The following is a 57,671-nucleotide window of genomic DNA, read 5'->3' on the forward strand; positions in this document are numbered from 1 at the left end:
CTTTCAATTTCCAGTGATCTTTTGTTTTATTGGTGCGAGTCTTTATGCCTTGTGGATTTGTGGTGTTTTAAAGGATGGGTTTAGAAAAGATTCTCAAATTTTGACACGTATTTTTGCAGATGGGGTCAAAGATACTGCGACCTTAGTTGCCTTTTGGATGACCCTTGCGATGTTCAATGCAGCTGCAACCTTCGCTGCACCTTATTTTGAATCATTGCTAGGAGGAATCATTCCGACGCATCCCTTAGCGCTTTGTTTGCTTTTTGGTTTTTTAGCTCCCTTGACCTGGTTTCGCGGGCCACTTTCTTTGATTGGTTGTGGGGCAGCGTTATTAGCAGTAATCAGCAATCAAACCAATTATCCTGTGACGTTTTTATATCCGTTGTTCATTTCTAATATGATCGGTATGGGTCATTTTGATTTGACCATTTCTTGGAATGCTTGGGGATTAGGCTTCAATAATATCAATACGAAAGATTACATGAAGGTTGCTTTTTTACCAGGAGTCGTCATTTCGCTGGTTCTTGAAATTGCGACGTTCCTGTTATATAGCCCGATTTAAAAAAGTAGGTGAAAAAAATGAGAAGAAGTGTCCGAATTGGCATTGATGTGGGTGGAACCCATACAAAAGCTGTCGCAATCAACAATGACACGCAAGAGGTGATTGGAAAGTCATCTGTAAAAACGACCCACAAAAGTGAGCAAGGGGTTGCAGAAGGTGTAGTGGCCTCTTTTATTAAGTGTTTAGCCGAAAATCAGATCCAGCCAGATGAAGTGGTCTTTGTCGCTCACAGCACAACCCAAGCCACCAATGCACTCTTAGAAGGAGATGTAGCGAAGGTCGGCATTATCAGTACAGCAAAGGGCGGCGTCGAAGGTTGGCTGGCAAAGTGGCAAACGGCATTAAAAGACATTGATTTAGGTACGGGAAGAAGTATTGAAGTCGTTGCTCGCTTTATTCCTAAAAAAGAGCTTTCAGAAGCAACAATCGAAGCGGCATTAGCAGAACTACAACAGGCACAAGCTCAGGTCATCGTGACTTCAGCAGCTTTTGGTGTAGATGATTTACAAACAGAAGAAAGAATCGCTGAAGTAGCCAAACGAAAGGGCATCGAAGTAACCTTGGCGTCGGAGATGACCAAACTATATGGGTTATCCCGGAGAACCCGTACCGCAGCAATCAATGCATCGATTTTGCCAACGATGCTGGAAACGGCAAATTCAACAGAAAATAGTGTTCGCCAAGCAGGTGTGGATGTACCACTGATGATCATGCGGGGCGATGGCGGGTTGATGGACATTGTTGAAATGAAAAAACGACCGGTGCTAACGATGCTTTCTGGTCCAGCAGCCAGCGTGATGGGAGCATTGATGTATCTGCGAACGTCGAACGGTATTTATTTTGAAGTAGGGGGAACTTCGACGAATCTTGGCGTTATCAAAAATGGTCGGCCAGTCATCGATTACTCAGAGATTGCAGGCCATAAGACGTATGTCAATTCATTAGATGTTCGCGTCCTAGGTGTGGCTGGCGGCAGTATGGTTCGAGTGAACAAAAAAGGCGTGATAGACGTCGGCCCAAGAAGTGCCCATATCGCTGGGGTAGAATATAGTACGTATCTGCCAGAAGAAGAGATCGTTGCACCAGAACTGGAGCTTTATGCGCCAAAAGAAGGTGACCCAGCAGATTATGTTGCAATCAAACTTGCTAACGGGAAACGAATTACGATCACGAATTCTTGTGCAGCGAATGTCTTAGGATATGTCACAAAGGATGATTTTTCCTATGGCAATGCCCATTCGGCCAGAAAAGCCATGCAGCCTTTAGCGAAGTACTTAGAAACGACGGTGGAGGATGTCGCACAGCAAATATTGGATCAAGCAGTCCAAAAAATAGCACCTGTGATTCAATCTTTTGCCCGCAAGTATCAATTAGAGCCTAACCAAATGACTTTAGTAGGTGTAGGAGGAGGCGTCTCTTCACTGATCAAACATGCAGCGAAACAATTGTCGTTGAATTATAAAATACCTGAAAATGCTGAAGTGATTTCATCGATCGGTGTGGCGTTATCCGTCGTTCAAGACGTGGTGGAACGAATTGTCCCGAATCCAACAAAAGCGGATATTGCAGCAATCAAGCAAGAAGCAGCTACTTTGGCGATCGAGAGTGGGGCAACGCCTGATAGTATTGAAGTCTATATTGAAATCGATCCTCAGACGCAAAAAATTACTGCGCGAGCCTCCGGTGCCACAGCTGCTCAAGCCGCTGAGCGTCAAAACCAAATTAACCGTGAAGAAGCGCAAGACATTGCCTATGCTGAGCTGCAAGTTGCTAAAGAAAACGTGGTTTCTTGTGCTACGAGTGAACATTTTTATATTTATGGCGCAGCGACAAAAAAAGGCGATCGTGTTTGTGTCATTGATCATCGAGGCTTTATTCGTGTGCAAAGAGACCATGCAGATGTCGTGAAAACGACGATCCAAAGTTATAGTGAACAAATCGCTCGTCTTTGGGAAAGTATGGCGAACTACCAAAGTGATCTAGTCATCCGGCCAGATTTTTATATTTGTGCTGGACCGCGTCTCTTTGATTTTAGTTCGACAGATTATACCCAATTGATGATGTTGATCGATATTGAATTAAGTCAGTTGATTGGTACAGAAGAGATTATTATTATTGCTGCGAACCGCTTGCAGTAGGCCAAGGAAGGAATGAGATCCGTGAAAGTAGAAGAATTTTGCCAACAATTTTTACACCTATGGTCTCGAGCAACCAATCCTCACCTGCAGCTGTTCAAACAAGACCCCCTTCACGCCAAAGTTGATCCTGCGCAGGCAGAGTCCTTTATTGAAACTGCTGAAAGCATAGGTAAGCAAGAAGCCCGCTGGTATCGAGAGCATCCTCAAGAATTGCAAGGAATCATTGATTCATTAAAGGTCAATGAACTGCCTGAAGCGCAAGCGCAACAGGAGCGCTATACCTTTGCTGTCTATAAAAAAACAGATCATATTATGATTGATCGCAATTTCTTGGCGCAAGCGCAGCATTTTATCGAAGCACAGCAATTAAGCCGATTACTTCCTGCGACGACACTTACGGAATTGGTTTTCATGCATGAAGTGTTTCATGTATTGGAATATCGTAAAAATCTCTGGACCATTCAAAGACAACTGCACTATCAGATAGGTTTTTTGAAAAAACAGGCACGTCTCTATTCCTTGAGTGAGATCGCTGCTGCATCTTTTGTACAGACGTTTTATCAGCTGGAAAATTCCCCTACATTGCTTGCTAGCTGCATAATCTATTGTAAAAATCCTGAGCTCGCTCAAGCGCTCGTTACGACTGCGTTAAAGGAACAAACCATTCACAGAAGCTATTGATCAATGGAAAAAAAGAATTAGTTTCTCTGCTCATATCAAGGTATATTGTTAGTGAAGAATATAACAATATTAGAGGTGGTATAAATGATGGAGCAATCTTGGTTGAATCTTAAGAATGAAGTCGTAGTTATTACTGGCGCTTTAGGTTGTATGGGGAAAAAAATCGCACAGGACTTTGCTGATCAAGGCGCACAACTTGCATTAGTTGATTTGCATGAGGAAAACCTTGCCAACTATGCTGTACAGCTAGCAGATCAATTCGGTGTGAAAGTAAACAGTTATGTCTGCAATTCGACGATCGAAGCGCAGGTAGATGCATTGGCAGAAAAGGTCAAAGAAGATTTTGGCCGCATTGATGTTTTGGTAAACACAGCGGCTATTTTGAAATTTTCATTGCTTGAAGATCTACCATTTGAAGAATGGAAACAAGTGATCGACGTCAACTTAAACGGCTACTTCTTGGTTTCTCAAAGAATCGGGCGAGTGATGATCGCACAAAAATCAGGGCGGATGGTGCATGTCTCAACGATCGCCTCAATCAGCCCTGAAACATATTCTGGTGCGTATAGCCCAAGTAAGGCTGGAGTTAATATGATGTCGAAACAAATGGCTGCAGAGTGGGGGCAGTACGGCCTTCGCAGCAATTGTGTCTTGCCATGCTTTGTGAAGACACCTTTATCCGCAAGCTTTTATGCAGACCCAGAAGTTGAAGAGGGGCGGAAACGTTTAACTGCCAATAAGCGAATCGGCGATGTGCAAGACATTGCTAATGCAGTCCTTTACTTAGCCAGCGAACGTTCCGATTATACGAACGGGCACGAATTACGTGTTGAAGGTGGTTTTGGGATCATGATGGGGGATCAAGTACCAAAACCTGGCGGGCGTAAACAGTATGCCATCAATTCTCGGCCGGAAAATCAAAAATAAATGGGGAAATGAAGTAAGTAATAACTGAATAGGGGAGACACTCATCTTTTCGACTTGTTCGAAAAAGATGGGTGTATTTCGTGATGCCTTAATACATGCGGTCTGACGAAGCAAGCTATTTGAAAGGAACTGATTTTTATGAAAAAAGAATTATTTGAACCGATCAAACTATCTTCTGGCGTTGAACTTAAAAATCGACTCGTTATGGCACCTATGACAACTCAATCTGCTTTTTACGATGGTGAAATAACGGAAGAGATCATTGAATACTATCGCTGTCGTGCCGGTGCAGCTGCGGCAGTGATCGTAGAAAGCTGCTTTATCGAAGAACATGGGCGTGGGTTTCCGGGAGCACTCGGGGTAGATACAGACAAGAAAATTGCTGGGCTCACTAGATTAGCAAAAACCATCAAAGAAAAAGGCTCGAAAGCGATCCTGCAAATTTATCATGCTGGACGAATGGCATGGCCTGAGTACAATGGTGGAGTACAACCGATTTGCGCAAGTCCCGTCGCAGCGTTACGACCAAACGCACCTGTTCCGAAAGAAATGAGTAATGATGAGATCCTAACGATGATTCAACGATTTGGAGACGCGACTAGGCGTGCGATCAAAGCTGGTTACGATGGTGTGGAGATACATGGTGCGAATACCTTTTTGATCCAACAATTTTTCTCGCCCCATTCAAATCACAGAAACGACCATTGGGGAGGCAGTCTGGAAAAAAGAGCGCACTTTCCATTAGCCGTATTAAAAGAAGTACAGCGGGTCCGTCAAGAAGAATCGGTTGAAGACTTTGTTATCGGTTATCGTTTTTCGCCAGAAGAAATGGAAAAGCCTGGGATTTGTTTTGAAGAAACGATGTACTTGTTGAATCAACTAGCGAAAAGCAAGCCAGAGTACCTTCATTTTTCAATGGGAACGTACCGACGAAGCTCTATTATTGATAACGAGAGCAGCGAGCCATTAATTGTGAAGTTTTTAACAATGCGTTCGCCTGAACTTTCGACTATTCCGATTATAGGAGTGGGCTCTATCTTGCAACGAGAAGACGCAGAAGCAGCACTGAAAATTGGCTACGATTTGCTTGCCATCGGGAAAGGATTTTTAGTCGAACCTAATTGGGTTCAGATGATCGCCGAGAAGAAAGTTGTTCGTCATTTTGCTCTTAGTCATGCGCAAAGTGAATTGAAAATCCCAACACCATTGTGGCAGTTTATGGAAGATATGGTCATTGATCCAGAAGAGGAGAAACAAAAGCATGAACGCTTGAAAGAACTCCAAAAGCGGAAAGTCGCTTACCAACCAGGGACATATCTTGTACAAGCCCAAGGACACAATAGTCCGATTGAAATGCAAGTGACTTTTTCAAAGGAAACGATTGAAAAGATTACGATTGATAAAGGCAATGAATCTGAAGGTTTATCTGATTTAGTCTTTACGAGAATTCCGGCTCAGATCATTGAAGGACAAACGCTGAATGTCGATGCTGTTTCTGGTGCTTCTGCTTCCAGTCAAGGGGTGATCGCAGGGGTGGAAGAAGCGGTAAAACTTGCAGGCGCCGATGTAGAGGTCCTCAAAGCACGGCCAAAGCCAGTCGTGGCTTGGTCAGAAGAAGTGGTTGAAGAAGCAGTTGATGTAGTGATCATTGGCTCAGGCGCTGCTGGGCTTGCTGCTGCATTGCGAGCGGATCAGTTAGAACGAAAGGTCATCTTACTGGAAAAATTAAGTTTTGTGGGTGGAGCGATCTCTATTAGTGGTGGAAACCAAATCGTGACTGGTTCGAAACTACAACAGATTGCTGGTGTAAAAGATGATACACCGACAGCAATGGTGGCTGATTTTCTGGAAAACGGGAATGGGCTGAACGATCGAAACCTTTTGACCCTTTTCGCTGAGAACGTAGGAGTAACCACAGATTGGGTCCATGAATACTTAGGTGTAGCCTACGATATGGAGCAAGGGCTGCACGTCCTACCAGAATATCAAAAAAATCGCGAACTTGCTTATCAAGGGGGCGGCGCTGGATTTGCCCAGACCGTCCGTAAAACACTACAGAATAGTGGGGTTCAGGTCTTGCTCCAAACGAAAGCCCAACAGCTACTAGTAGATGATCAAAATAATGTCATAGGCGTCAAAGCCGTCGAAGAATCAGGGAAAACTCATATGATCTATGCCCCAACGGTCATTATGACAACCGGTGGCTATGGGAATAATGCCTCCTTACTCAAGGAAAGATTCAAGCAAATTTTGTATTATGGACCAAAATCTGCCACCGGCGATGGTCTGTTGATGGCAACCATTCCTGCTTTAAAGGCACAAACGCGAGCGATGGATCAAGGAAAAATCTATCCCAATGGATTGGAAATTTCTCAAGGGGTGGCGAAATCAACGATTGGCGGCAATCTGATCGTGTTGAAAGAAAACGGTATTCTAGTGAATCAACTTGGAAAGCGGGTAGTCAACGAACGAGCTAGCAATAAGTTAGTATTAGAAGCATTAGTAAGACAACGCTCGCCAATGCTTTATTTATTGCTAGACGGCAAACATTTTGAGCATTTCAGCCAAGGCGTAGCAGAAGGCGGAATCACCAGTGAAGAGCTGGCTTGTTGGATTGCGCAAGAAGGAAAGGCCACGCCTCGCATCCTTAAAGCAGCCACATTAGAACAGTTAGCCATCAAAGCGCAGATGCCTGTAGAACAATTGATCGAATCAGTGGGTAAATTTAACTACTGGGTAGCGCAAGGAAGAGATGAAGAATTTCACCGTGCACCTGAATACTTGCAAGAACCGATTGGTGCAGGTCCCTATTATCTTATCGAACAAAAGCCTCGGTTTGCGACTACGCTTGGTGGGTTAGCGGTCAATCGTTCGTTGCAAGTTTTGAATCAGCAAAACCAGCCCATTAAAGGGCTCTATGCTGCAGGTGAAGTTGTGGGAGGCGTCATGGGATCAGACTCTCCATCTGGTGCCAATAATGCCTGGGCATTGACTTCTGGGAAATTAGCAGCAGAAGCTGTTTGTGAAGTGACGAAAGGACCGAAAAAAGCGTAGAATCCGCTTTTTCGCTTTATTGTTAAATCGAGAAAACAGCGTCGATGACGGATCAGCTAGGAGAATCCTTCTATAATTCTCTTTCAGAAATTTGGCTAGAATCAGAGCGATTTAGGTCGTTTCTCTAGATAATCAAATCAGCAAAAAAACCAGAACGATCCTTTCGGAGGTCCTGGTTTTTTCGTGTGATTTTAATAAACTTGTCGGTTACGACTGATTGGTCGCCTGTAGCCACTGTCAATCTACTTTGCAAAAAAACATAAGTGGTACATCGTTCTACCTCGGACTTGGAAGAGTGATCGGCGAACGCACGGCATCCACAAAGGTTGCTGCGAAGATGGGGACGATATCACCGACATCAAAGGTGCATATGTTGCTTTCGCTAGACTTGATAAAGAGCAAAAGAACAGCGATTTGTTTGAAGGTGGACACAAATTGTGTGTGTCTATTAGCTTCTAAATCGGGTGTAATGACTAAAACAGCCTCGTTTGTTTCGGTAGGTTCGTAGCCATCTCCCCGTGTTTTTGACAACTTAAAGTGTATTTGAATAGAAGAAAACGTAAGAAATGGCAATCAAGCAAACCAACAATAAACCAGAGAGTGACAGAAAAAGCAGCATGATTCGTTTCTTCTTCAATCCAAGTACAAGTATCACTACATTCAATAGAAAGAAAACAAGTAAAATCGCTAAATATTCCATAACTGGTCCTCTTTTACGTTTTTATTTATCTTACCAGAGATTGCTTGCTTTTCCTAGCCAGTTTTTGTCTTTAAGGGGATAAATATTTACAGTATATCAGTGACGTGATTGCTCAAATAAAAAGCGACTGAGCAATTTTACAATTATCGAAAAGAAAAAGAGCACCAATCATTAGAGGATGCGTCTTCAATGATTGATGTCTATAAGGGCTTCTTGCTTGTTCTACGAACCCGTAGAAATATAATTCTTCAAACCTACTCGCCAAAAGAAGAAGGCGGGAAAGGCAAAGAGCAGACAAACCAACGGTGATAAGATCCACCAAGGATTAGTTACCCGACCAATGACATACAAGAATGGATAATACTGAAACCAAGCCATCGGCACGACGTAGGTCAACAAACGCAAGACGTGTTTTCCGTAGATACTAAATGGGTAGCGACCAAATTCTCGGGCACCATCGGTAAAAATATTCATAAATTCAAGTCCTTGGATCGTAAAGAAGGAAATGGCGGCATACACTAAGAACAATAGGGCGAAAAAGAGGGCGCCGCAGACGATCATTAGAAAAAGAGTCAGGACATTTCCAAAATGCCAAGCAATTCCACTATTGGGAATCGCATACGCAAACAACAGCAAGGCTTGAATAAAACGACCGAGACGAGAGAACTCCATTTTGGAAGCTAAGACTTGAAAGATCAAGGATCGAGGACGCACGAGTGCCCGATCGAACTCGCCATTACTGATCATTTGTGGAAAAAGATCGAACCCGCGAAAGAAGCATTCCGCAATCGAAAAGGCAAACAAAACCGTCGCAAAGGAAAGCAGGACTTCCTCAAAGGTAAAGCCATCCACTTGATGAAACCGGGTAAACATAAACCAAATGCCTAAAAAAGCGGTAAAGGAACCTAAAAATTGTCCCAAAGCAGTTAACACAAAGGAAACCTTATACTGCATCTGACTTTTGAGATGAATACAAAAATAATGCCAATAAACCATATTCCTTAACCTCCTTGCACAACGACACGTTTGAGTGCCTGCTGCAGCCAAATTTTTCCGATCGCGATCAAAAGTACGAGCCAAAACGCTTGTAAGAGCAATGCTGAAACAAGCGCAAAGCCAGTCAGATCCCCGTTGTAAATTCGCAGCGGGACGTTTTGCATGGAAGCAAAAGGCAATAGTTCCACGAATTGGCGAAAAGGCTGTGGAAAGAAAGGCAGAGGAATGACCCCGCCAGCTAAAAATTCACCGATGGAGCTGATGACGATCCGCACCCCGATGGAGGATAATGTATAAAAAGTCGAGATATAGACCAGCTGCGACATAGCGATCACTACACCTAAACTCAGCGCCATAGACAAAAGAAACAAGAACAGGGCAACGATGTTTGCTGGCAGAATCAAGCGATAAGGTGCTGGCAGTAAAAAGGCAATCACAAAAATCGGTCCGCAACGCAAGACGGCTTTTGCTAAGCGATTGGCAGCCGATTGGCAAAACCAGCGATTGTATAGATCCATCGGCCGCACAAGTTCGTAGGCGATCGTCCCTGTGGTGATGGTATTGAAAATTTCTGCCTCAAAGAACCACAACATAAATAAAGACAAGAAGGCTTGCTGGAGCCAAACATAGGAGACGGTTTGTTGAAAGGTCATGGGAAAGGCACTAGGATCTGCTTGGTAAAAGGCGTGGAATGCCAGAATTTCCATCAAGCCCCAAGCTAGTTGCGTAGCCATCCCGGCAATTGCCGCCGAGCGGTATTGCAAGGTATTGATAAAGCGAATGCGGAAAAATGCCTGATACTTCCTCATATTTGATACTCCTGATACAGCTTAGCGACCATTTCTTCGGCGGTGATACTGGCAACGGCCAAATCGGTGATCTCGACTTGATTGCTGAGCAGACTGAGCAGCTGAGCGACCGACACTTCTTTGGGATCAAGTTTCAGAACAAGGCGACCAACGTCTTTTTGAAGCAGCTGGACGTTTTCTGGCAGATGAGGTTCATTCCCTTGATAGTCGATCTCCAGCGTTTTGACATCAGAAAAACGATGCTTTAGTTCATCGAGGCGACCATCCAGCAAAATTTGCCCTTTGCCGATCAACAGAATTCGCTGTGTCAGCGCCTCGATATCTTGCATATCGTGGGTCGTCAGGATGACTGTGGTGCCTTTTTCTTGGTTTCTTTTTTTAATAAACTGACGCACGGCAATCTTTGATACAGCATCTAAACCGATGGTGGGTTCATCAAGAAATAAGATTTTGGGGTCATGGAGTAAGGAGGCGGCGATCTCACAGCGCATACGCTGACCGAGACTCAAGGACCGAGCAGGGGTTTTTAAGATCTCACCTAAATCTAGTAAGGTGACTAATTCTTCTAGGTTGCGCTGATAACTAGCAGCGTCGACTTTGTAGATATCACGGATCAAATCAAAGCTGTCATTGACGGGGACATCCCACCAGAGTTGACTGCGCTGCCCGAAGACGACGCCGATGTCTTTGACATGTTGAATACGTTCTTGCCAAGGCGTACGACCATTGATGTGACAAATGCCTTGATCAGGGGTCAAAATCCCGCACATGATTTTTATGGTGGTACTTTTTCCAGCACCATTAGGCCCGATGTAGCCAACCATTTCGCCTTCATTGATGGTAAAGCTGATGTCTTGCAACGCATGGACGGTGGTGGTTTCACGAGAAAGAAATGCTTTGGCTGCTTGGCGAAAGCCGCTTTTTCGCTTGGACACTTGGAAGGTCTTGCTGAGGTGTTCTACTTGGATCATTTGGATTCACTCACTTTCTTTTGACAAACGCGACAAAAAGAGCATTCGAAATCGAATACTCGCAACGAGTTGGTCCAAACGAACATGGTTGGGGCAGCGGTTCGTCAGCCAAACAAAAGTAGGAACAGTGTAGCATAAGAGAGCGCTTTTTTCAAACACTACTTATATTTTTTTGAGGGCAGCGAAAGAAAAAACGTGGTTTGTTGGATAAAATACGCAAAATAACTGTTTTTATTTTTTATTTGTTGTAAATACTGAGGAAACTCAGTATCATTAGAAACAAGCCGATAGCGGCTAAGCAGTTTCTGGATATATGGGGAACCAAGTGATGGACTGTGTCATGATTTGTCGTAACCCAATCCTGCAAAATGCAATGAGCAAACAATGGAGGAGAGCATGAAAGCAGTAAAGAACTTATTTATTTTGATTGGCTTATTCTTACTAAGTCAAGTAGGGATGACCGTATTCAGTGTGGTAAAAATCTATTATTTGGAAGCAGGAGAGCCGAGGATTCCTGCGATGATGAGCTACGGGTTGATTGCCTTGCTTTTGGCAAACATTGGCCTACTGATGTATTTGGCTCGGAAGCTAGGACTTGCCACCTTTGACTTTGGGTGGTCAACGAAGCGCAACTGGCTATGGATCATCGGTGGTTTTGTTTTAGGTCGAGTCGTTGCTGTTGGTGGTACCATGTATCTGCAGCATATATCCGATCAAGAGGCGACCGCGAATGATGCATTGTTAGGGGAACTGTTTACAGGCGAAAATCCGCTTTTGATCTTCCTATTGATCGCTGTGGCGGCGCCAATCATGGAAGAAATCGTTTTCCGTGGTGGGTTTATCGGCCTTTTATTCAAGAAATACCCGATAGTCGGGATCATTTCAAGTGTAGCCGTTTTTAGTATCATCCATTCCGTCACCAATCTGGTCGAGTTTTTGATCTACGGTGCTATGGGGCTGATCATGGCGTTGATTTATGTAAAAACTAAGCGTCTAGAAACAGCCATCGCCATGCATTTTCTCAATAACGCCTTGGCGGCGATCGCAATGATCTTGCTAGGATAAGAAGTCAGCAAAAAACCACCGATCAAAACGATTCGGTGGTTTTTGTTTACTCTGGCAGTTGTCCTTGTTCAAAGGGTAATTGTTCCAGTTCTTCTGCAGTAAAGAGGAGATCGCCTTCGTCTTCGATAGAAAATGCGTCACCTGCTGCAGATTTTTGATAGGCGCGCGCTTTATTCATATTACGAAGATAAAGATCCTTGTTTGCATTTAATTCTGGTGCAGCTAAATTGTCTTCGCGATTGCTGCGAATGACGATTTTGCTTGTTTGCGTGCCAAAATGAAAACCGTGATAACCCGAAACCATTAATTGGCTGGCATTTTCGCTGCTGTATTCTTTATAACCCGACAGACGGCCCGTTTTTACCATTGGCCGATCGATCGTATAAGTGATCAAGTATTCCGTATCTTCAGGCAGCTGAATCACTTGTCCGGTTTCCTGATTCGTTATCTCAGTGGCAGGCAAGTGGTACTTTTTAATAGAAGTGATCGTTAGGTCTTCTTTTGTGAAAAAGACTGGATCGATCCAAAATCCTGCCAGCAAAATCGTACTTAAGCTAATACTGAGAACAGTCAAAAGGGCGATCAATACGAGGCCAATTCGTTTTCGGTGGGTGGTCAGATTGAGTTCTTGGACCATCTGTTTGTCTTCTTTTAATAAATAGTCCAAGGTCAATTCAAAATAGTTGCTCAGCTTGACTACTTGGTCTAGATCAGGATAGCTCTTGCCGTTTTCCCATTTTGAAATCAGTTGCCGAGTGACAAAAAATTCCTGCGCCAATTGTTCTTGTGTGAGATTTCGTTTGGTGCGTTCTTCTTTAATAATTTTCCCAATATCCATGTGTCTGTTTTGCCTCCATCATTCTTCTTATATTATAGCAAACTCTTTTCTATGCGAACGAGGATCTTTGAAATTAGCGATGCAACAAAGGGTAACATCCTTTATTTATCAATGTTTCTACTTGTTGCACTGTCTTTCTATCCTGGAAGCTTTCCGTGCTGGTCATAAAAAGAAAGGGCCAGTAGAGTGAAGTATGTTTGATCAAATTTGACGGAGAAAGGAGAAACGATCGAATGAAGACAAAACACCTTATGGTTCCAATTGGCTATATCCAATTCTTCGCTTCCTTACTGGTGATTCTCGTTCACTGTGGTCGACTGGCAGAAAACAACGGGCTTCATTTTTTGTTAAAGAGTCTCTTATGTCGTTTGGCGGTTCCTTTTTTTCTCCTGCTGAATGGCTATTTTTTTCAAAAGAGCACCTGTTCATGGCAGCAATGGTGCAAACGACAACTCAAGCTTTATTTGCGTTGGTCGATCGTGTATCTTCCCTTAGGTTGGTTTTATTTAGGACAGCAAAATCTTGCCGATCCATTACGGGTCATCGGTTTGGTTGTTGGCTTTTTTACTGTAGGGGTCTGGTACCATCTTTGGTATTTTCCAGCGTTGCTCTTTGGCATGTGGTTAGTAAGGAAAACCCGCTTTCTTGGCTATCGGTGGCAGTTTTTACTGGCGATCAGTTTGTATTTGATTGGCTGTCTTGAAACGTACAGCAGTTATTTAAGTGGACCTTTATTGGTATTTTATCAAAATTATCGGACTCTATTTTTTACAACGAGAAACGGTCTTTTTTATGGGTTTCTTTTTTTGCTGTGCGGGTTTTGTTTAGGTGAACACCAGAAACGTCCTTTTTTCACGAAGCATCTTGGCAGAAAATTCGCGGTCTCTCTTTGCTTATTAGGCATTGAAGGTCGACTCGTGTATCTCAATCAGGGGGACGATAAGAATTTCATGCTGTTCTTTGTGCCGACGACTCTTTTTTTCCTTGCTTGGCTGATCAAGCAGCAACCACAAAAGCGGACTTGGCAAGCAAAACAAGCAGCTGAGGCTAGTCGATTGATCTTTCTGAGTCACCCGCTGTTTCTGGAATCCGGGAAAGTCTTTTTTTTACTAGGAGGGTTTCCGTTGTTCTTTTATACGATAGTTTTAACGGGAGCCTTTCTCGGCTTGAGGAAAGTGGGCAGTCATTTCAAATCCTATGCTGTTGGGTTTGCTAAAAAAACAGTTGATGAAAAGAAAAGCGCCTAAAGCATTGCTGCACCAAGGATAAAACCAAGTTACACTTTTTTTAAATAGCAGCAGAGTTCTAAGTTTTTCTTCATTTCAGACCCTAGACGTAGGCTTTGCAAGAAAACCTATAGTACAATAACAGCAGTAAGAGGGAAAAATCCCTGAAAAAGAGATCAACACTTGGAGGATATAGTGATGAAAAAACAGACTCGAAAACCAGCGATGATTTTAGCGACTCTCTTGGTATCTAGCCAAGTTTTATTAGCAGCACCACAAGTTTTTGCTGACGAAACCAATTCAACGACGAGCAGTTCCACTGCAACAAGCAGTTCTACCGCAACGACAGCCACTACCGACAGTCAAACAAGTACCTCTGACAGCAGTTCAGATCGTTTGCAAGTCAATGCTGTGGCGATCGGAAATGCCTTGACGAAAGCACAAGAAGACTACACACTTGAGCGCTTAGGCATCCAAGGCGAAACACCGATTTATACGACAAACGGTAATGACTTGATGAAATACATTCCCGATGGCGGCTTTACTGCAGATTGGGCGGTCTATAGCTCGGTCAGAATGCAGACTTTAGAAAGCGGGGCAGGAATCACTGTCGATATCGCGACACCAGATAACATTACCCGCATCACTGCAGCCCAGTACCAAAATGCAGCGCTGACGGCAGGGATCACTGATGCGAAGCTAACGGTCGCTTCTGCCGTACCGATCGACGGTTCCGGAGCTTTAGCTGGGGTATACAAAATCGTTGAAGAATCAGGCGGTGTCATCAATCAGAATCGAGTAGCCGTAGCTCAAGATGAGATGGATGTGCTGTCTACGATCACCGAAGAGAATAAAGATAAAGAAGGCTATTCCGATGAAGCTTTGAATGCTGCGCAAGAACAAGCGAAAACCGATTTGGCTGCTCAAACCGCAGATGGTACGGAATTGACTCAAGCAGATATTCAAGAGACAGTAGAAAAAGCCTTGAAGGACAACGGACTGGAAGGAATCGTTACGGAAAATCAAATTTCTGAATTGACCTCTTTGATGAGCGACATGCGAGACAACAATATCTTCGATGACTTCATCAAAGAATTGGATCTGTCAGAAGCCCGCAAGCAAATCGAAGAAACCTCTAAGGGGCTTTGGGAAAATATCAAGAGCTTCTTTAGCGGCATCTGGTCTTCGATCACCGGTGTCTTCGGCAATGACTCAAATGAATCAAATAACAGCAGCGAATCAACGGTTGATTCTGGACAATAGGAATGAAAGCTTGAACCGTTGCTAATTAGAGCTGTGACGATAACATAGCCAGGAAAAAGGCCAAGCATCTGTTTTTTTGCTTGCACACGCCTCATTTAGGTAAAAAAAATTTCAACTTGCGTTTATGGTACAGTTTTTTAGACGAGAAGAAGGGAGGAAGCAAAATGAATTTTCTGGGCAATCTCATTTGGTTTATTTTTGGTGGATTGATTGGCGCAATCTCATGGTTTCTAGCAGGCTGCCTCTGGTGCATCACGATTATTGGGATTCCAATCGGTTTGCAGTGCTTTAAATTCGCCAGCTTGTCATTAGCACCTTTTGGCAAAGAAATCGTCTACCGAGGTGGTGGTACTTCCTTGATTCTCAATATATTATGGCTGATTTTTTCTGGTGTGCCACTGGCTTTAGGTCATTTAGCTAGTGCGGTCATTCTTGCCATCACTATCATTGGCATTCCATTTGCAGCACAATCCTTAAAGCTAGCCCAACTGGCATTGATGCCATTCGGGGCAGAAGTTGTCTCCAAAAGATGGTAAGAAATGGAGATTTCGAAAACACTTTCCGCTAAGATGGAAAGTGTTTTTTTTGTTGAAAATTGTGTCTGAGAATCTTTATAGATTGCACGAAGGTTTTCTCGTTTAGGTGGCTGATTAAACAATTTTTTGTACAAAAAAATGCCTTCCGCTACATTCTGGGAAGGCAATCATAGTTTAGGCAAATAAAACCATATAAAATTTTCATTCCTTCTTACGGATTAATTGCCGTATGTTCATTAAGCAAAAATATCCACAAGAGAACAACCTTTCTATTCTGTTAGGTTTCTTTTGCTGTTGAGATGGAACGTCTAATTTTTGCAATCGAGCGTTGGGCTTTCTCACGATTAAGAAACATCACGATCACATAGAGGGAGTCCAAGATACTTAACTGGGCAATCCGAGAAGAAAGTGCCTCTGACCGAAACTCGATTTCTTGTGAAATTGAAATTAAGACGACATCGCCAAGTTTTGCCAAAGGGGAAGCCGCATGACTGGTCACAACGATGATCTTGGCACCGTTGCTCTTAGCAACGTTGGCTAACTCAATCGTTTCTCGTGATTTTCCGGTATGGGAGATGAAAAAGGCGCAATCATCTGGTGTTAATACCGCCGCTTCCATCAATTGGATATGAAAATCTGCACTGTGGAAGACAGAGATCGAAGAGCGCAAAAATTTGTGATAAGCATCTGTGGCTACAATCTCAGAGCCACCCACCCCGAAGAAGAAAAGCCGATTGGATTCATTGATCATTGCTGCGGCCTTCTGAAGATCCTCTTCTTTTAATAACTTTCTAGTGTCCGTGAGCGTCGTCATGATCGAATCGAATACTTTTTGTGCGATCGTCAATTCATTGTCCGATTTCTCGATATTTTCATGGATTGAGAGGGCGGCAAGCTCGCTTTCTTGCATCAACATCGCCATTTTGAAGTCCTTAAACCCATTGTAACCGAGTTTTTTTGTGAATTGGAAAAACGTGGAATCAGCAATGCCCAAATCACTTGAGAGATCACTGATCGAACTGTGGCAGACCTTACTAGGGTTTTCTAACACATAGTCGGCAATTGCTTGTTCTTTAAGACTGAGATCTTTATAAAGCGTTTTTATTTGCAAGCGAATCGAGACAGTCAAAAGCTTCTACCTCCTTTTTAATAACAACATCTCTTTACCTCTAAAGTACCTCTTTTGCGAAAAAAATGCAAATAAAAATTATTTTTATTTTTTCTATTTACAAAAAAATATTTTTTTGTATAATAAAGGTGTGGAATGGAGGCGCTATCATAAAGGCGAGCTTATCGGTCTTGGAAAATGGAGAATGTGTCTCAAGCTCAAAGAGCAAAGCGACTTAGGGGAAGGGGCGACCTTGCAGGATCAGTGAAAGAAACTACGGTAAAAAAGGAATCGATCTAGTTTCAGCCAGCATTGAGTGAAGCACATCGATACCTGCCAAACGTAGACTTTAGCCGATGTTACCTACAGGAAAAGCGATCAGTCGAATCACGGTCAAGGGTTAGAGCCAGCTTGATTGAAAGGGGGATTCAAATAAGAAAGATTCTAACTACTGACTGCTCATTTTTTCGCTGATGAAATGAAATCGCTTTTCTGTCGGGCAACTTAGTTATCGGGGTGTGTTGATGGCAAAACAGTTAACTTGGTTACAAAATCAGGTGTTTTTGCAAGCTGTTCGCCAATGGCATCGAAGCAAGTGAGAGGCAATGAAGAAAGGGTCAATTGGGAAACCAACGTCGAACTGGATTTGATTTCGTACCAGTTGGCTTGAAATCTCGCTTTACTCATTACTGATTGCTAGAAACATTCGCATAATTTTTGAAATCCCATTGCTAACAAGGCACACTGATAAGATTGGTAATCCTAAGACAGCAAAATAGACTGAATAAATTGCGCTAGCGATCAATTTGGTGGTAGTTGCAGACGCCGTGAGTTTACTCATGATAAATATTTCACAAGAAAACGATTTCTGGAAAAAGATGTGTGGATAAAAAATGGATCTAGCGACCATGAGATGGTCATAAGAAGCTAAGAGAGGAGCGAATCAATGGGAAATTTCAAGATCGCTGTGGTGAATTCAAGCAGTTTTGGCAAAGTGTTTCCAGAGCATATCCAACGCTTGCAAGCGATTGGACCAGTGAACTACTTTTCCTTCGACAGTGAGATCGGTGGCAAAGAGTTGGCGAAAGCATTGGCGGGTTATAACATCATCATCGCTAGTGTGACCCCTTTTTTTACAAAAGAATTTTTTGAAAATAAGGATGAACTCTTACTAATCACACGGCATGGAATCGGGTATAACAACATTGATTTGGCAGCAGCGAAAGAACATCAAACGATTGTTTCAATCATCCCTGCTTTGGTGGAACGGGATGCGGTGGCTGAAAACAATGTAACGAATTTACTGGCACTCTTGCGTTGTACTGTGGAATCAATGACGCAAGTGCGCGCCGACCAATGGGAAAAACGAGCAGATTTTGTCGGCAGAGCATTGTTCAATAAAACAGTTGGCGTTATTGGGGTAGGCAATACAGGAAGTTGTGTAGTGGAGATTTTAAGAAATGGCTTCCGTTGTGATGTTTTGGCATATGATCCGTACAAATCAGCACTGCATATTCAGAGCTTTGGTGGCAAAAAAGTGGAATTAGATGAATTATTGGCCAAATCAGACATCATTTGTCTTTGTGCGAATTTAACAGAAGAAAACTACCATATGATTTCCTTTGCTGAAGTCGCGAAGATGAAGGATAAAGTCTATCTCTCGAATAGTGCACGGGGAGCATTATTAGATGAAGCTGCCATTGTAAGCGGGTTGAAAAGTGGGAAAATCGCTGGTTTAGCAACAGATGTTTTGGAAGAAGAACCAGGAAGCAAAGACCATCCTTATCTTGCCTTCGACAATGTCGTGATGACGCCACATACCTCTGCTTACACATTAGAGTGTTTAGAAGAAATGGGCAATAAATGTGTGACGGACATCGAGAGAATTACCAAAGGATTGTTACCAGATCGCGCTGTACAAGCACAAAGTAAATTTCTAGCAGTTTAAAGGAGTGTGAAAGAGATGTTAACAGATTTAAAGGTAAAGGTAGGTCCACAAGTGTATCGCTATCATGAAGGAGCAATTGATTTTGTGCCAACGGTGCTAGCCGAGTATCAAGTAAAACGATTGTTGATTGTTCATGGGACTGTTTCGTGGGAAAAAGCACAACCAAAAATGACGTTTTTGAAGTCACTGCCCATAGAAATTTTTTACCATCGTTATACTGGCGAATGCAGCTATTATGGGACTGAATTGATTGAAAACATTGCGCAAGAAAAAGAAATTGATTTTATTCTCGGCGTTGGTGGCGGGAAATTGGCGGATTTAGTCGGTTATGCTGCCCATAAAACCAATTTGCCATTCGGATTGATTCCCACATTAGCGAGCAACTGTGCTCCTTGGACACCGTTATCGGTAATGTACAAAGAGTCAGGAGAAGCAGAAGGGAAAACGGAGCACTATTTGAGACAGGCGGCTTTTTTGATCACTGACCCAACTTTAGTCATTGATGCACCGGTGGACTACTTTATCGCTGGGTTGGCTGATACCTTGGCGAAATGGATCGAATCCGAAGCGATCCTTGCTCAGCCACATCTCCAAGACGAACCATTCTTGCAGATGGCCGGCTATACGGCCAAATTATGTGAAACAGCGATTTTATCTCAATCGAAGCAAGCCATTACAGATATGGAACAGCAAGAAGTCACTGATGCCTTTTGTCATTTGTCTGAGATCATTATAGCTGTCGCTGGTATGGTCGGGGGCTTAGGTGACAAATACGCCCGGAATGCTGCGGCTCATGCGATGCATGATGCCATCAGTAAATATTTGCCTGAGAGTCACCGCTTTCTTCACGGAGAAAAGGTTGCTTATGGGATGTTCTATCAATTAGCTCTTGAAGAAAAATGGGCAGCGATTGATCAGCTGCTGCCATTCTATCAAGAGTTACATCTACCAATGAGCCTCCACCAAATGGAAATCTATCCTAAAGACGAGCAAGTGATCGATCAGTTGGTAGCTTTTATTGATTCGAAAGAAAAAGTTCATCTGATTCCGGTCGAAGTCAACAAAGAACGTTTGAAAGAAGCTATTTATGCGTTAGAAACTTATTTGAAAGATGTATAGGAGGAGCAAAAAATGGATACATTGAGCATTACACAAAGTTTACTGATTGCTTTATGGGTGGCAGCAGTCATGTCTCGTTGGCTCGGTGGAGGCGCAACGCTGACTTTACGATTTTCGCCATTAATGACCGGCTTGATCGTCGGTATAGTGATGGGGGATGTCAAACAAGCGATGATCGTTACTGCAGCGTTGCAAATGATCTATATGGGGGTTTTTGCTCCGGGCGGGTCAATGCCAGCAGAACCATCAGTTGCTGCAGCGATTGCTGTGCCCGTGGCTTTACTTGGGAATCTTCCTGCAGAAGCCGCGATTGCCGTAGCAGTGCCGGTTGGCTTGTTAGGAAGTTACCTATATCAGTTCCGGTTCTTTATCAATACCTTCTTAGGAAAATATACGGATAAAGCAGTAGAAGATCTTAATGCCAAAGCAATGAGCCGTTCCATTATTTTATACCCGACATTGGCTTCATTTGTTCTATATGTACCGCTGATTTTTATCTCGCTTTATTTTGGTGCCCCACTGATCGCTGATGTAATCAATGCATTAGAAGGAACTGTAGTTATTCATATTTTAGAAGTTGTTGGTGGTGGTTTAGCGGCAATTGGGATTGCGACAACGGTCTATGTCATTGGCCGTAAAGATTATATGGTCTTTTTCTTCCTAGCTTATTTCATGAGTGTGGTTTTAAGTTCACTGGAAATCACCATGGTAACTTATTCGATTTTTGGCATCTTGATTGCATTGATTTTTGTCCAGTCTCAAAAAGGAAAAATAGCGCCTGCTGCAGAAAAAGCGTCGTCAACTTTTGAAGAAGACGATGATTACGATGATGGTTTTTAACCGATAAGGAGGAGCAATAATGTCAGAAATGGTTCAAAATGCACAAGGTGCGCCCGAAGAAATTACCACAAAAGATGTGACTAAAGCCTATTTAAGATGGCATTTCGCAAATGAAATCCCTCACTCATTCGAACGTTATGTGGCACCTTCGCTTTTATATGCAATGATGCCGATTTTGCGCAAACTCTATAAAGACGATGATGCGTTAAAAGCTGCTTACAAACGACAACTGCTTTTCTTCAATACACAACTGAGTTGGGGTGGCGGAGTCATCACTGGATTGATGTCTTCGATGGAACAGCAGCGAGCTGAAGAAGAGTATGAGAAAAAAGAGATTTTGATGCAAGATGATTTGATGTACAACACCAAAGCCGGTTTGATGGGGGCTTTAGCAGGGATTGGTGATGCCATCGATTCAGGAACTGTGCAATACATTTTCATAGCGATTGCGGTGCCATGGGCACAACAAGGGAACCCATTAGGATCCCTCTTCCCATTCATTTGTTTTGCCCTGTATCAAGTTTCCATCGGCCTATTCTTTGCTCGTCAAGCCTTTTCAATGGGGCGCAATGCCACTGGACTGATGCAAAGTACAGGTGTTCAAACAGCCATTGAAACGCTATCTGTTTTAGGTTTATTCATGATGGGGGTATTGGCAGGAAATTATGTGAATGTGAGTTCTTCTCTAAAATTTGATATCTCAGGAAGAGAATTTATTATTCAAGATATTCTTGATCAGATCATACCAGGGATCTTGCCATTGGCTGTCGTAATGGGTGTCTACTGGTTCTATAACAAAAAGGGACTGAAAGTGACTCAAGCACTGCTATGGCTGACTTTGATCTTGATCATTTTAGCTGGTGTAGGGATTTTATAAAAAGGAGTGTCAAAAATGGGTGTAGTAAATTTAGCACGAGTAGACGAGCGATTGATCCATGGGCAGGTCATGATGACCTTGTCGCAAAAAAGCGGAGTCAATTCGATCTTTGTAGTAGATGAAGTAGTAGCTAAGGATAAGTTCATGCGGGAACTATACAAAAATGCCGGTAGCCGAACAGGGCAAAAAACGATCGTCGTTACACCAGAAAAAGCCAAGTTTTACTGGGATGAATACAACTTCAAAGATTACAACTGTATTTTGATCGCCAAAACCGTCAGCGTGATGTACGACTTAGTCAAACACGGCGTGCCGATGAAAGAATTGAACATAGGCGGTATTGCCCAAAAAGATCCCGAGAAGGATCTCTTGGTAACAAAATCTGTTTATTTAAATCAAGCTGATGCGCAAAAACTCAAAGAAATGAATGAAGAATATGGTGTGGAATCAATCTATTTTCAAGCAACGCCATCTGCACCGAAATCAACACTGAAGGATGTTTTGAAGCAGTTCAAGTTATAAGTAGCACACTAATTCATTTATCTCTAAGGAATATTGTGAGGGAAGCTGGGGGATCTCGCAAGGAAAAGAGGTCCTCCAGTGTCAGTAATTTGTGAATAGGAGAATCCGCCATGAATCAAACAGAAACATTTCGTGATTGGCTGTTTCGTTATCGGTATGTCTACCGAGCGCGATCAACGGATAAAAGCAAACAAAGATTTTTGAAGGCACTCATCGCGGATATCATTCCATTTCGCAAAGACCTTCAGGTGATCGAGTATGATCACACGAAAAAAAATGCCTCACGCAATTTGTATGTTGGTGATCTGACTAAAGCAAAACGGATCATCTGCACGTATTATGATACACCGCCAGAGCATTTCGGCGATTACCATTTTTTTGATCGGCAGGAGCAAGGCCGTAAAACAAATCAATTTATTCTGACTGCTTCAGCAGTGATGATTCTTTTAGGGCTGTTGGGAACTTGGCTTTATATCCACTTTGCTTCAGGGAGATTTCCCTTGTTGTCTTGGCAAACAGCACTTTTTGCTTTAGGGGTCGGTGTTTATTTTCTGCTATTAAATCGCGTAAGCCACGGGGCAGGATTTCAGCAAAATCTAACCCGCAATACCTCCTCTATCTTAGCGCTGCTGTCCTTAATCAGTCAAAACAGTCAAACAGCGACGGCCTTCGCATTTCTTGATGAAGGAAGTTACGGAGAACGCGGGTTGGAAGTGTTACGTGATTCAGTAAGGCCGAATGCGAAGATTTATTATTTAGATTCTATTGGTGCCGATGCTCCGATTCGAGCTATCGGCAAGCAATTCAATGAAGGGCAACTGCAGCAGTTGGCGATCGAACACAGTAGTGAAGCAATGGGCAGCATCAACTATCTGTTTTGTGCAGAAAAGCAGCAGGATCAGACGTATGTGCTGCCTAGAAAACAATTAAAGCAAAAAGAGCTGAATCTGAGGAATATGCAAAAAGTTCTTGCGTTATTTGGTTAGGAAGCGAAAAAGGAGGAATAACATTTGTTAGGAATCGTATTGGCAACTCACGGACAGCTGAGTACTGGTTTTAAAGATGCTGCAGAGGTGATCATGGGCAGTGTCGAAAATATTGCGGTCGTTAATTTGAACCACGGAGAGGATATTCAACTTCTGGGAAACAAAATCCATGAAGCGATTCATGAAACAGATCAAGGGGACGGTGTCTTGGTGTTTGCTGATCTATTGAGTGCCAGTCCCTACAATCAGTCGGTTGTTACGATCAATCAATTAGATGAACCACTTCAGGAAAAGACGTATGTGATCGGCGGAGTGAATCTACCGATGGTATTAGAAGCAATCAATCACCAATTTTTGGCGACACCGATTGAACAGGCGGTGGCAGCAGTGATCCAGCAAGGAGAAAACAGTGTAGCGCTTTGGCACAATTCTTCAGCAGGTGATAGTAGCGAAGAAACTGATGAGGACGATGATTTTTAAAAACGAAAGGATGACAGCAAATGCAATGGGGGTTTCGATGGTACGGGGAAGGGGATACGATCCCGTTAACGAATATTCGACAAATTCCAGGAATGCACGGCATTGTAGGAACACTTCTAAATAAAATGCCTGGAGATGTCTGGGAGATTTCCGAAATCAACGCACTAAAAGCATCAATTGAAAAAGAGCATCTTTCACTATTAGGGATTGAGAGTGTGGCGATCCACGATGCGATCAAAGCCGGAACAGAGGAACGGGATCACTACATCGATCAATATATTCAAACAATTCGGAATTTAGCAGCTTGTGATGTACATATGATCTGCTATAGCTTCAAACCGATCTTCGGCTGGGCAAAAACAAATCTATTTTATCAAAACGAGGATGGCAGCTTCTCTTTGCTCTATGATCAAGCCGTTGTGGATGATATGGAACCTAGTGAGATGTATACGCTGATCCATAGCCAATCAAAAGGCTTTAAATTGCCAGGCTGGGAAGAAGAACGACTGAAAAAGTTCCAGCGTTTGATGGCAACTTATGAAGGGGTCACTCAAGAGATCCTCTTTGATAACTTAAGCTATTTCTTAAAGCGGATCATTCCTGTGTGTGAAGAAGTAGATGTGAAAATGGCGATCCATCCGGACGATCCACCTTGGGAAATTTTTGGTTTGCCACGGATCACCAAAAATTTAGAGGACTTGAAAAAAATCATGGCCATCGTGGATTCGCCTTATAATGGGGTAACGTTGTGCACCGGTTCGTTAGGTGCCGATCCAGAAAACGACATGGTGGAGATCGTTCATGGCTTAAAAGGCCGCATCAACTTTGTTCATTTTCGCAATGTGTTGTTTATGGGGGAACGCAAATTTAAAGAATCTGCCCATCTTTCCACTGAAGGATCGTTAGATATGTATGCCATTATGAAAGCCTTGGTTGAGGTCGGTTTTGATGGTGTCATCCGTCCTGATCACGGGCGGACGATCTGGGGGGAAGTGGCGATGCCAGGCTATGGTCTGTATGATCGCGCGATTGGTATCAGTTATCTTCAAGGGCTTCATGAATCCGTCTTGAAAGAGCAAATGTAATCGAGGGGAACGAAGGGAGGAGAGAGCGTATGACACTCTATGAACAATTGGCAAAAACAAGGGTGTTGCCTCTTTACACTGCAACAGACCTTACCTATTTGCCAGTAGTAGAATCACTGCTGATTGAGCATGAACTGTATTTTATTGAAGTGACCTTCCGCAGTGACCTTGCTTTAGAAGCGATTGAAAAACTCTCTCAATCGGGCAAATTGATCGTAGGCGCAGGCACGGTCCGCACCTTAGAACAAGCGAAAGCAGCGGTTGAGAAAGGGGCGCGCTTTATTGTTTCCCCTGCTCTTGTACCTGATGTGGTGGAATTTTGTCTTGCCGAAAACATTCCAGTGTTTCCAGGGACAGCTACCCCCAATGACATTCAACGGGCAACGGATTATGGCTTATCAGTTGTGAAATTTTTCCCTGCGGATATCTACGGGGGCTTGTCGGCAATCAAAGCCCTCAGTGGTCCGTTTTACGATATTCGATTTGTCCCAACTGGCGGAATCACTCTCGAAAATGTTCAAGACTATTTATCTGATCCGCAAGTATTAGCGGTTGGCGGCTCCTTCATTCTGTCAGAAGCGCTAGTAAAAGAAGGGCGGGAAAAGGCTGACAGCCATTTGGCGCATGTAAAATCATTGCTAAGTTGAGCAGTCAGCTGTATATAAACAAGATGAAGCAATGGGTGCCAAAGGATTTTGGTACCATTGCTTTTTTATTCGCAGAAAAGCAAAGGAGGCCATAGGATGGAGAAGATAAAACTGGTGATTTTTGATATGGACGGTTTGATGTTTGAAACTGGTCGGTTAGCTTACCGCGCCTATTTAAGAGCCGCGGAGGAGTATGATTTTGAAGTTTGCCAAGATGTTTATTATTACCTGACTGGCAGAACGGAAGCAGATATTCGTAAAGGGATGCAGGAACTCTATGGCAGTACGGTACCAACGGATCGGTGGCGAGAAGCGATGAATCGTCAGAAAGAAGTGATTTTAGCTGAAGAAAAACGGGTGTTCAAAAAGCCCGGCCTTCTTGAACTATTGGAAGCATTAAAAAAACAAGATTGCTTGATAGCCGTGGCGTCCTCTTCGTCGAAAGAAAAAATCAAGGCGTATTTTGAAATGGAACAGATGCCAGATTGGTTTGATACGGTGGTTTCTGGGGATCAAGTGCGAAAGGGCAAACCTGATCCAGAAATCTTTCTGACAGCATGCCAACAATTAGGCGTAAAGCCTGAAGCAGCCTTGGTATTAGAAGATTCTCTAGCCGGCATAAGAGCCGCAAAACAAGCCAAGATCCCAGCTTTTCTGATTGCGGATGATTTGAGTATTTTGCCAGTCAAGAAAAATGGGAAGTATCCTTTGCTTAAACAGCCAAAACTTGAGCAAGAAGTAGCTGCACAGGTGAAAACTTTTTCTGATCTGACGGAAGTCAGAGACTGGCTAGTCGTGAATCATTTTTCTTGGGCTTGATCGTTATTCCAAGAAGCTTCGATAAAGCAAACGGCATTAAGCAAGAACATACGGTGCTATAAATCAGGCATAGCGTTGCGGAATCGGTAAAACAACAAAGGTTGATTTTGGCAATTGGTTTTTTCCTGCTCATGTCTCTATGAAGAAGGGGAGCGTTAGAACGTTTTTCACTACTTTCTGGGAACGTGGCAAAAGGCTGACTAGAAAAACGAGTAAGATTGTAGCAGCTCACTTTATAGGTAAGTGAAGCTGCTTTTTTGCGCTATTCCTTCAGCAACGAAAAATGAGCATTGTGTGTTAAGCGGTATTCTTTCGGAGTCAGTGAGGTCAAAGCTTTGAAATTTCGATTGAAGGTTCGCACATTTTGAAAGCCAGCCTGTTCTGCTACTTCCGTAATCGGCAAGAGACTATGAGTCAGCAAAAAAGAGGCATGGCGAATTCTTGCTTGATTCAAAAGCCGAGGAAAGGTGCTTTTCAATTTCTCAGTGATCATTCTGGAAACGTAGACGCTACTATAACCGATACTGCTGCTTAGTTTTTCGAGCGTCAGCTCTTCTTTGAAGTGTGACTCGATATAGGCAAGCAGCTGGATCAGGATATCCTCTTGGTTTTTGGCTGGTAGTAAAGTCGTTTGGTGCTCAAAAAGGTAAAGGACTTGATACAGTGCCGATTTTCGTAAATAGAGGGAATCCGTTTCAAATAAAGGATAATACAGCTGATTTGCGACAGACGGATCAATGGTGATAACGGGATCTGACAAAGCGAAATCTTTGGTTTTAGCATAAAAATCTGGAATAAACTCCGGCGAAAAAACCAGAATATGCAGTTGTGATTCCTTAGGGGTTTCGATGGCATGGGTCTGGTAAGGCATGACTAATAACACTTGGCCAGTTGTAAGGACATAGGGACTTTCTTCGATTTTGACAACCGCTTCGCCGTCACTACAAAAAAGCAATTCAAAGGAACGATGAAAATGTTCCATGTAATTAAGCGAGTAGGGATGGTAACTGGAAACGCCTAGGTATTCGCCAAAATGATATTCTTCTAAAATGGTCACGCAATCTTTCCTCCATTTTTTGTCTATCGATGTGTGGAAATCGTCCTGTGAATGATAGCGATTTCATTTTATAATTATGACAGTTCAGCTGAAGAAAGTAAATAGAACAATGATTAGTGAATATTTTTAAAATGGACTGCAGTAACAAGTTTCTTTTTTTAGTTAGGTATATTAGTAAAGAAAACTTACTAACTGAAAGATGCTCATTCCTATTGACTCTCAGTTGAATCACAAAATGCCAAAAAGGGAAAGAGGAGGAATTTTTTTTGATTACCAATCCAATACTAACAGGCTTTCATCCAGACCCGAGTATTTGTCGTGCAGGAGAAGATTATTACATTGCTACGTCGACCTTTGAATGGTTTCCAGGTGTGCGCATCTTCCATTCAAAGGATTTGAAGAACTGGCGCTTGATCAGTACACCAGTCAATCGTGTCAGTCAGTTGAATATGCTGGGAAATCCTGATTCTGGGGGCGTTTGGGCGCCAAACTTAAGTTACAGTGATGGTCGTTTTTGGTTGATTTATTCAGATGTCAAAACACAATCCAATAGCTGGAAAGATGTGAACAATTATTTGATCACCTGTGAAACCATTGATGGGGATTGGTCAGAACCAATCTATATGAACTCTTCTGGTTTCGATCCCTCTTTATTTCATGACGATGACGGCAAAAAATATTTTCTGAACATGGTCTGGGATTATCGCCCGACAAATCATTCCTTTTATGGGATCGTTCTCCAAGAGTTTGATTGGCAAGCCAAGAAATTGGTGGGGCAGCCCAAAATTATCTTCAAAGGAACAGAGCGTAAATTGACTGAAGCACCGGTCATGTATAAAGTGAACGGCTATTATTATTTATTAACGGCAGAAGGTGGCACCCAGTTTGAACATGCAAGTACCATCGCTCGTGGAACACACATTGAAGGCCCCTATGAAGTTCATCCTCAAAACCCTCTAATTAGTTCATGGGGACAGCCAGAGATCCCGCTACAAAAAGCCGGTCATGGTTCATTTGTGAAAACGCAGACCGATGAATGGTATTTTGTTCACTTAACAGGACGAGCGCTGAAGTATCCAGAAACACCCCTCTTAGAAAATCGCGGCTATTGCCCGCTCGGACGAGAAACAGCGATCCAGTCTGTTTACTGGGAAAATGATTGGCCGTATATCACAGGCGGAAACTTTCCAAAAGAGGAGGTCCCACAGCCACAGCTGCCCGAACATCCGTGGGAAACAGAATCAGGCTTTGATGATTTTGAAGATGCGTCGTTGGCACCAATGTTTCAAACCTTGCGGATTCCTTTTTCTGAGGAAATCGGTAGTTTGACCGCACGACCAGGGTATTTGCGCTTGTATGGGCGAGAGTCGTTCAATTCCTTGTTCCATCAAGCACTGGTGGCAAGAAGATGGAGCGATTTTCGTTTCGAAGCAACGACTGCCGTCGAATTTTCACCGACCTCGTTTCTACAGTTGGCAGGCATGACGAATTACTACAATACACAAAACTGGTCGGCGATCTACATCACTCATGATGAGACGAAAGGAAGAATCATCACTGTATTGGCAAGCGAAAAGGGCCAACTGAAGAGTCAAAAAGCACCAGAAGTTATGATACCAGCCGATGTACAAACGGTCTACTTCAAAACGATCGTCAATTATGCCCACTATCAATACGCGTACTCATTTGATCAAAAAGAGTGGCAGGTCATCGATCAGCTATTTGACAGCTTGCACTTGTCTGACGACTATGTGGCAGAACATTACGGTGGGTTCTTTACGGGGGCTTTTGTGGGGATGTTTGCGATCGATACGACTGGCAATCGTTTGGCGGCTGATTTTGATTCATTTGACTATCAAAAAATCGAGGAGGAAGAAAGATGAAAAATTGGAAACGGGTCTTACAAACAGCGTCAGTGGCAGGCTTAGCGGCTTTTATGCTTAGTGGCTGCGGGAATGGTTCAGGAAACAGCAGCTCGGATAACAGCGCAACGGGAAGCAGTGGCAAGGATGAACTCGTGGTTTGGACCTTTACTTCAGAATTATCAACGATGATCAATGATTACTATTTGCCGGCGCATGACGATTTGGCCTATGACATTCGGATCGTGGAGATTCCTTCTGACCAATTCGAGACCAAGCTCGATCCGATTCTCGGTTCCAAAGATGCACCAGATGTGATTGCTTTAGAATCTGCCTTTGTCAAAAAATATGTGGAATCAGGGATGATGGCAGACCTTGGTTCACTGGGACTTGATGAAGCCGCGGCAGATACGTATCAATATGTCAAAGACGTAGGAACTTCAAAAGACGGGGTTCTTCATGCCTTGGCTTGGCAAGCTGCTCCTGGCGGGTTTTATTACCGGGCGTCGATGGCAGAAGAGCTGCTAGGGATCGATGATCCAGCGGCTGCGCAAGCGGCCTTGTCAGACTACGACAAGTTCTATGAGGAAGCCAAAGCAGTCAAAGAAAAAAGTGGTGGAACCACCTATATGATCTCTAGTGTCCAAGATTTGGCGAAGCCTTTTTATGGTCAACGCGAACATGGCTGGGTTGAAGACGGTAAATTAGTGATCGACGACAGTTTGTATGATTTGTTGGATATATCACGAAAATTTGTAGAAGAAGGCCTGACACAAGATACAGAAGGACAATCAGAAGCTTGGTTTGCTGGAATGAATAGCGACAATGTATTCGGTTATAGTTTGCCGACATGGGGGCTGCACTATTGGTTAAAACCAAATGCGACAGCTGCCGATAACTCCAGCTCAACAGAAGGGGACTGGCGCATGATCCAAGGACCGTCGTCGTGGTTCTGGGGCGGCACATGGATCGGTGCTACGGCAAATTCTGAGATGCAAGAAGAAGCGGCGCAATTGGTGGCTTACTTGACCACAGATCAAGCATTTTTAAAACAATGGGCCGAAGATACCGGTGATTTTGTATCGAATGAGCGAGTCGTTGAAGAAATTAAAAGCGAATACCAAGAGGAATTTTTAGGCGGTCAAAACCACTATGCAGAATTTGCCGATATGGTTCAAGACATCAACGCGAAAATTCTGACCGAGTATGACCAAACGATTGAAACCCTCTTTACGGATAGTTGTTTGACACCATATTCAAAAGGTGAAGTGGATCAGGAAACGGCGATCCAAAACTTTAAAGATGCGGTCGTCAATGCTTATCCAGATGTTCAAGTAGATTAGGTGTTGTTGAAACCGGCACCGAAGACGGGGTCGGTTTCAACCTTTTCTAGGTACTACGCGCTGCTTAAATGGCTTGTCTTTACAGGCAGAAGTTGACAGTGGAAGAAAAAAATATCAGGGGGATTACGATGCAGAATAAGAGAAGATTTGAACAGTATCATCGCTATGGGCTATTATTTATCGCACCATTTTTTCTAGCATTCTTGGTTTTTCAGCTTTATCCAATTCTCTATACGATTTACCTGAGCTTTACAGATCTAAAAGGGTGGAATCCAGCTGCCAATCTTGTCGGACTGGATAACTATTTTGCGATTTTTCGCAACCCGTTATTTTTAAAATCGATCAGCAATACTTTTATTTTGTGGGGCGTAAACTTTGTCCCTCAAATTGGCTTGGCTTTGTTGTTGGCGGCATGGTTTACCAATATCAAGCTACGCTTGCGAGGGAAAGGCTTCTTCAAAGTCGCTTTTTACTTACCCAACATCATTACTGCGGCTTCAGTAGCAATCTTATTTTTTGTTTTGTTCAGTTTTCCGTTAGGTCCGATCAACCTAGTCTTGCAGCATTTCGGTGTTTTGGACCAGCCCTATGACTTTTTCCGTAGTGAAACGGGCACTCGGCTGATCGTTTCCTTTATCCAATTTTGGATGTGGTATGGTCAGACAACGATCGTTTTGGTTTCGGGCATTTTGAGCATTGATGATGCTCTTTTTGAATCAGCAATGGTCGATGGAGCCAATGATGGTCAAATTTTCCGCAAGATCACGCTGCCTTTGTTAAAACCAATCTTGCTTTATACATTGGTGACGTCCTTGATAGGCGGCTTGCAAATGTTCGACATTCCTTTTTTGCTGACAAATGGCAATCCCAACAATAGCGTCTTAACGATCACGATGTTTATCTACAACCAGGCCTTTACCGGGAGTCGGAATTTCAACGTTGCCGCAACCGCGTCGGTACTATTATTGGTACTTTCAATCGTATTAAGCACGTTATTGTTTCAATTTTTCAAAGAAAACAGCAAAGTGGGGCGAAAATAAATGGAAAATAGCTATCGAGCAAAACGATTGTTGATCTATGTCTTTTTGGTGTTGCTGACCATCCTAAGTATACTGCCGTTTTGGGTCGTCTTAGTCAATGCGACCCGTTCAGCGGAACAGATCCAGCAAGGGCTGTCCTTGTGGCCCGGCGGTAATCTCCAATACAACTGGTCCGTCTTAATGGGCAGAGGCTTCAATGTTTTCAATGGGTTTAAAAATAGTTTCCTGATTGCTGCTGGTGCTACCGTTCTCAATGTGTATTTTTCGGCGCTGACGGCTTATGGCGTGATCGCCTATGAATTTCGTGGCAAGAAAGTCCTGTTTGCTGTCATTCTTGGGCTGATCATGATTCCTCAGCAAATCAGCATGATCGGTTTTTATCAATTTATGAATCGCTTAGGACTCTTAAATAATTTTCTGCCATTGATTTTACCAGCGATTGTATCACCCGCTACCGTTTTTTTCTTAAAGCAATACTTAGAAACGATCTATCATCCTGATTTGGCAGATTCTGCTCGTTTAGACGGAGCCGGCGAAATCAAAATTTTCCATCGCATCATGTTGCCTTTGATGAAACCGGGCTTAGCTACCATGGCGATTTTCTCGTTCGTGACCTCGTGGAATAATTTCTTGATGCCCTTGATCTTGATCAACGATACGGAAAAGTATACGTTGCCGATGCTGGTCCAATTGTTGAAAACTGATGTTTACCGTACTGAATTTGGCAGTATGTATCTAGGGATCTCATTAAGTATTATTCCTTTACTGCTGATTTACCTGTTTCTATCGAAATACATCGTGGGCGGTGTGACGGCTGGCGGAATCAAAGGATAGCGAGACCCTTTTACCAAAAGAAAACGCTGGACTGAGTTTTCAGTCCAGCATTCATTTAACGGATCGCACGGGAGAGATCAAGTGCCGCAAAGCGCAAATCGTTGATATTTAAGAAATGTTTTGCCACTAAAACGTTGCCGCCAAATAACGGGGCTTGATCGCCTAATCGACTGTTTTTGATCTTCGTGTTTTTGGTGAACTGGCTGGTCAATTTTTGCTGCAGCGCCAGCAATAAATCAGGAATTTTGCGATAGATCGAGCTGTTGATATAGACTTCTTCGGGATCAGAAAAAGTGATGACATTATTCAGCCCAATACTAAGAAACTCAACATTTTGTTGCGCCAATTCGACTGCTGATTTTTCTCCGGCATGATAGGCTTGTGCAAAGGTATCCGAATTAACGAACGCAGTTTTTGTATAGTGACTGTAGGTGTCAAACAAGACTTTGTTCGACGCATATTGCTCTAAGCAGCCTCGATTGCCGCAAGGGCACAAGTTGCCGTGAGGAAAGAGCGTAGAATGACCAACTTCCCCCGCCATGCCGTGAGTACCGGTTTGCAGCTGCCCATCAACGATGATTCCGACACCGATCCCACTATGGACGCTGACGCTCAGTAAATTCGTGGAATCAGAAGAAAAACAGTACTCGCCTAAAGCCGTCAGATTGGCTTCGTTCTCTATATAGACCGCCGTATTGTATTTTTGGCTCAAAGGGGCGATCAAATCAAAGTGTTCCAAGTCGTAGTAGGGGGCAAAGGTGATCGTCTGATTGTGAACGATGCCGTGGATCGCCAAACAGATTCCTACTAATCCATGAGTGGTTTGCGGCATTTGCGGCCAAAATTCTTTCATCATGGAATCGATCGTCGCCAGTACATTTTCTTTGGTGATCAATTCATGGGAATGATCGGCGGAGGCGATCATCTCGCCATTGATATAAGAAAGCATTCCACGAACATAGTTATAGCCGATGTCAAAGGTAACAGCTAAGCTGCTGCGGTGATTGAATTGCAATTGAATCGGTTTGCGACCACCGATCGAAGTGGAATCCCCAATGCCGACTTCGCGAACGAAGTCCGTGTCGATCAGTTTTTTGGTTATTTGAGAAACAGACGCTTTATTGAGATGGGTCAAATTTGATACTTCCGCTCGTGACACATTTTCATTGTCAATGATCGTCTTCAATACAGCCGCTTCATTTTGTTCGCGTATGCCCATTTTATTGATAATCATGTGTTCTCCTCTTCATAGATGTGATTAGTGTTAGTTTACCGTGCAAATTAATATTGTGCAAGCTGAAGAATAAAGAAAAGAGGAAGAATGTAGGAGCAGCAGTTTGAGAACGAAAATCAAAGAAAGAATCGTTGAAAGCGCTTGACAGAAATACGAGAATCGTTTACTATCCAATTAGTTAGTTTTGAATGCTAATTAACCGATTGAGAGGCAATGGTTAACTGCTTCAAACAGAGGAAGGAGAGAAGAGATGGCTTATTTTTTAGGGTTGGATCTAGGAACAAGTGCGTTAAAAGGCTTAGTTTTTGATCAAACCGGGGAACTCCAAGGAACAGCAAGTGTTGACTATCCATTGTCATCCCCTAGACCGGGGTTCAGTGAGCAAGAGCCTGTGCATTGGCAAGAGGCGGCAGATAAGGTAATCAAAACCTTGATCCAGCAGCTTCCAACGTTGCAGAAAGAATTGATCGGCATCAGCTTTTCCGGGCAAATGCATAGTCTTGTTTTATTGGATGAAGAAAACCGAGTCATTCGTCCGGCAATATTATGGAATGACGTTCGAACCACCAAACAATGTCAAGCGATCATGGCATCCTTTGGAGAGGAAATAAAAGCAATCACCAAGAATATTGCTTTGGAAGGGTTCACCTTACCCAAAATTTTATGGGTCCAAGAACACGAGCCTGAACATTGGCAACAAGTTCGTCACATGATGTTGCCAAAAGACTACTTGGCTTTTTGGCTGACTGGTAACTATTCGATGGATTATTCTGATGCGGCGGGTACGTTACTGCTGGATATCGAAAAGAAGTGCTGGTCTGAAGCCATTCTAGAAAAATTCGCAATCGCATCGGATTTACTGCCGCCGCTTTTTGAATCAGCAGCGCCTGTAGGGAAAATGCGAAAAGAACTGCAAGAAGCCTTTGGCTTTGAACAAGAGGTGACGATCTATGCAGGTGGCGCAGACAATGCCTGTGCTGCATTAGGTTCAGGGATCATCGCCGAAGGTGTCGGCATGGTGTCGATTGGCACTAGCGGTGTGTTCTTATCCTTTGAAGAAGCGCAAGAGGTTGATTATCAAGGCGATCTACACCTTTTCCGTCATGCGATCAAAGACAAGTTGTATTCAATGGGGGTCACGTTAGCCGCTGGAAATTCCTTAAGCTGGTATCGTGATACGTTTGCCCCAAACCAATCGTTTCAGGAATTGCTTTCAGCGATCAGTGAGGTAAAACCGGGGGCAGAAGGCCTGCTGTTTACGCCTTATATCGTGGGCGAACGCACACCACATACCGACAGCCAAATCAGGGGAAGTTTTATTGGCATTGACACACGGCATCGCGAAAAGCATTTCAGTCGTGCCGTCTTAGAAGGGATCACCTTCTCTCTGAAAGATTCCCAAATGATCATGGAAGAACGAGCACAGCGGAAATTCACCCAGATCGTTTCTGTGGGGGGCGGTGCGAAAAATGCCGAATGGCTGCAAATGCAAGCCGATATTTTTAATGCAGAAATGCTGACTTTATCTACTGAACAAGGTCCAGGTATGGGCGCAGCAATGCTGGCAGCAATCGGCAGCGGCATTTATCCAGATGCGGCCGCTTGTGTTAACGCCTTTGTCAAATACAGCAAGGCCATTGCACCGATTCCTGAAAATGTCGCCAAATACCAAGAAATCTATGCGATCTACCGGACCGTCTACCAGCAAACCGCGCCTATCTGCCATGCGTTGGCGCAAATCGAATAGCATAATGGCAGCAGAAAATCTGCTTGATTAAAGCGAGGAATCGTTTTTGGTTCTAAATGATTGGAACCAAGTAAGTTAGTTTATTACACTAAAAAACATAAAATGGAGGCAACAACAATGACTTATTTCCCAGAAATCGAAAAAATCCGCTACGAAGGTCCTAAAACAGACAATATGTTTGCATTTCGCCACTACGATGCCGAAGAAGTTGTTTTAGGCAAGAAAATGAAAGATCATCTACGTTTTGCAATCGCCTATTGGCATACGATGACGCAAGACGGCTCTGATCCTTTCGGCGCACCCGTCAACAAACGGACGTGGATCGGTGACACCGAAATGGAAACAGCGAAAAATCGAGTAGAAGCCTTCTTCGAGATTTGTGAAAAACTAGGAGCAGAATTCTTCTGTTTCCATGATGTTGACGTGGCACCTGCGGGAGAAACGTTAGAAGAATTTTTCCAAAACTTAGACGAAATCACCGATTTGATCAAAGAAAAAATGGAACAAACGGGGATCAAACTATTATGGAATACAGCAAATATGTTCTCACATCCTCGTTTCAATAACGGCGCTGCTTCCACCAATAATGCGGAAGTTTACGCGTATGCAGCAGCCCAAGTTAAAAAAGGCTTAGATATCTCGAAAAAATTAGGCGGTGAAAACTATGTCTTCTGGGGCGGCCGTGAAGGCTATGAAACCTTGTTGAATACAGACATGAAATTTGAACAAGACAACATCGCCCGTCTATTCAAAATGGCGATCGCTTATGGCGAAAAAATCGGTCATAAACCGCAGTTCTTATTAGAGCCGAAACCAAAAGAACCATCAAAGCACCAATATGATTTTGATGCAGCGACAACGATGGCCTTCATTCAGCACTACGGCTTAGAAGGAGATTTCAAATTAAACCTAGAAGCCAATCATGCAACATTAGCTGGCCATACCTTTGAACATGAAATCGCCGTTGCCCGTAGCTATAACGCATTAGGCTCACTGGATGCCAACCAAGGAGATATGCTGTTAGGATGGGATACGGATGAATTTCCAACCAACGTTTTTGACTCGACACTCGCTTTATACGAAGTCTTAGAAAACGGCGGCATCGCACCGGGAGGAATCAACTTCGATTCTAAAGTCCGTCGTTCGTCATTTGAAATGGAAGATCTGTTGTTAGCCCACATCGCTGGTATGGATACGTATGCCCGAGCGTTAAAAGCAGCAGCGAAACTGAAAGAAGACCGCTTCTTAGACGAGTTGAAGGAAAAACGGTACGCCTCGTTCCAAGAAGGCATCGGAGCGAAGATCGTTGCTGATGAGGAAAACTTAGAAACACTGACAGATTACGCATTGGCGCATGATCAAATCGAATTAGAATCCAGCCACATTGAATATGTGAAATCTCGTTTGAATGATTACCTGTTTTAATAAGAAACGACTGTCGTTCTGAGGAGCGACAGTTTTTTCACCTAAAAAAAATCTTTTGGCAATTGTTACGAATCAACCAAATTATGATACGATAAAATGTAACCGATTTAACTCGGTTTAGGAATTGAAGGAGGCAACTTGATGTTTCACACAAACTTAGATCCTTTCCCAGAAAACTTCTTATGGGGGGCGGCTTCGGCGGCCTATCAAATTGAAGGTGCATGGGCAGAAGACGGCAAAGGTCCGTCGATTTGGGATACCTATGCCCAAATTCCCGGCAATACCTTTGAGGAAACCAACGGCAAAGTGGCGATCGATCACTACCATCGATACAAAGAAGATGTTGCCTTGATGAAGCAAATGGGCTTGAAAGCCTATCGCTTCAGCGTGGCGTGGTCGCGAATCGTGCCTGATGGCGAAGGTGCGGTCAATGAAGCTGGTGTGGCGTTTTACGAAAAGCTGGTGGACGAATTGCTTCGGCAAGGAGTAGAACCGATTTTGACGCTGTATCATTGGGATCTTCCTCAGGCTTTGCAAGACAAATACCAAGGATGGGAGGGACGAGAAACAGCAGCGGCATTTGAACGGTATTGCCGAATCCTTTTTGAACGCTTAGGAAAGAAAGTCACCTATTGGGTCACCATGAATGAACAAAATGTCTTCACTTCTCTTGGGTACCGTTGGGCGGCACATCCACCGGGCTTGAAGGACTTAAAACGGATGTATGCAGCCAATCATATCATCAACCTTGCCAATGCAAAGGCAATTAATTTGTTCCATGAGCTGGTTCCACAGGGCAAGATTGGTCCAAGTTTTGGCTATGGTCCGATGTATCCGTTTAGCTGTGACCCAGAAGATGTGCTGGCTGTAGAAAATGGCGAAGCCTTCAACAACGCGTGGTTTTTAGATGTCTATTGCAAAGGCGAATACCCGAAATTTGTCTACAAGCAATTAGCCAAAGTCGGTCTGGCTCCTGAAGTCACTCCAGAAGATCAAGCACTATTAAAACAGGCAAAACCTGACTTCTTAGGGATCAATTACTATCACGGTGGAACGGCCCAACAAAACAATTTGCAAAAGCAGTCAGCTGAAAAGAAAGAATTTTCTAAAGTCGATCCGTATTTGATGCAAGCGGCAGCTGGCGAGTTCTCACCAGAAGAAACCATGTTTGCGACGGCGGAAAATCCCCACTTGAAAAAAACAGATTGGGGCTGGGAGATCGATCCCGTTGGTTTCCGTGTAGCCTTGCGACGTATCCAAGCCAATTATGACTTGCCGATTTTTATTACTGAAAATGGGTTAGGCGCCATCGATCAATTGACAGAAGACAAACAGATCCATGATCCATACCGCATTACCTATTTGCAGGAACATCTGGTGGAACTGCAAAAGGCTATCACGGATGGGGTTGAGCTGATCGGCTATTGTGCTTGGTCCTTTACAGATCTACTAAGTTGGTTGAATGGATACCAAAAACGCTATGGGTTTGTTTATGTCGATCGCGACAATCAAAACGAACGTCAGTTGGCGCGCATCCCGAAGGATAGTTTTTATTGGTATCAAGAGGTGATTCGCACCAATGGGGCAAGTTTGACAAGTGAAACATGATGTAACGAAGGAGTAGCTGAAAATGGAGGTTGGAAAATGCGTAAAGTGTTGATCGTTGATGATGAAGCATCGATCCGAAATGGACTGCCTCTGATCATCGATTGGGAACGTCTGGGGTATCAAATCGTCGGGTCGGCGGAAAACGGCGAAGCTGGCTTGGCAATGATCCGCGAATTGAAGCCAGACGTTGTGATCGCTGATATCCGTATGCCGGGAAAAAATGGTCTTGAGATGGTGCAAGCAGCATCGGAGGAAGGGCTTTTGTTTTTTGCCATTATTTTGTCCGGCTACTCAGATTTTGACTATGCCAAGCAAGCGTTGCAACTGGGCGCTGTGACCTATTTGCTGAAACCAGTTGATGAAGAAGAGCTGATCGGTATTTTGACGAAAATCGATCAAAAAGCCAAGACCGATCAGCAGAAAAATCAGAAGAGTCAGTTGATGGAGAAATTGTTTGGCGGGGATCAAACGGGGATCAAAGACGCACAAGCCATCAAGCTATTGCGACTTTCCGAGGAGGCAGATGCCCAAAAGCTGGTTGAGAAATTGCAGGAGCAAGTGGCGCAAGTCATCACCTTGATCCATCGGCATCATCGGTATTTGGTTTTGTTAAACGAGGAACGCTTTCCCGACGAGGCGATCGATGCGTGGTGCCGCAAAAAAATGGCTCATCAAGAGATCTTGATCTCCCGCTGGTTTGCGGCGCAAGAGAACTTGAAGCCATTGATGATCGATATCCAGACATTAAGTAAATTGATTTTCTTATTTCCCAATCAAGTCATTTCTCACCATGTTTTGGATACGACCCAAGAAGCAGAAGAACGAAGCGATTTGCGTGAAGAATTAGTAAAAGCGATTTTGGCAAACGATCCGTTGGAACAGCCGTTATTCCGCTATTATCAAACCTTTTATCATTTATTGGCATTGGAAGAAGAGATCAAATGGCAAGTCAATGGCGACATCGAATGGCTGCAGCATCAAATCAGTGAAAAAGTAGCATTAGCGATCGAATGGTCGACAGACGAAGTGCATCAGCAGATTTTTCTCGCCCAAACGTTTCCGATGCTACAAGAGGTGATCACCGAAAAACTAGCAGACTTGCAAGCAACAGTCGCCAGCAGTTTGAACCAAATCGATATCATTGCAGAATTGATCCAATACACAAAAAAGCATTATCAAGAAGATTTGACCTTGAAAAAAATCGGGGAACGTTTCAATTACAATAGTGCCTATCTAGGCAAGAAGTTTCGCAAAGAAACCGGTAAAAATTATTTGGCGTTCTTGGATGAAGTACGAATGGAAAAAGCGGTGGAAATCTTACGTCATTCCAATCTAATGGTCTACGAAGTTGCTGAATTGGTGGGCTACAGCAATGTTGATTATTTCTATAAAAAGTTCAAACAATACCATCGGGTTTCACCGAATGAGTTTCGAAAAACATAAGAAAATTCGCTGATACATGAGCAGCTGTTTTTCAGGAAAACAGCCCATCGAATGGGCAATGAAAAGAGAAATTTGTTAAAAGAAAAAGCGGCATTACAGGTTCGCATGGCGGTAGCAAGAGACAACGCGTCTTTTTCTGTCGCCACTTTTTTGAATAATCTCGTCAGAAACCCATACAAGAAAATGCTTTAAAAAGCTATTGACGTCGTTTTCATTTTGAAGTATAGTAAGTGCATCGGATCGTTACTGATAATGCAGGCGTGACCACAGGTATGAGATTTTCTCCATTCGTTTGTTTTGGAAAAAGATCATAGCTAGTTGGTGACGTTATTTTTTTGTTTTATTTTAGGAGGTGTTGACCATGGAAATCGTCAAAGTATTTAATAATAATGCTTCATTAGTCCTGAACGACAATCACCAAGAAGAAGTTGTGATGGGGAGCGGCATCGGCTTTGGTTTGAAGCCAGGCGACACTGTCGATCAAAAGAAAATAGAAAAGCGATTCATCATTAACGACCAAAAAAGCATTGCAGATTTGGAACAGCTGCTTAAACGGATTGAATATCGTGATCTGCAACTGGCCAGCGATATTTTAAAATTGTTTGAGGAAGCGTTTCAATGCGAAAGCAATCCTGCACTGCTAGTGGCACTTGCAGACCATATCGGTTTTGCTCTGACGAGGGCAAGTGAAGGGATGAAAATTCAAACACCCCTAGAATGGGAATTAAAGCAGGTGTACCCGAAAGAATATGAAATTGGTCTTCAAGCGGTTGAGCTGATGCAAAAGCGAACACATCTGAATATTCCGCAAGATGAGGCTGCTTTTATTACGCTGCATTTCGTGAATTTTTTAGGCGATAACAACGGAATGGAAGAAACAATGCTGATTTCCAAAGTCATGAAAGATATTTTGACGATCATCAATTATCATTATGGCAAAGAATTCAGACAAGACTCTATTTATTTTTCCCGATTCATCACTCACATTCGCTATTTTGTTAAACGACAGATGAGCAATGAGCTACCAGCTCAACCAGCGTCTAGTTTATTAGATGTGATTCAATTGAAATATCCGTTGGATTATGAGTGTGCTATGAAAATCAAGCAATTTCTGGAAAATAGGTATCAGTGGGAAATCACTGAAGATGAAGTGTTGTATTTAACCTTACATTTAAATCGATTGGCATCTTAACGGATCGTTACTGGTAAAGCAGGCGTGACCTAGAGTGAGCACTCAAACGAGTCTTTTGTTTGAGGTGTCTTCTAGATCACGCTTTTTATTATACGCAAAAGGAGAATAACTATGAAATTTGAAAACGAAAGTGCCGCAATCATTCGCTTGATCGGTGGTGAAAAAAATATCGACAGCTTGGTTCATTGTGCAACGAGATTGCGTTTTGGCTTGAAGGATGACACCAAGGCCAATAAAGGGGAACTTCAAAAACTGCCCTATGTGATGTCCGTTGTACAAAGCGGAGGACAATATCAAGTCGTAATCGGCAGCAATGTATCAGATTACTATGCGACGATCTCAGCTATGGCTGGGTTATCAGATCAAGAAACAGGTTCTTCGAAAAAAACAAGTTTTAATTTGAACGCCGTATTTGAAATTATCTCAGGTGCTTTTTCTCCTTTAATTCCTGCTCTAGCAGGTTCGGGGATGCTAAAAGCACTGCTGACGGTTTTGACCCAATTTAATTGGTTATCAGCAGAATCTTCTACTTATGTCATTTTGAGTGCCGCGAGTAATGCAATATTTTATTTTTTACCGATTTTCTTAGGGATCACGTTGACGAAAAGATTAGGTGCCAACATGTACGTTGGCGGCGTGATTGGTGCAGCATTGTTGGAACCTCAGTTTACTGGGTTGATTGGCGTGGAAAATACAAATTTCTTGGGGTTACCAGTTCAAGCCGTGGACTATGCCACAACCCTATTTCCGATTTTCGCGGCTATCTTTATTTATCAATTTGTAGATAAATTTTTGAAAAAGATTATTTATAAAGACATTCAATTGTTTGCCGTACCAATGCTTAGTTTGATGATCATGATTCCATTGACTGTTATCCTTTTTGGTCCATTCGGCACCTTTTTCGGGGATCTTTTATCAGGAAGTGTAATGTGGTTATTTGAAAAAAGCCGGATCCTTTCAGGTATCGTTTTAGGGGGTGGGATGACCTTCATGGTTATGTTTGGTTTGCACTGGGGCTTTACACCTGTAACGTTAGATAATCTGACAAGATTAGGTGGAGACCCTATTGAAGGAATGGCATTGGCCGCTGTTTTTGCTCAAATCGGGATTGCAGTTGGCTTCTTCTTACGAGCGAAAAAACATTCGAAAATGCGGGCTTTGGCAGGCCCAGTTGCATTGACTGGCTTCTTTGCCGGCGTGACAGAGCCCATCGTCTATGGGATTATTCTTCGTTACAAAAGACTTTTGCCGATCGTAGCTATTTCCGGTGGTTTGGGCGGAGCGGTGTTAGGCGCTTTTGGTGTGACGATGAATGCGTATGTTTTCCATAATATTTTTTCCTTGCCTGTTTACAGTCCTTTGGTGGGCTATCTGATCGGAATCACCGTTTCATTGTTGTCGGGTGCTTTACTGGCTTACTTCTTCGGTGTGAAGGAAAGTGAATTAACAGAATTTGAAGCAGAGCCTGAATCAGTGGCAGAAAGTATCTTAACCAATTCAGCAACTCCGATTTATTCACCGGTAAAAGGACAAGTGATGCCATTAGCAGAAGTTGAAGACGATGTGTTCGCCAGCGGAATCGCTGGACAAGGAATTGCAGTCATCCCCGATGAAGGAATCATTCGGGCACCTTTTGCGGGCACTGTTGTTGCTGTTTTCCCTTCTAAGCATGCGATTGGTATCAAATCTGATCAAGGAGTTGAATTATTGATCCATGTCGGGTTGAATACCGTGAATCTAAATGGTGAGTTTTTTGATGTTAACGTCGAAAATGGTGCGACAATTGCCCGAGGAGATCGTTTGTTGACCTTTGACCGGCAGGCGATTCTGGACAAAGGCTATCAATTATCGACACCCGTGATCGTTACAAATTGTGGACCAGATACAGTAATCGAGTACGAAACAACAATCGGAACAATTAAAACAGAAGGGATTCTGTTTACCGTAAACAATGAAGGATAGGAGTTTGAAAATGAAAGAAAACTTTTTATGGGGCGGTGCGATCTCCGCTCATCAAGTGGAAGGTGCTTGGCAAGAAGGCGGGAAAGGGATCAGTATTGCCGATGTGATGACAGCAGGAACGAAAGATCGTCCTCGGAAAATTACCAACACAATCTTGCCTGAGGAATATTACCCGAATCATGAAGGCATTGATTTTTATCATCGTTATCCAGAAGATATCAAACTCTTTGCGGAAATGGGTTTTAAAGCTTTGCGAATCAGTATTGCATGGACACGAATTTTTCCTTTAGGAGATGAACAACTACCGAACGAAGAAGGGCTGCATTTTTACGATCAGGTCTTTGATGAGATGCAAAAATATGGAATAGAACCTGTTGTAACGTTGTCTCATTTCGAGATGCCCTATCATTTAGTTGAAACCTATGGGGCTTGGCGCAACAGAAAGATGATCGGATTTTTTGAACGTTTTGCGCAAACTGTTATGGAACGCTACAAAGAAAAAGTGCGGTATTGGCTAACATTTAACGAGATCAACAATCAGCGGATCATCGATAATCCAATTTACAGTTTTACCAATTCTGGTGTGATCTTTGACGAGGATGAGGAGAAACTAGCAGGCATGTACCAAGCCGCTCACTATCAGTTTGTTGCTTCTGCTCGTGTTGTCACAGCTGCGAAAAAAATTAATCCTGAGTTTCAAATTGGCTGCTGTTTAGCTGCCACGCCTAATTACCCGCTGACTTCTGATCCTCGTGATCAATTGTTAGCACAACAAGAAGATAATAATCAACTCTATTTCACAGATGTACACGTTCGCGGACACTACCCAAAAAGAATTCTCAATGAATGGCAGAAAAAAGGGTACACGATCGATGTGACAGAAGCCGATCTTGATGATTTGGCAAAGGGCACCGTTGATTATATCGGTATTACTTATTATTTAAGCAATACAGTATCTACCCGCTCAGATGCAAACTATCTACATGATCCTTTGTTGGGCAGCAGTGTGCTAACAACGAATCCTTATGCAACGATGACAGAATGGGGCTGGACGATTGACCACATTGGTTTGCGCTATATGCTGAATCTTTTGCAGGACCGTTATGAACTGCCGATTTTCATTGTGGAAAATGGCTTTGGTTTTAATGACCAAATGACAGAAACCGGCATTCATGATCCCGAACGGATTGACTATTTAGCAGAACACATCAAACAAATGATGCTTGCCATCGAGGAAGACGGCATTGATGTGATTGGGTATACAGCATGGGGCTGTATTGATCTCATCTCATTTACTACAGGTGAAATGCGAAAAAGATATGGGTTCATCTATGTAGACCGTGACAATGAAGGGAATGGTTCGTTTGATCGAATCAAGAAAGATTCTTTTGATTGGTATAAGGAAGTCATTGCTTCAAATGGAGCAATGCTGAAATAAAAAAGAAGTATCCTATTGCCTATCGGAGACAGAAAAAAGCTAATTTTTATAGTAAGAAAGTCTATTCTGAGAAGTAGGCTTTCTTTTTTTTCTTTTATATAATTTAAATGAAACTGTAAGCGCTTTTTGAACGGAGGAGGAGAAATGACAGATGTACGCCTGTGCTTTGATGTAGGCGGGACCTATATCAAATTCGGGGTTTTTACCGAGAAGAATCAATGGCTGGACCGAGGCAAAATCAAAACCCCGAGTAATACGCGGGATGAATTTTTTGCTGCCTTAGCTGCCAAAATACAAGAAGTCGAGCAAGCGCATGTTATCGAAGGGATCGGGCTGAGTTTTCCTGGTTTCATTGATTCAGTCAATGGCCGAGCGATCATGGCGGGGGCGTTGGCTCCTTTACACGGCTGTGCTGTCGTACAAGAGCTACAGCAGCGTTTAACCAAGCCCTATCCGATCTGGATCGAAAATGATGCGAAATGTGCTGCTTTAGCAGAACTTTCGACCGGAAATGCTGCTGACGTACAAGATTTTGTCATGATCACATTAGGCACCGGTATTGGTGGCGCGCTCGTTCATCAGCGCCAGTTGATTCACGGAAATGGGTTTCGGGCAGGAGAATTCGGAATGATGATCACTGATTTTCAAGCATCTTCTTTTGCGACCCTCCATGATCTAGCTTCAACGAGAGGGCTGATTGCTGCCTATCGACGAGCAAAAGCGATTCCTGAATCAGAGGAGATTTTAGGAGAAACCATCATGCAGCAGCGGTCGAGTGATCCTGAAACGCAGGAGATTCTGAAACAGTGGGCACATTATGTCGCACTTGCGATTTACAACCTAGCTGTCACGATGAATCCCGAAAGAATACTGATCGGCGGCGGCATCAGCCAAAACCCTGATCTATTAGCTATAATCAAACAAGCAATCAATGAGAACCCCCATTGGCCGGACTTCCAAGTGCCGATCGAGACTTGTCGTTACTATAATGATTCTGGTCTGTTAGGGGCGTTGACATTGATCCAACAAGGAGGAAAAAAATGAAATTTTCAGATGGCGGTTGGTTATTTCGTGAAGGATTTGATGTGAAATTTGCGGTGCATGTCTACGATGCCCGTAAAGAAGAAAACAAATTGGTCTTATATCTGCCTTATAGCTATGTCGGGCATAAAGGGGCAACACTGGATGGCGGATTGTTAACGATGGAAGTCACTACCCCTAGAACCAATATCATTGGGATCACCCTCTACAATTATAAAGGGGTCCAAGCCAAAGCCCCCAACTTTGAATTGATGACAGAAGAGATCACTCCTGATATTTCAGAGGATGAGCAATCATATGTTTTTCGCTCGGGAGACTTGCAAGTCGTGATCAGCAAAGAGGAAAATGTGACAGCTTCGTTTTATTACAAAGAACAGCTGATTACCCAAAGCAAACCTCGCAGCAAAGCCTTAGTGATTGATCCGCAAGCAAATACCCATATCAGCGAACAGTTGACCCTGGATGTGGGAGAAACGATCTATGGTTTAGGGGAACGCTTTACTAATTTCGTGAAAAATGGCCAAAGTGTTGATATTTGGAATGCCGACGGGGGCACTGGTACGGAGCAAGCTTACAAAAATATTCCGTTTTATGTAAGTAATAAAGGGTATGGCGTCTTTGTCAATTCACCCGACCGGGTGCAATTTGAAGTGGGGAGTGAAAAAGTTTCTCGTGTTCAATTCAGCAATCCAGGACAAACGCTGCAGTACTTTGTGATCGCCGGTGATGAGTTAAAACAAGTGATCCAGCGCTACACTGATTTGACGGGGAAACCGTCGCTGCCACCTGCGTGGTCCTTTGGGTTGTGGCTAAGTACCTCGTTCTTGACGGATTATGATGAACAAACCGTAACATCTTTTGTAGACGGTATGGCAGAACGTGAGATTCCCCTTGAGGTCTTTCATTTTGACTGCTTATGGATGAAGGAATACGAGTGGTGCAACTTCACGTGGGACGAACGAACTTTCCCAGAACCGGAAAAAATGCTGCAGCGCTTGAAAGCCAAAGGATTGAAAATCTGTGTCTGGATCAATCCGTACATTGGGCAAAAATCACCCTTGTTTGACGAAGGGATGGCCAATGGCTACTTTTTGAAACGCGCCAATGGAGATGTCTGGCAATGGGACAAATGGCAAGCAGGTTTGGCGATCGTCGACTTCACCAACCCTGAAGCGGTCGCTTGGTACAATAGCAAGCTGCGTGCCTTATTAGACATGGGTGTGGATTGCTTCAAAACGGATTTTGGTGAACGGATTCCCACCGATGCGGTGTACTATGACGGCTCTGATCCAGAAAAAATGCACAATTATTACGCCTACCTATACAATAAAGTCGTCTTTGACTTGCTGAAAGAAGTCAAGGGAGCAGAAGAAGCCATCGTTTTTGCGCGGGCAGCTTCGGTTGGTTCGCAACGCTTGCCTGTACACTGGGGTGGCGACAGTACCTCAGATTATCCATCAATGGCAGAGTCACTGCGGGCAGGTCTGTCCTTTGGGTTAGGCGGCTTTGGGTATTGGAGCCACGATATCTCAGGGTTTGAAGCTGGCTCAACCCCAGACCTTTACAAGCGCTGGACACAATTTGGTCTGCTGTCTTCCCATAGCCGTTACCATGGCAGCTGGGAATACAAAGTGCCTTGGGTTTATGACGACGAAGCCGTGGTGGTAGCCAAAGCCTTTACCAAGTTAAAATTGTCCTTGATGCCTTACTTGCAAGCTCAATCGGTGCTAACCGCCCAAACGGGGATTCCGATGATGCGGGCGATGGTCTTAGAGTTTCCTGAAGACGAGATGACCCATCATTTGGATCGCCAATACATGCTGGGGGAACACCTTTTAGTTGCGCCCATTTTTAATGATCAAGGAACGGTCTCCTTTTACGTACCGAAGACGAAGGGGCATTGGATCGACTATTTATCTGGCAAAGCTTACGAGGGCGGACGTTGGTACCAAGAAACCTATGATTATTTCCACTTGCCACTGTTAGTCCGACCAAATCAACTGATTATCGAAGGCCATGAACAAACCAAAGCAGTCTATGACTATGCCGAACATCCAACGATCCATCTCTTTGATCCGCAAGACAAGACCGCTGCGGCTATCTATGATCACCACGGTGAGTGGATTGGCGAGGTGGCTGTTGAAAGAGTCGATCAAGAACTGATCGTCAAGCTGACAGGGATCCAGCAAGCATCCTTGCAGATTCACACGACTGCTGGAAAAACGAGCCATAAGCTGACGGCTGACCAAACCACGATAAAGGAGTTCTAGATGCCGATGCGAACCATCACGAATCCAATTTTACCTGGATTTCATCCAGATCCCAGTATTTGCCGTGTCGGTGAAGACTTTTATCTGGTGACGAGTACTTTTGAATATTTTCCTGGATTACCAATTTATCACAGTAAAAACTTGGCAGACTGGCAGCTGATTGGTCATGGACTTTCGCGACCTGAGCAGCTGCAGTTATCGACGAAAAATCCCAATGCTTTTGGTCTGTATGCCCCAACCTTGCGTTTTATCAAGGACCGCTTTTACCTCGTTTGTACCAACGTTGGGGCAAACGAAGGAAGAGAAGGCAACTTTCTGATCTGGACAGATGACATCGCCGGTGAATGGTCTGACCCGATTTGGCTGGACACCCCTGGGATCGACCCGACGATTTTCGCAGATGACGATGGGCAGACCTATTACTTAGGCACCCATAAGGAGATCTATCTGCGGACGATCAATTTGGCTTCTGGAGAATTAGGTCCGCGCCAAAACATTTGGACAGGCAGCGGAGCGGCTGATCCAGAAGGCCCCCACTTGTATAAAAAAGACGGCTATTACTACCTGTTGATCTCCGAAGGTGGAACGTCCTATGGTCATATGCTGACCATGGCCCGCAGTCGTTCCTTGACGGGACCCTATGAAGCATGCCCCAACATTCCAGTGATGACCAATCGCAGCACGAATCTGCCGCTGCAAGCTACAGGGCATGCGGACCTCGTGCAAGATACCCAAGGCAACTGGTGGGCAGTTTGTCTGGCAGTACGCCCCATCAGCTATCCTTTGAGGCATTTGCTAGGTCGGGAAACATGCCTGCTACCGGTGGACTGGTCAAACCCATGGCCGGTGTTTGGCGAGGAAGGTCACTTGCCAGAAATCATTCAGGTAGACACAGCGGCGGCACCAAAGGAAACACAAAAGAAGAGCAGCAAGCCTGATTACGTGACTTTATTCGAATGGGACCCGACGTTGATTGAAGAAGAGCCGCATGGCTTCTTGCTGCATCCTAATCAGACGGGTCTATCTGATCAAGGCAAACTCGCCGCAGTGTTCCAACGGCAAACCGCCTTTGAGCAACAATTTCAGGCAACCTTTGATTGTCGGCAACTAACGGATGGACAAGCAGGATTGACGGTTTTCTTAAATGCCACCCATCACTATGAGGGATACCTAGAAAAAACGGCGTCCAGTCAGCAGCTAGTTTTCCGCCGACAAATCGGTTCCTTATGGAAAGTGGAAAAGAAACTGCCTTATGCAGCGGATACAGTCACCTTGCAGCTGAGCGCCGATAAAGAAACCTATCGTTTTTCTGTTCTTGATGAACAAGGACAAGCACAGCCTTTAGGCAGTGGAGAAACAAAATATCTGACCACTGAGGTCGGTGGTGTCTTTACTGGAATCATGGTGGGCTGTTACGCCAGTGCTTCTTCACCACAACAAACCGTTCGTGTGCGGGATTTCTAATCAATCAAAAGCCCCCCTTCGATTTCTGAAACAGGAATCGAAGGGGGGCTTTACTGTTTTAGCGAGGAGAAAATGAATCTTGGCTTAGATCGTGGATCCGCAAGGTAACTTGTGTGCCACTGCCCAGCACACTCTCGATCGTCAAGCCGTATTCAGGTCCATAAAACATTTTGACCCGATGATTGACATTGGCTAGCCCAATGTTCTTTTTGGCATGGGTGGAGGGCGTCTTGATTTTTTGCTGCAAGTGTTCGAGTTTTTCTGGCGGTATCCCGCTGCCGTTGTCTTGTACCACGATTACCAGATCATGGCCGTCTTTGGTGATCGTCAAACGGACAAACCCTGGATAGGTGATGCCTTCCAAGCCATGGGAGATGGCGTTTTCCACCAATGGTTGAATCAGGAGGGGCAATATTTGGACTTCTTTTTGGTCGATCTCATTGGAGACTGAATAGGAAAAGTTGACTCGATCGCCAAAGCGCATCCGCTGGATCTTGACATACACGTGAACCGCGTCTAAGGACTCTTCTAAGCTCGTTCGCTTGGTTCCGTGGGCTTCTAGCGTATAGCGCATCGATTTTGCAAGTAACTTGATGGCATAAACGACGTCAGAATTGCCAGAAGTCAGCGCCATCATACGAATCGTTTCTAATGTATTGAACAAGAAGTGGGGGTTGATCTGCCCCGCTAAGATATTAAATTCCATTTGCTGCTGCTGAGTCAATAGCTCTTGCTGCGCCAGACGCGAGCGGTAGATCTCTTCTTCTTTTTTCTTGATTCGTTGAATGATCTTATGGAAATCAAGAGAGATCTGAGAAATTTCGTCTTCGCCGCTAATATTTTGAAAGAAATCATAATCCTCGATCGAGGCAAAGTAGACCGCCTGCTGCAGTTGAGAAATTCGTTTGGTAAAGAATCGAGCAAACAGAAAGACGATGATGAAAGTAGTGATCAAAATCACCAAAACGATCGTGCTCCAACGGATCAGATTGGCGCGTAGATTGATATAGGCATTTGTATCCGCACTATAAATTGTGATGATGTCTTCTTTGTTACTCATGGGTAAGGTGCTTTTGGTGAGCATCACCTTGGTACCATCATCTTTTAAAAAGGCAGCACTCGTTTGCGGCTCAGAAAGAGTCGTAAGCTGTCCCGGTTCACCGACTTGATTGATTTTGTCGCTATAAAAGATGACATCATCATTTAACTGTAATTCCAATTCATAGGATGAATTACGAAGTCGGTTGCTGAGATAATTATAATCGACTTGGATCTCCAAAACGGCAGTTTCTTTTGATAAAGGCAAAGGCAACGTTTTATAAAGACTCAAACGATTTGCTTTGTAATCCTCTGGCATCGTCATCAAAAAAGCATCGGGTTGCTTGAGGGCTCGTTGGTACCAGGCGGTCGCTTGAATTGTGTCATCTGCCTGTTGAAAATATTTATAGTTCGGAATGGTTTGATTCGTCGTATAGATAGTTAATTTCGCAATCGAGGTTTGAAGATTTCTGATCTCATCTAGCTGATCATAGCTATTGATGTCCACGATCGCTTCTTGGTCGTCAAGGTAATTTGCAGTTAAAAGCTGACGTAGATGAGTATCGTTTGATAAGGAACTCGCCGTGTTGGTCAGCGTGTTTGTTGTATCAAAAAGAACAGATTTGACACGCTGAGCATTTAACTCAGCCAAGTGTTGGTAATTGCCTGTCAGCTGCTTGGTTGAATCGTAGACCAATAAGAGACCAATAGTCACTGTGGATAAAAAAACAACAGGCAGATAAAGAATGAATAATTGTCGCCGAATGGAAAACTGACTCAGACGACGAAAAAGTGAGAGATGACTGATTTTTTTCATGCTTGCTGATTACGAAAGATGGAAAGCAACAGGAACGAACTACAATAAATAACGAAAGAAAAACCAAAAATCAACAAGAGGAATTTAAACAACGGAAATAAAACAACAAAACAAAACGCAGCGATAGGAATAAGCGCGAGGGCTAACGAACGGATAGGGTCCGCGATCGGTAACAGAAACGCGTTTTTTAATGTTTGCCTAAAGCTGTTTTCATAACGTCCAATTAACGCAAGGCAATAGACTAATACAATAAACAGATAAATAGCTGTAACAATTAGAACGAAAGCAAAAATACTGGCAAGAATGGTTTTTGAGGAAAACCAAAACAAGCTACTATACAGTAGTGCTACCATGGGGAGCCCAAGAAGGAGAAAACTACCGGTGGCTTTCATAAAGTTTGCTCGTAGCGCTCGCACATAGCCTACAATCAATTCACCACGCTCCTCATCCGCATAACGAATCGTCACTTCATAAAGGGCAGCTGTCGCAGCACCAATCGTAATAATTGGCAAACAGCTAATGATATATAGTAAATTTAACAATGTGAATTGTGAAAAAACGGTGGTTATTTTGTACAGTTGGCCATCAGGATTGTACTTCATTTTTATCCCTCCAAAATTGATATATTCCTATAGTACTCGCAAAAAACAAATTTTGAAAGCCTTACCATATGGGCGTCTTTTATCTGAAACCTTGATGTATCAGCATTCTTTATAAATAAAAGAAAAATAAAGTCTAAAATGTACGGATTGACCTCTATTTTTAACAGGTGGCAAATGAGATTTCAGGTGCTAGTATTAAAAATGTAAAAGCGGTTACAAAAAAAGGGGGAGGAAAATGGAAAGTAAACTAAGCAGTGTCCCAAGAAAAAATAAGCGGGTGACACGAGAAGGGAAGATTTTGTTTTTATGTATCGTTCCCTTTCTGATTCTCGTGTTTTTGTTCTCTTATTTTCCTTTGCACGGATGGATTTATTCACTTTATGATTACAAACCAGCATTAGGTTTAGCGCGCAGCGAGTTTGTAGGCTTCAAATGGTTTCGACTTCTTGTCTCTAGTCCAACACAAGTGGATCAGATCGTACAAGTAATGAAAAACACCTTTGCCATGAGTTTTTTAGGGATCGCCACTTCGATCCTACCAGTAGGCTTCGCCATTTTATTGAACGAAATCAAGTGCAAATGGTTTAAAAACTTGGTCCAAACGCTGACCACGCTGCCGAATTTTATCAGTTGGGTTTTGGTGTATACGATCGCCTTTAGCTTGTTTTCTTCAACAGGGCTGGTAAACACGTTGCTGCAAGAATGGGGCTTCGTTACAGATCCAGTCAAATTTTTGGATAGCGGCAATCATACGTGGCTAATGATGTGTCTTTGGAATATTTGGAAAGGCTTGGGCTGGGGTGCCATCATGTATCTGGCAGGCATTTCAGGAATTGACCCCGAATTGTATGAATCGGCGCGAATCGATGGGGCGAATCGTTTCCACCTGATGCGTCATATCACACTACCTGCCTTGATGCCGACGTTTCTTGTGATGCTGATGCTGTCTATCGCCAACTTGTTGAACAACGGGATGGATCAGTACTTTGTTTTCCAAAATGCATTCAATCGAAATACGATCCAAGTCCTCGATTTGTATGTCTACAATTTAGGGATGGGTGGAAATAGTCTATCTCTGGCTACCGCGATCAGTATGCTAAAAAGTGTCATTTCTGTTGCCTTGTTAGCCATCGTCAATATTGCGTCGAAAAAAATTCGGGGGACTTCCATTATTTAGGAGAGGAGGATATCTATGGAACTATCGATTAGTGAAAAGAAAAAGGCGAAAAAAGTACCCAAACGTGAAAACCTGACGTTTAGTATCCTCAATTATACCTTTTTCTTTCTGATTACGTTGATTTGTGCGTATCCTTTTTATTACTTGATTATTAATTCAATCAGTAATAATGAGTTGAGTGCGTTAGGACAAATTCGCTTTTTTCCACAAGAGATCCATTTTGAAAACTACAGTCAAGTGTTACAACTAAAAGGGTTGCCATTAGCCGCAACCGTTTCGGTGGCTAGAACGGTGATTGGAACAGCAGCAACCGTCTTAGCTTCAGCCTTCTTAGGCTTTATGTTTACCCAAGAAAAAATGTGGAAACGAAAATTTTGGTATCGCTTTGTCGTGATTACAATGTATTTCAATGCAGGGCTGATTCCATTATTCATCACGATGAAGACATTAGGTTTAACGAATAATTTTTGGGTCTATATTTTGCCGGCTGTCGTTCAGCCTTTTAACATCATCTTAGTGAAAACCTATATTGAGTCAATCCCCAAATCGTTGCAAGAAGCAGCTGAAATGGATGGAGCTGGCATCATTCAAGTATTCTTTCGGGTAATTTTACCCAACTGTACGCCGATTTTAGCAACAGTCGCGATCTTCTCGGCAGTTGGTCAATGGAATTCTTTCCAAGATACACTGATTTACATTACGGATCAAAGTCTCTACTCCTTGCAATACCTTCTTTATACGTATATCAATCAAGCCAATTCGTTGGCACAAATGGTCAAAAATACATCGGGATCACTTTCCAGTATCGCTTCAGCTGCAACAACGCAGACACCGACTTCGATTCGCATGACCGTTTCAGTCATTGTTGTTTTACCAATCATGTTTATTTATCCGCTTTTCCAGAAATATTTTGTCAAAGGAATTATGTTGGGTGCGGTGAAAGGTTAATAAAAAGAAAGAGGGAAGAAAATGAAAAAAATGTCGAAATATGTAACAACAGGTTTGTTAGGCATGACATTGCTAGGTAGTTTAGCCGGCTGTGGAGGAGCGGCTGACTCTGACACAGACGCTGCTTCCAGCGAAAGTGGCTACGATGAAACGATCACGATCGATGTCTATAATGGGCTAGCCAACTATATGGGGATGCAAGAAGGTTGGTTTGCCAAAATCGTGCGGGATAAATTCAATATGGAATTGAACATCATCGCACCAAACGTTGCTGGCAACGGAGACACTCTTTATCAAACGAGGACGGCAGCAGGTGATTTGGGCGATTTGATCATTGTTGATAATGGCCAACAATACAACGAATTGGTTGAAGCTGGTTTGTTGACCGATGCGAGCGAGTATTATGAAACTATGGAAAATGTTCAGCGCTTCGATGCGGCTGTTCAAAATCTAAACAAAGATGCCGATGGTCTATATGGCTTTCCAACTTCCGTTTCTACATTAAAAGCCACCGATCCTTCAGAAGGATTAGATCCTACATTTGGTGCTTATGTGCGTTGGGATCTTTATGGGGAGCAAGGATATCCAGAAATCGGTACATTGGAAGACCTGCTTCCTGTGATTCAAAAAATGCAAGAAGACAATCCAACAACAGATTCTGGGAAAAAAGTTTATGGGTTTTCTCTATTCAGCGATTGGGACGGCAACATGATGAATGCAGGCAAACAGCTGGTCACCTACTATGGGTACGATGAATCAGGTTTTGTCTTGGCAAAAGCGGATGGTTCTGATTATCAAAGCATTCTCGATAGTGATTCTGAATATATTCGCGCACTTAAGTTTTATTTCCAAGCCAATCAAATGGGCTTAGTGGATCCAGAATCAACGACGCAAAATTACGATACACTTTTTGCCAAATTCCAAGAAGGACAAGTCTTATTCTCATGGTGGCCTTGGTTAGGTCAAGCGGCTTTTAATACGACTACGAACTTGAATGAAGGAAAAGGCTTTATGTTGGCACCGATTCAAGACCAAAAAATCTTCTCTTATGGTGCGGAAGTTTACGGTGGCAAACAATTTATCGGGATCGGTTCAAATGCCGAAGACCCAGAGCGAATCGCAGCCTTTATTGACTGGCTCTACTCTTCAGAAGGCGTGTTAGCAAATTCTTCTCAAACAAGCGGTAGTAGTGGCCCTGAAGGCTTAACTTGGGAAATGAAAGATGGCGAGCCTGTCTTAACTGAGTTTGGGAAACAAGCTTTGCTAGATGGCGATGGGGATGTGCCAGAAGAATATGGTGGCGGAAGTTACAAAGATGGTGTATCCGCGCTAAACGTCAATACGGTATTACCGATCGATATCAATCCTGATACCGGCTTCCCATATGCTTATACGATGTGGGAAAGCTATCAAAATGAAACAACCGATCCTGTAAAAGAAGATTGGTCAAAAAATATGGGTGGTGCAGAATCGACCATTGGCTATTTAGAGGAGAACGACCAATTGTTAGTTGCCCCTGGTGCCAGCTATGTAGCGCCAGAAGATAGTTCAGAGATCTCTACGTTGCGGAACCAAGCCAAAGCGACAATCATCGAGTACTCTTGGCGAATGGTTTTTGCCAAAGATGAAGCAGAATTTGACCAATTGCTAAAAGAAATGCAAGAAACAGCAGACGGATTAGGCTATCAAACAGTGCTAGAATTTGACATGAATAATGCGAAAGATCAAAACGAAAAACGGGTAGAAGTAGCGAAAGAATTTGGGGACTAATCAAAAACAAAGAATAATAAAAATGGTTGGTCAACGGTTCCTTGACAAAAGTGAGCAAACAGCGTTTGGTTAAGCAATCACTTAAGAAGATTGATCCAGCACCAGCGGATCAGTCTTCTTTCTTTAAGGAGGAAAACAATGATAGTGGATAAAAAAGATCGTCTGCTTTTTATGGGGGATTCGATCACAGATAGTAATCGAAATTATCAAGCGATACCTGCGGGATGGTCGTCATGGGGGGACGGCTATGTTCATCTGATCAACGCCTATACCACAGCATTACTCCCACAAATGGAATTAATGATCGTTAACCGAGGCATCAGTGGAGATACAGTCGTCGATTTGAAGAAGCGTTGGAAGGATGATGTATTGGCATTTCAACCAGATTGGGTAACGATCATGATCGGTGTAAATGATGTGTGGCGGCATTTTGATGGCACATTTGCTCAAACGGAACTGGTGGGGATTGAAAGATTTGAATCAGAGTTGCGTGATTTGATCGCTCAGACATTACCGAGTGTCAAAGGAATGATTCTCTTGACCCCGTTTATGGTTGAAGCCAACAAAGAAGATCCACTAAGAGAAATGCTTACCAACTACCAACACGTGCTTGCTAAAGTAGCGCAAGAGTATGGTATCCTTTTAGGAGATACGCAGGAAAAGTTTGATGATTTTTTGCTTTATCAGTCATCCTATGTCTTAAGCAGTGATCGTGTGCATCCGTCGACTGCAGGACATGTGTTGATTGCAAAAACATGGCTGGAAACAGTCGGTATTTTGGAGGAAAGACCATGATCACAGTAGAAACGATCCACCAAGTCGCGCATCAAGGCCCCTTTTTCCCAAATTGGCAGTCATTGGGCGCTTTTGTTCTACCAGAATGGTTCCCCAAAGCAAAATTCGGGGTCTTCATTCATTGGGGATTGTATAGTGTTCCTGCATTTAATAACGAGTGGTACTCCAGAAATATGTACATCAAAGACCATCCGGAATACGATCACCATATCAACACCTACGGTCCGCAAAAAAACTTCGGCTACAAAGACTTTATTCCCATATTTACTGCAGAAAAATTCGATGCAAATGAGTGGATTCGACTGATCAAACAAGCCGGTGCCAATTATCTTTTTCCCGTTGCAGAACATCACGATGGGTTTCAGATGTACAAAAGCGAGCTTTCTGAATGGAATGCGGCAGTTATGGGACCGAAAAAAGATATTCTTGCGGAATTAAAAGAAGCAGCTGAGGAACAAGGCCTGCATTTTTGCACCTCATCTCATCGTGCCGAACATTGGTTTTTCATGGGACATGGTAAGGAATTGGACAGCGACATCAAGGAACCGTTAGCAAAAGGCGACTTTTATTGGCCTGCTATGCCAGAACCTGATAATCAAGATTTGTATAGCGAGCCATATCCCTCAAAAGAGTTTTTAGATGATTGGCTACTGCGAACCTGTGAACTCGTCGACAACTATCAACCAGAGCTGCTGTATTTTGATTGGTGGATCCAACACGAAGCCTTCAAGGAGCACCTGCAAGTTTTCGCTGCTTACTATTACAATCGTGGGGCTGAATGGGGCAAAAAAGTTGGTATCTGCTACAAACACGATGCCATGATGTTTGGTAGTGGTATTGTGGAGATCGAACGGGGAAAATTTGCCGAACCACAACCTTTTTACTGGCAAACAGATACAGCGATCGCTCGCAATTCATGGTGTTATACCACAACGTTGGATTACAAAACAACGCGTGAGATTTTACAGGATTTGATCGAAGTCGTCAGTAAAAATGGCAATCTTCTTTTGAATATCGGGCCGAAAGGGAATGGTTCGATCCCAGAAAAAGATCAAACGATCTTAAAAGAAATCGGTGCGTGGCTGGATGTAAACGGTGAAGCCATTTATGAAGCGAAACCATGGCGCAAAGCCGGGGAAGGTCCCACGACCGTTGTCTCAGGCCAATTTCAAGAGGCACAGGCGACGACATACACGAGCCAGGATTTCCGCTTTACGGTTCAGGGGGATTCGTTGTATGCTATTGGCATGGCAAGTCCTGAGAATGGACACGCAAGGATCCAAGCACTGGCCCAGTCTAAAGATCAAAATTTGCCAGAATTTCACGGCATCATCCAAACCGTGACGATTCTAGGACACGAAGAACAG

The 57,671-nt window shown here is 43.4% G+C and carries 49 protein-coding genes (2 of these 49 only partly in view); 38 read left to right on the plus strand and 11 right to left on the minus strand.

Features of this window, described 5'->3' with window-relative positions; translation table 11 throughout:
• From IGI89_RS08105 to IGI89_RS08125, 5 genes are all read left to right on the plus strand, one after another.
• Positions 1-562 carry the end of a hypothetical protein gene (locus IGI89_RS08105; RefSeq protein WP_005234027.1) on the plus strand. Its footprint begins 767 nt before the window's first position, so the window shows 562 of its 1,329 coding nt (coding positions 768-1,329); its start codon lies beyond the left edge, outside the window; its stop codon occupies positions 560-562.
• 17 nt (positions 563-579) lie between these two features.
• Positions 580-2,700 carry a hydantoinase/oxoprolinase family protein gene (locus IGI89_RS08110; RefSeq protein WP_438735515.1) on the plus strand — a complete coding sequence of 707 codons (2,121 nt, stop codon included), beginning with the start codon at positions 580-582 and terminating at the stop codon, positions 2,698-2,700.
• 12 nt (positions 2,701-2,712) lie between these two features.
• A complete protein-coding gene (locus IGI89_RS08115; protein ID WP_438735516.1) occupies positions 2,713-3,381 on the plus strand; it encodes a hypothetical protein in 669 nt (222 codons plus the stop codon).
• 87 nt (positions 3,382-3,468) lie between these two features.
• Entirely contained in the window at positions 3,469-4,308 is an 840-nt protein-coding gene (locus IGI89_RS08120; protein WP_438735850.1) for an SDR family NAD(P)-dependent oxidoreductase, read from the plus strand.
• A 138-nt stretch (positions 4,309-4,446) separates the two neighbouring features.
• Positions 4,447-7,362 carry an FAD-dependent oxidoreductase gene (locus tag IGI89_RS08125; RefSeq protein WP_438735517.1) on the plus strand — a complete coding sequence of 972 codons (2,916 nt, stop codon included), beginning with the start codon at positions 4,447-4,449 and terminating at the stop codon, positions 7,360-7,362.
• Between the two features lie 532 nt (positions 7,363-7,894).
• Here IGI89_RS08125 and IGI89_RS08130 read toward each other — a convergent pair.
• From IGI89_RS08130 to IGI89_RS08145, 4 genes are all read right to left on the minus strand, one after another.
• Positions 7,895-8,062, minus strand: a complete 168-nt coding sequence (locus IGI89_RS08130) for a hypothetical protein (RefSeq protein ID WP_005234033.1) — start codon at positions 8,060-8,062, stop codon at positions 7,895-7,897.
• 222 nt (positions 8,063-8,284) lie between these two features.
• Positions 8,285-9,058: an ABC transporter permease gene (locus tag IGI89_RS08135; protein ID WP_005228413.1), complete on the minus strand. Its 774-nt coding sequence runs from the start codon at positions 9,056-9,058 to the stop codon at positions 8,285-8,287.
• Between the two features lie 5 nt (positions 9,059-9,063).
• Positions 9,064-9,867, minus strand: a complete 804-nt coding sequence (locus IGI89_RS08140; protein ID WP_008380552.1) for an ABC transporter permease — start codon at positions 9,865-9,867, stop codon at positions 9,064-9,066.
• A complete protein-coding gene (locus tag IGI89_RS08145) occupies positions 9,864-10,838 on the minus strand; it encodes an ABC transporter ATP-binding protein (protein WP_005234036.1) in 975 nt (324 codons plus the stop codon). The genes IGI89_RS08140 and IGI89_RS08145 overlap by 4 nt, the downstream gene beginning before the upstream one ends.
• 396 nt (positions 10,839-11,234) lie before the next feature.
• Here IGI89_RS08145 and IGI89_RS08150 point away from each other — a divergent pair, with 396 nt between their 5' ends.
• Positions 11,235-11,903: a CPBP family intramembrane glutamic endopeptidase gene (locus IGI89_RS08150; protein ID WP_034872126.1), complete on the plus strand. Its 669-nt coding sequence runs from the start codon at positions 11,235-11,237 to the stop codon at positions 11,901-11,903.
• Positions 11,904-11,949: 46 nt separating this feature from the next.
• On the opposite strand, the gene IGI89_RS08155 is transcribed toward IGI89_RS08150, so the two are convergent.
• Complete coding sequence (locus IGI89_RS08155) at positions 11,950-12,741, minus strand: helix-turn-helix domain-containing protein (RefSeq protein ID WP_008380558.1); 792 nt, start codon at positions 12,739-12,741, stop codon at positions 11,950-11,952.
• Positions 12,742-12,974: 233 nt separating this feature from the next.
• On the opposite strand from IGI89_RS08155, the gene IGI89_RS08160 reads away from it, so the two are divergent.
• The 3 genes from IGI89_RS08160 to IGI89_RS08170 all read left to right on the plus strand — a co-directional run bounded on the left by IGI89_RS08160 (position 12,975) and on the right by IGI89_RS08170 (position 15,766).
• Complete coding sequence (locus IGI89_RS08160; RefSeq protein WP_438735518.1) at positions 12,975-13,988, plus strand: acyltransferase family protein; 1,014 nt, start codon at positions 12,975-12,977, stop codon at positions 13,986-13,988.
• 177 nt (positions 13,989-14,165) lie between these two features.
• On the plus strand, positions 14,166-15,230 hold the full coding sequence (locus IGI89_RS08165) for a DUF1002 domain-containing protein (protein ID WP_008380562.1): 1,065 nt from the start codon (positions 14,166-14,168) through the stop codon (positions 15,228-15,230).
• A gap of 164 nt (positions 15,231-15,394) precedes the next feature.
• Positions 15,395-15,766 (plus strand): YccF domain-containing protein, encoded by a 372-nt coding sequence (locus IGI89_RS08170; protein WP_087664625.1) that lies wholly within the window; start codon positions 15,395-15,397, stop codon positions 15,764-15,766.
• A gap of 277 nt (positions 15,767-16,043) precedes the next feature.
• Here the strand turns inward: IGI89_RS08170 and IGI89_RS08175 are convergent, their stop codons facing one another.
• Both IGI89_RS08175 and IGI89_RS08180 read right to left on the minus strand, forming a co-directional pair.
• Positions 16,044-16,895, minus strand: coding sequence for a MurR/RpiR family transcriptional regulator (locus tag IGI89_RS08175; protein ID WP_005234042.1), 852 nt, complete (start codon positions 16,893-16,895; stop codon positions 16,044-16,046).
• Between the two features lie 483 nt (positions 16,896-17,378).
• Positions 17,379-17,561, minus strand: a complete 183-nt coding sequence (locus IGI89_RS08180; protein WP_438735519.1) for a hypothetical protein — start codon at positions 17,559-17,561, stop codon at positions 17,379-17,381.
• Positions 17,562-17,820: 259 nt separating this feature from the next.
• Here IGI89_RS08180 and IGI89_RS08185 point away from each other — a divergent pair, with 259 nt between their 5' ends.
• The 10 genes from IGI89_RS08185 to IGI89_RS08230 all read left to right on the plus strand — a co-directional run bounded on the left by IGI89_RS08185 (position 17,821) and on the right by IGI89_RS08230 (position 26,197).
• On the plus strand, positions 17,821-18,822 hold the full coding sequence (locus IGI89_RS08185) for a D-isomer specific 2-hydroxyacid dehydrogenase family protein (RefSeq protein ID WP_005234045.1): 1,002 nt from the start codon (positions 17,821-17,823) through the stop codon (positions 18,820-18,822).
• A gap of 15 nt (positions 18,823-18,837) precedes the next feature.
• Positions 18,838-19,941 (plus strand): iron-containing alcohol dehydrogenase family protein, encoded by a 1,104-nt coding sequence (locus tag IGI89_RS08190; protein ID WP_034878352.1) that lies wholly within the window; start codon positions 18,838-18,840, stop codon positions 19,939-19,941.
• A 12-nt stretch (positions 19,942-19,953) separates the two neighbouring features.
• Complete coding sequence (locus IGI89_RS08195; protein ID WP_005234047.1) at positions 19,954-20,781, plus strand: PTS mannose/fructose/sorbose/N-acetylgalactosamine transporter subunit IIC; 828 nt, start codon at positions 19,954-19,956, stop codon at positions 20,779-20,781.
• Positions 20,782-20,800: 19 nt separating this feature from the next.
• Complete coding sequence (locus IGI89_RS08200) at positions 20,801-21,658, plus strand: PTS system mannose/fructose/sorbose family transporter subunit IID (protein ID WP_087664628.1); 858 nt, start codon at positions 20,801-20,803, stop codon at positions 21,656-21,658.
• 15 nt (positions 21,659-21,673) lie between these two features.
• The gene (locus IGI89_RS08205; RefSeq protein ID WP_005234049.1) at positions 21,674-22,180 is read left to right on the plus strand and encodes a PTS system mannose/fructose/N-acetylgalactosamine-transporter subunit IIB; all 507 of its coding nucleotides are present in this window, start codon (positions 21,674-21,676) and stop codon (positions 22,178-22,180) included.
• A 110-nt stretch (positions 22,181-22,290) separates the two neighbouring features.
• Positions 22,291-23,166 carry a hypothetical protein gene (locus tag IGI89_RS08210; protein WP_005234050.1) on the plus strand — a complete coding sequence of 292 codons (876 nt, stop codon included), beginning with the start codon at positions 22,291-22,293 and terminating at the stop codon, positions 23,164-23,166.
• 24 nt (positions 23,167-23,190) lie between these two features.
• Positions 23,191-23,646 (plus strand): PTS sugar transporter subunit IIA, encoded by a 456-nt coding sequence (locus IGI89_RS08215; protein WP_016621658.1) that lies wholly within the window; start codon positions 23,191-23,193, stop codon positions 23,644-23,646.
• A 20-nt stretch (positions 23,647-23,666) separates the two neighbouring features.
• A complete protein-coding gene (uxuA, locus tag IGI89_RS08220) occupies positions 23,667-24,731 on the plus strand; it encodes a mannonate dehydratase (RefSeq protein WP_438735520.1) in 1,065 nt (354 codons plus the stop codon).
• Positions 24,732-24,760: 29 nt separating this feature from the next.
• A complete protein-coding gene (locus tag IGI89_RS08225; protein WP_005234053.1) occupies positions 24,761-25,378 on the plus strand; it encodes a bifunctional 4-hydroxy-2-oxoglutarate aldolase/2-dehydro-3-deoxy-phosphogluconate aldolase in 618 nt (205 codons plus the stop codon).
• Between the two features lie 96 nt (positions 25,379-25,474).
• The gene (locus tag IGI89_RS08230; RefSeq protein ID WP_087664630.1) at positions 25,475-26,197 is read left to right on the plus strand and encodes an HAD family hydrolase; all 723 of its coding nucleotides are present in this window, start codon (positions 25,475-25,477) and stop codon (positions 26,195-26,197) included.
• A 262-nt stretch (positions 26,198-26,459) separates the two neighbouring features.
• Here the strand turns inward: IGI89_RS08230 and IGI89_RS08235 are convergent, their stop codons facing one another.
• Complete coding sequence (locus tag IGI89_RS08235; protein WP_172634710.1) at positions 26,460-27,254, minus strand: AraC family transcriptional regulator; 795 nt, start codon at positions 27,252-27,254, stop codon at positions 26,460-26,462.
• Positions 27,255-27,520: 266 nt separating this feature from the next.
• Here IGI89_RS08235 and IGI89_RS08240 point away from each other — a divergent pair, with 266 nt between their 5' ends.
• From IGI89_RS08240 to IGI89_RS08255, 4 genes are all read left to right on the plus strand, one after another.
• Positions 27,521-29,137, plus strand: a complete 1,617-nt coding sequence (locus tag IGI89_RS08240; protein ID WP_438735521.1) for a glycoside hydrolase family 43 protein — start codon at positions 27,521-27,523, stop codon at positions 29,135-29,137.
• Entirely contained in the window at positions 29,134-30,459 is a 1,326-nt protein-coding gene (locus tag IGI89_RS08245; RefSeq protein ID WP_438735522.1) for an ABC transporter substrate-binding protein, read from the plus strand. Before IGI89_RS08240 ends, IGI89_RS08245 begins: the two co-directional genes overlap by 4 nt.
• A gap of 128 nt (positions 30,460-30,587) precedes the next feature.
• Complete coding sequence (locus tag IGI89_RS08250) at positions 30,588-31,499, plus strand: carbohydrate ABC transporter permease (RefSeq protein WP_015510298.1); 912 nt, start codon at positions 30,588-30,590, stop codon at positions 31,497-31,499.
• Complete coding sequence (locus tag IGI89_RS08255) at positions 31,500-32,333, plus strand: carbohydrate ABC transporter permease (RefSeq protein ID WP_438735523.1); 834 nt, start codon at positions 31,500-31,502, stop codon at positions 32,331-32,333.
• Between the two features lie 55 nt (positions 32,334-32,388).
• On the opposite strand, the gene IGI89_RS08260 is transcribed toward IGI89_RS08255, so the two are convergent.
• A complete protein-coding gene (locus IGI89_RS08260; protein WP_005234059.1) occupies positions 32,389-33,567 on the minus strand; it encodes an ROK family transcriptional regulator in 1,179 nt (392 codons plus the stop codon).
• 250 nt (positions 33,568-33,817) lie between these two features.
• On the opposite strand from IGI89_RS08260, the gene xylB reads away from it, so the two are divergent.
• The 10 genes from xylB to IGI89_RS08310 all read left to right on the plus strand — a co-directional run bounded on the left by xylB (position 33,818) and on the right by IGI89_RS08310 (position 49,157).
• Positions 33,818-35,314 (plus strand): xylulokinase, encoded by a 1,497-nt coding sequence (gene xylB, locus IGI89_RS08265; RefSeq protein WP_101699321.1) that lies wholly within the window; start codon positions 33,818-33,820, stop codon positions 35,312-35,314.
• A 117-nt stretch (positions 35,315-35,431) separates the two neighbouring features.
• Complete coding sequence (gene xylA / locus IGI89_RS08270; protein ID WP_008380597.1) at positions 35,432-36,739, plus strand: xylose isomerase; 1,308 nt, start codon at positions 35,432-35,434, stop codon at positions 36,737-36,739.
• Positions 36,740-36,880: 141 nt separating this feature from the next.
• The gene (locus IGI89_RS08275) at positions 36,881-38,347 is read left to right on the plus strand and encodes a glycoside hydrolase family 1 protein (protein ID WP_438735524.1); all 1,467 of its coding nucleotides are present in this window, start codon (positions 36,881-36,883) and stop codon (positions 38,345-38,347) included.
• Positions 38,348-38,383: 36 nt separating this feature from the next.
• The gene (locus tag IGI89_RS08280) at positions 38,384-39,790 is read left to right on the plus strand and encodes a response regulator (protein WP_315037331.1); all 1,407 of its coding nucleotides are present in this window, start codon (positions 38,384-38,386) and stop codon (positions 39,788-39,790) included.
• A 361-nt stretch (positions 39,791-40,151) separates the two neighbouring features.
• Positions 40,152-40,982, plus strand: a complete 831-nt coding sequence (licT, locus tag IGI89_RS08285; RefSeq protein WP_016621645.1) for a BglG family transcription antiterminator LicT — start codon at positions 40,152-40,154, stop codon at positions 40,980-40,982.
• Positions 40,983-41,093: 111 nt separating this feature from the next.
• Positions 41,094-42,944: a beta-glucoside-specific PTS transporter subunit IIABC gene (locus IGI89_RS08290; protein WP_438735525.1), complete on the plus strand. Its 1,851-nt coding sequence runs from the start codon at positions 41,094-41,096 to the stop codon at positions 42,942-42,944.
• A 10-nt stretch (positions 42,945-42,954) separates the two neighbouring features.
• Positions 42,955-44,382: a 6-phospho-beta-glucosidase gene (locus tag IGI89_RS08295; RefSeq protein ID WP_042890499.1), complete on the plus strand. Its 1,428-nt coding sequence runs from the start codon at positions 42,955-42,957 to the stop codon at positions 44,380-44,382.
• Positions 44,383-44,526: 144 nt separating this feature from the next.
• Positions 44,527-45,426, plus strand: coding sequence for an ROK family protein (locus IGI89_RS08300; RefSeq protein ID WP_016612767.1), 900 nt, complete (start codon positions 44,527-44,529; stop codon positions 45,424-45,426).
• The gene (gene yicI, locus IGI89_RS08305) at positions 45,423-47,693 is read left to right on the plus strand and encodes an alpha-xylosidase (RefSeq protein ID WP_438735526.1); all 2,271 of its coding nucleotides are present in this window, start codon (positions 45,423-45,425) and stop codon (positions 47,691-47,693) included. The genes IGI89_RS08300 and yicI overlap by 4 nt, the downstream gene beginning before the upstream one ends.
• Positions 47,694-49,157, plus strand: coding sequence for a glycoside hydrolase family 43 protein (locus tag IGI89_RS08310; RefSeq protein ID WP_313151033.1), 1,464 nt, complete (start codon positions 47,694-47,696; stop codon positions 49,155-49,157).
• A gap of 58 nt (positions 49,158-49,215) precedes the next feature.
• Here the strand turns inward: IGI89_RS08310 and IGI89_RS08315 are convergent, their stop codons facing one another.
• Together IGI89_RS08315 and IGI89_RS08320 are read right to left on the minus strand one after the other, a co-directional pair.
• Positions 49,216-51,012: a sensor histidine kinase gene (locus IGI89_RS08315; protein WP_438735527.1), complete on the minus strand. Its 1,797-nt coding sequence runs from the start codon at positions 51,010-51,012 to the stop codon at positions 49,216-49,218.
• The gene (locus tag IGI89_RS08320) at positions 51,009-51,614 is read right to left on the minus strand and encodes a YesL family protein (protein ID WP_005234068.1); all 606 of its coding nucleotides are present in this window, start codon (positions 51,612-51,614) and stop codon (positions 51,009-51,011) included. The genes IGI89_RS08315 and IGI89_RS08320 overlap by 4 nt, the downstream gene beginning before the upstream one ends.
• A 235-nt stretch (positions 51,615-51,849) precedes the next feature.
• On the opposite strand from IGI89_RS08320, the gene IGI89_RS08325 reads away from it, so the two are divergent.
• From IGI89_RS08325 to IGI89_RS08345, 5 genes are all read left to right on the plus strand, one after another.
• On the plus strand, positions 51,850-52,791 hold the full coding sequence (locus IGI89_RS08325) for an ABC transporter permease (protein ID WP_005228459.1): 942 nt from the start codon (positions 51,850-51,852) through the stop codon (positions 52,789-52,791).
• 15 nt (positions 52,792-52,806) lie between these two features.
• Positions 52,807-53,739 carry a carbohydrate ABC transporter permease gene (locus IGI89_RS08330; protein ID WP_005234069.1) on the plus strand — a complete coding sequence of 311 codons (933 nt, stop codon included), beginning with the start codon at positions 52,807-52,809 and terminating at the stop codon, positions 53,737-53,739.
• A gap of 21 nt (positions 53,740-53,760) precedes the next feature.
• Positions 53,761-55,509: an ABC transporter solute-binding protein gene (locus IGI89_RS08335; protein ID WP_016612762.1), complete on the plus strand. Its 1,749-nt coding sequence runs from the start codon at positions 53,761-53,763 to the stop codon at positions 55,507-55,509.
• A 138-nt stretch (positions 55,510-55,647) separates the two neighbouring features.
• Positions 55,648-56,304: an SGNH/GDSL hydrolase family protein gene (locus IGI89_RS08340; protein WP_005234072.1), complete on the plus strand. Its 657-nt coding sequence runs from the start codon at positions 55,648-55,650 to the stop codon at positions 56,302-56,304.
• Positions 56,301-57,671: the 5' portion of an alpha-L-fucosidase gene (locus tag IGI89_RS08345; RefSeq protein WP_430617467.1), read on the plus strand. The gene runs 96 nt beyond the window's last position; only the first 1,371 of its 1,467 coding nucleotides appear in the window; the start codon lies at positions 56,301-56,303; its stop codon lies off the right edge, out of view. The genes IGI89_RS08340 and IGI89_RS08345 overlap by 4 nt, the downstream gene beginning before the upstream one ends.

Origin of the sequence: Enterococcus sp. AZ141 (genome assembly GCF_051714385.1) — a bacterium.
Taxonomy (GTDB): Bacteria; Bacillota; Bacilli; order Lactobacillales; family Enterococcaceae; genus Enterococcus_D; species Enterococcus_D entomosocium.

Bases quoted from the DNA above. Each gene is read 5' to 3' on its own strand.
- IGI89_RS08110 (WP_438735515.1), top strand. From the start codon at position 580: ATGAGAAGAAGTGTCCGAATTGGCATTGATGTGGGTGGAACCCATACA.
- IGI89_RS08115 (WP_438735516.1), top strand. From the start codon at position 2,713: ATGAGATCCGTGAAAGTAGAAGAATTTTGCCAACAATTTTTACACCTA.
- IGI89_RS08120 (WP_438735850.1), top strand. From the start codon at position 3,469: ATGGAGCAATCTTGGTTGAATCTTAAGAATGAAGTCGTAGTTATTACT.
- IGI89_RS08125 (WP_438735517.1), top strand. From the start codon at position 4,447: ATGAAAAAAGAATTATTTGAACCGATCAAACTATCTTCTGGCGTTGAA.
- IGI89_RS08130 (WP_005234033.1), bottom strand. From the start codon at position 8,062: ATGGAATATTTAGCGATTTTACTTGTTTTCTTTCTATTGAATGTAGTG.
- IGI89_RS08135 (WP_005228413.1), bottom strand. From the start codon at position 9,058: ATGGTTTATTGGCATTATTTTTGTATTCATCTCAAAAGTCAGATGCAG.
- IGI89_RS08140 (WP_008380552.1), bottom strand. From the start codon at position 9,867: ATGAGGAAGTATCAGGCATTTTTCCGCATTCGCTTTATCAATACCTTG.
- IGI89_RS08145 (WP_005234036.1), bottom strand. From the start codon at position 10,838: ATGATCCAAGTAGAACACCTCAGCAAGACCTTCCAAGTGTCCAAGCGA.
- IGI89_RS08150 (WP_034872126.1), top strand. From the start codon at position 11,235: ATGAAAGCAGTAAAGAACTTATTTATTTTGATTGGCTTATTCTTACTA.
- IGI89_RS08155 (WP_008380558.1), bottom strand. From the start codon at position 12,741: ATGGATATTGGGAAAATTATTAAAGAAGAACGCACCAAACGAAATCTC.
- IGI89_RS08160 (WP_438735518.1), top strand. From the start codon at position 12,975: ATGAAGACAAAACACCTTATGGTTCCAATTGGCTATATCCAATTCTTC.
- IGI89_RS08165 (WP_008380562.1), top strand. From the start codon at position 14,166: ATGAAAAAACAGACTCGAAAACCAGCGATGATTTTAGCGACTCTCTTG.
- IGI89_RS08170 (WP_087664625.1), top strand. From the start codon at position 15,395: ATGAATTTTCTGGGCAATCTCATTTGGTTTATTTTTGGTGGATTGATT.
- IGI89_RS08180 (WP_438735519.1), bottom strand. From the start codon at position 17,561: ATGAGTAAAGCGAGATTTCAAGCCAACTGGTACGAAATCAAATCCAGT.
- IGI89_RS08185 (WP_005234045.1), top strand. From the start codon at position 17,821: ATGGGAAATTTCAAGATCGCTGTGGTGAATTCAAGCAGTTTTGGCAAA.
- IGI89_RS08190 (WP_034878352.1), top strand. From the start codon at position 18,838: ATGTTAACAGATTTAAAGGTAAAGGTAGGTCCACAAGTGTATCGCTAT.
- IGI89_RS08195 (WP_005234047.1), top strand. From the start codon at position 19,954: ATGGATACATTGAGCATTACACAAAGTTTACTGATTGCTTTATGGGTG.
- IGI89_RS08200 (WP_087664628.1), top strand. From the start codon at position 20,801: ATGTCAGAAATGGTTCAAAATGCACAAGGTGCGCCCGAAGAAATTACC.
- IGI89_RS08205 (WP_005234049.1), top strand. From the start codon at position 21,674: ATGGGTGTAGTAAATTTAGCACGAGTAGACGAGCGATTGATCCATGGG.
- IGI89_RS08210 (WP_005234050.1), top strand. From the start codon at position 22,291: ATGAATCAAACAGAAACATTTCGTGATTGGCTGTTTCGTTATCGGTAT.
- uxuA (WP_438735520.1), top strand. From the start codon at position 23,667: ATGCAATGGGGGTTTCGATGGTACGGGGAAGGGGATACGATCCCGTTA.
- IGI89_RS08225 (WP_005234053.1), top strand. From the start codon at position 24,761: ATGACACTCTATGAACAATTGGCAAAAACAAGGGTGTTGCCTCTTTAC.
- IGI89_RS08230 (WP_087664630.1), top strand. From the start codon at position 25,475: ATGGAGAAGATAAAACTGGTGATTTTTGATATGGACGGTTTGATGTTT.
- IGI89_RS08245 (WP_438735522.1), top strand. From the start codon at position 29,134: ATGAAAAATTGGAAACGGGTCTTACAAACAGCGTCAGTGGCAGGCTTA.
- IGI89_RS08250 (WP_015510298.1), top strand. From the start codon at position 30,588: ATGCAGAATAAGAGAAGATTTGAACAGTATCATCGCTATGGGCTATTA.
- IGI89_RS08255 (WP_438735523.1), top strand. From the start codon at position 31,500: ATGGAAAATAGCTATCGAGCAAAACGATTGTTGATCTATGTCTTTTTG.
- IGI89_RS08260 (WP_005234059.1), bottom strand. From the start codon at position 33,567: ATGATTATCAATAAAATGGGCATACGCGAACAAAATGAAGCGGCTGTA.
- xylB (WP_101699321.1), top strand. From the start codon at position 33,818: ATGGCTTATTTTTTAGGGTTGGATCTAGGAACAAGTGCGTTAAAAGGC.
- xylA (WP_008380597.1), top strand. From the start codon at position 35,432: ATGACTTATTTCCCAGAAATCGAAAAAATCCGCTACGAAGGTCCTAAA.
- IGI89_RS08275 (WP_438735524.1), top strand. From the start codon at position 36,881: ATGTTTCACACAAACTTAGATCCTTTCCCAGAAAACTTCTTATGGGGG.
- IGI89_RS08280 (WP_315037331.1), top strand. From the start codon at position 38,384: ATGCGTAAAGTGTTGATCGTTGATGATGAAGCATCGATCCGAAATGGA.
- licT (WP_016621645.1), top strand. From the start codon at position 40,152: ATGGAAATCGTCAAAGTATTTAATAATAATGCTTCATTAGTCCTGAAC.
- IGI89_RS08290 (WP_438735525.1), top strand. From the start codon at position 41,094: ATGAAATTTGAAAACGAAAGTGCCGCAATCATTCGCTTGATCGGTGGT.
- IGI89_RS08295 (WP_042890499.1), top strand. From the start codon at position 42,955: ATGAAAGAAAACTTTTTATGGGGCGGTGCGATCTCCGCTCATCAAGTG.
- IGI89_RS08300 (WP_016612767.1), top strand. From the start codon at position 44,527: ATGACAGATGTACGCCTGTGCTTTGATGTAGGCGGGACCTATATCAAA.
- yicI (WP_438735526.1), top strand. From the start codon at position 45,423: ATGAAATTTTCAGATGGCGGTTGGTTATTTCGTGAAGGATTTGATGTG.
- IGI89_RS08310 (WP_313151033.1), top strand. From the start codon at position 47,694: ATGCCGATGCGAACCATCACGAATCCAATTTTACCTGGATTTCATCCA.
- IGI89_RS08315 (WP_438735527.1), bottom strand. From the start codon at position 51,012: ATGAAAAAAATCAGTCATCTCTCACTTTTTCGTCGTCTGAGTCAGTTT.
- IGI89_RS08320 (WP_005234068.1), bottom strand. From the start codon at position 51,614: ATGAAGTACAATCCTGATGGCCAACTGTACAAAATAACCACCGTTTTT.
- IGI89_RS08325 (WP_005228459.1), top strand. From the start codon at position 51,850: ATGGAAAGTAAACTAAGCAGTGTCCCAAGAAAAAATAAGCGGGTGACA.
- IGI89_RS08330 (WP_005234069.1), top strand. From the start codon at position 52,807: ATGGAACTATCGATTAGTGAAAAGAAAAAGGCGAAAAAAGTACCCAAA.
- IGI89_RS08335 (WP_016612762.1), top strand. From the start codon at position 53,761: ATGAAAAAAATGTCGAAATATGTAACAACAGGTTTGTTAGGCATGACA.
- IGI89_RS08340 (WP_005234072.1), top strand. From the start codon at position 55,648: ATGATAGTGGATAAAAAAGATCGTCTGCTTTTTATGGGGGATTCGATC.